Here is a 41,030-nt window from a genome sequence, read left to right as displayed (position 1 = left end):
GCAAGCGGCGCATGATGCTGGGTACGGTACTCGTAGCGCTCGATCTGCTGCTGCAAGGCAAGAAGCGCGCGCAGGCGGGCCGCCGGGTTGGGGGCCGACTGAAAGTCGTTCACGGATTGCCGGGCGGCGTGGATGTCCCGCCCGTTCAGCACGCCGGACACCAGCATGCCCGCGCCCCACAAGCCGATGGCCGTCAGGCCCACGATGGCAGACACCGTGACCGGGTGCCAGCCAACGCGCTGTCCCGGCTGGCGGCGGGCGGCTTCGCCCAGGTAGTGCCAGAGTGGCAGGTCGACGCTGCTCTGCACGCTCGCATCGCCGGCGATGGGCCGTGGATACGGCGCAAAGACAATACCCTCCACGGCGATGCGCCGGCGCTGCCGGCCCCCCAATCCGGCGATCCAGTCGGCGAGCGCTTTGCCGCGGGTGTCGAGCCGCTGCGAAAGCTCTCCCATATAGCGGTCGCGGTTGCCCGCCATCAGTTGCGCGACCACGCGCTGCGCCAGCTGGTCGCGCAGCGTGCGCAACGCGTCATCGATGGCGTCCGCGTCCGCCTGGCGCGGCAGTTCGCAACTGATGACCGGCATGAGGCCGTGGCCCACCGTTCTCGCCTCCGCCACATCGAGCAGGTAGACCGGGGCGGACCAGCGCAGCAATTCGGCGATGCGCGCCAGGCGCATTCCATCGGGATGGGTGCCACGGCGCTGCACCTGCAGATCCGTTGCGCTGTCCATTGTGAGAATCACCGCGTCCACCGGACGGCGGCGGCGTAGTCGGTAGAGTTGCTTGAGCCAGTCGGCGTCCGGCCAGCCTTCCTTGTTGGCCTTGCTCCATAGCAACACCGCGTCGGGGGTGATCAGCCAGCCTTGTTCTGCCAGTTCGGGCAGGAGGCGGGCGATGGCGGCGTCGTCGCCGGTGAGCAGCAGCCAGGGCTGGCGGTAGCGCCAGCGCCAACCGTGATGCACGTGAAGCGCGTCGCGTATAGTGGCCAGTCGCCCGGGACGCGCTGCCGGCGCGCCGCCTCCCGCCGTCGCAGCCTCGCTCCGCTTGCTGGCATCGTAGTTGGCGACCCACAGCCTGGCGCGCAGCAACTGGATCTTTAGCGCCAACCATTCGTAGTACCTGGCCAGCAGCAGCGACACAATGCACCCGATCGCCAAGGAAATCTCGAACAGCTTGACTTGCTGCCGCGACAGCCCCTGCCCCGGCCCCTCGAACCAAACCGCGAGGCCGACTGCGACAAAGAGGCTCAATATCGCGATACAGAGGTAGCGTGCTACTGGCTGTGGCTTGTATTCATTCATGATGGCTTGCAGCACACGAGGGCGATGCACCGATCGCCCTCCTGGGTGAGGACGAGTTGCGATTGGGCGGACAGGGCGGCATTCTCGGCAGCGAGGACAGTCGCGAGCCATGCGCCTGCACTGCCAGAGTTGCCGATGGTCTTCGCAAGATCCACCCATGTGACGGCATCGCCCAGGGGCGACGATGACTTGAGATGCGTGACCACCTCGTCGGAAAGCGCTTGGTCCCAAACCGCACCGATGCCTTCGGTGCTGGTTCGCCCCCAACGCATTGCGAGCGCCACGCAATCCGAGGCGGACTGCGCGCTGTCCTGGGCTGGACGGTGCAAGTGCAGCGCGGAACCATGCCGCGAGGCCCCGGGGCGGCCCACCAGCAAAGCGACGCCAGCCTCGGCCACGCCGCCATCCAAGCGTTCACTGATGGCACGCCTCAACTGAAGTGCGACGAGTAGCTGCACCTCGTCTGCGGGCATGCGGTCCGCCCAGGCGTCGACATCAAACAGCGACAGATCATCCGTATCGTCTGTCGCGACGACGGGCAACTGCGGGAGGCATGCCAATATCTTGGCTTCAAGTCGCGCGCCGACCTCATCCGCCTCCACGGATGACGCAGAGACGAGCCGTACATGTAGCCGGGTCTGCGCTGGCAAGGACTCCAGACTCGCAATAACCGGGCGGAGCAAGCGGTCAAGCAGCCAGTCAGTGACGACTTTATGCCTGGCGTGCTCCGAGAGTTCATTGCCCGGGTAGAACGGCTTCTCGGGTATCGCGATCCAGCGGGCGATCACATCCGTTTCAGGGTATGCCGCACTTGGCCGGGCAGCCATTTGCATGCGCCCGCTCGCAATGCCCTCAACGCCGTTCTCTGCGTCGTCAGCAGAAAAGCACCAGGCGTGGGCCAGAATCGCAAGTGGCTTGCTAGCGCTCGCATGGCAGTCCTGTTCCTCGGCATCGCTCGCCCGGTTGACCGCCATGGCGTCACTGCGCCGCGCATACGCGCCGGCCATGGCCACGCTCCACAGAAAGGCCCAAGCAGCCAAGGGATAGCCTATGACGCAGAGCCAGAACCAGAAGGTGTTTGTCGGCTTTGTCGCGGGCCAGAGGGAGATGACAAACGCAGCGCCCCCACCCACAATGGCGACAAACAGGAACGTCCACCAGGCGACCGACAGGCGCGGCAGGTCTGGCACCGTGGCTCTGGGCGGTACCCGCTGAAAATCGATGGGCATTTACCGAACCGTCGCGCCGCGCCAGTGAGCAATGAGGATACTGCCGCACTGGGTCCGGTCGCCGTCGCGCGCAAGCGGCACGCCCGCATCGGTCATGCTGGCTCCGCCCTCCACGATCTTGTTGTTGCCGTGAATCGGACACGACACGATATCGCCGATCCGCGCGGCTCGTCTCCCCCGGACCTGAATGCGGTCCGATCCCGACAGGATCTTGCCGCCATGACTTGTATCGTCGTCTTCGTAAGCTAGTTCTTTCATAATCAAAATTCCTGCTTGCCTCTACATTAGTTATTCTTCATCGCGGCATATTTTGCAAAAAATACCCCCCATAAAACTAATACAAAAATAAGATATTTATTTAATACGATTAAATTTCGATTTGATGTATTTTGCATAATAAATATCACCCCTCAGATTTTAATTTCGATGAGATGAGGTCGTAAACCTCTTTATTTCCATGACTAGGCGGATCGCAGGCCAAAATATTTGGCACCCCCAAACTACCCATAATCATCTCGGATAACTTAAATCCCTTGTTCCTTTTACTTATTTTTAAGTAACTACCCCAAATTTCTCTTGCACTTTCGGGATTGCCACCAGCCATTACCTTCGCAATACCAAGGAAATCACCTCTCTCACCCAATAGCCAGAGGTCTACTTTCGCGTCCCATCGCCCGCTGCAAATTCCGCCGGTCATATTGCTCACTATGCACCCAGATTGAGTGTCTATTACGGGGCAGTATTGTCGACTCGCTATTTCTTCGCCTCCGTCTCCTCCAATTTTGAAAAATCTACCGGCTCTCACAATAGAGAAAACAGCAAACCTTCCGGACGGTGAAATCAATGCGTCCGCAGGATCCGAAAATACTACACCTCCATCGATCGACAATCTCTCCATCGGAAATAGATCAAATTTTGATCCGCCCGCACTGACGAACACGGCTCTTTTCCACCCAGTGCCGAACTCACTCTCCAGGATAGGCTCAAGATAATCGACTCTCGATCCGCCATCAAATATTAAACTTTCGCCATAAGCATAGGTCCATGTGATGAATATAAGGAAAAATGAAGCCGCTCCACGCTTTATAATTTTCATTTCTTTAAAACCATTATTTAAAAATTTCCTTCATGCCTTGGTATCGAGCGCGCACGACCGAAACTCCTCCTATAACGATCATCTCTCAATCACTTCCATAATCCCAGAAAATATTTCTCTATTAATCACCGTATTGCGCACAGACTACCTCATCCATCGAAGGAAATCCTTGACATCGCTGGCTTTCTTCAGTCGAAAAGTGGAAACCTGGTTCTCAACATAGCCATCGACCCCTGCCATCTCGCTATTTTTAGTGATATTTTTATTCTCAATCAAAGAACCGTCTTTGCCACTCTCATACGCATACACTTGATAAAGATCTCCGTATGTCCCCAGACCACTATGCCTCAGTTCCCATCGGACAATAACAAATAGATTAACCATTCCTTTTATTCTCCCCAAAAAAAAGGGAATCAACCCGAGGCGCCGCCCCCTCGATTGAGTATTTTGCAACCAACTCTTCCCGGCATAGACCGTTTTCATATTTATATAACATCAAATTTATCGGGTACTCATCACCCCCTTTCTCAACTGCAACTAGAGCACCCTTTTTAATCTTCGAAGCAGAAAACACGCCCTGAGCAGGGGACACCACCGGACACGGAACAAGCCTATCTTCCGCATTCACAAGAGATACAAAAAAGGAAATTTTAAAAATCAATAGATACTTAAAAATCATTTTCGATCATATAATTTTCGTCCGAACCTATTTTAGATTCCGCGCGGCCGCCATCACGCTCAACTCAGTTATCTATGCCATCTATCGGCGCAACTGTCTTAATACCCCTCAGTGCTCGAGGGCTAATCGGCTGATAGTCTCCGGGATCGCAGGTACGGTTTGAAATCAACTTCCCATTCCGCTTTATATATATTCCACTTGGAGAACCTTGATACAATACATAGTTATACTTTCCAAAATTAAATTTTAGATGCGTAAACGTTATATTTCCCTCCGATATATCGCTTATTGAAAACCATCTTCTCGGTGGATACGGCTTTTTTGGAAATTCGAGTTCGATTTCATCAACCCTTCCAAATCGATACTGAACGTATCCATTATCTGGAGATATGTTTCCCGAAGCGCAGACCGAAATCAATTTTCCTTCACTTGCACAGCTAAAATACACCTCCTCATGAGGCTGACAAAGCGTTATTTCTTCGGCCTCCGCGCTCACCCCGAACAATATCAATCCCGCAAAATAAATCGCCCTTGCGAGCACAATAAGATCGCATTCCGTATTCAATTTAAATACCCTCCACTGTAGATCGAATTAAAATTTTCGACGCGCGCCGCGTAACTATCCGTGTGCAAATTAACAACCTCGGTAATCGCATTTACCTGCGTAGCTGTTTCTCCTTGATCCGCCTTTTCTGGTAGATTACGGTCAACCCAGAAGTACGCGGCAGACCTTGCCGCATACTTTGGCTGAACGAGTAGATCTGGATTTGTTTGCTAGTGTCCTGCGTCAGATATTCGCAGACAAAATCGCCTGATGCTGGCGAGGATGTCATCGGCGGACTTCGTCCACACGAAAGGCGTGGGGTTGGCGTTGTTCAGGTCGAGATATTTTTGGATGGCTTGCTCAAGTTGTCGAGTTGATCGATGCGTGCCGCGGCGGATGTATTGTTCCGTGATGGCTGCAAACCAGCGTTCCACCTGATTGATCCATGAGGCGGAGGTCGGTGTGAAATGAACATGGAAGCGCGGATGGCGAGCGAACCAAGCCTTGATCGACGGCGTCTTGTGCGTGCCGTAGTTGTCCATGACGAGATGCACGTCGAGGTTCGGTGGCACGTTGGCTTCGATCGTGCGTAGAAACTGCAGGAACTCACTGCTGCGATGTCTGCGATGCAGTTCACCGATAACCTTTCCTGTGGCGATGTCCAGCGCGGCGAACAACGTTGTCGTGCCATGGCGCATGTAGTCGTGTGTGCGTCGCTCGGGGATSCCTGGCGCCAGCGGCAGGATGGGCTGCGTGCGGTCCAGTGCTTGAATCTGGCTCTTCTCGTCAACGCACAACACCATGGCTTTGAGCGGTGGGTCGAGGTACAACCCCACGATATCGCGCACCTTCTCCACGAATAATGGGTCGGTGGAGAGCTTGAAGGTCTCCTGTCGATGTGGCTGCAGTCCAAAGGCACGCCAGATGCGCGTCACGGTCGACGGAGATAGATTCGCCGCGCGAGCCATACTGCGCGTGCTCCAGTGGGTGCCGTTGGCTGGCACGGATTCGAGCGTCTTGGCAATAACCGCGTCCACCTGTGCATCATCGATGGACCTCGGTGTCCCTGGGCGCGGCGCATCGAGCAGTCCATCGAGCCGATGCGCCACGAATCGCGCACGCCATTTCGATACGGTTTGCTGAGTGACACGCTGCTTTGCCGCGACGGCCTTGTTGTCCAAGCCTTCAGCGCTAGCCAGCGCTTTGAGTTGCTCACGTTCGACCTCATTCAACACGAGTTCCGCCTTTGGTCTTCCTCTCATCACCGCCTCGCCGTTTGCGTGCCTTCAACGCAGACTACAACGTGGCGTCAATAATGCAAGGAACTTCTGACGCGGGACACTAGCGTAGTTTCCGTTACCCAGTTCAGCACGTCCGCCATATGCACCGTTGGCGATTGCTTCAAAGTCAACTTGATTCATACTCGTGCCATCCGCTTTGATTGGCCTTACGTGATGGTAGCCGTGCGCGTTCGCCTGATCGGGATGATTATGAAAATAGGAAAATTTTGCGATTAACGAGCTTGCTTTCCAGATAAATCCCTCTTCGCGAGTAAGCGAGGAGCCAGTTTCCTGCATCACTTGAGCAAAGAAATGTGCTCGTCTAAGCGGTGTATCGAGTTTGTAGGCCTGAAGATGAGCATTGAGTTCGTCGGCCACTTCTTGGAGTGCGTCGCGGTTTGCGTGAGGGAACAGTCTATGCATCATGGTCAGGGTGAACTGAAATTTTCCTTTATCGAAATTCCCAATAATCCCAATCGGATGAATATGAAACACCTGCGGAGCCGGAAGGGCGGGGAAATCTTCCTTCACGGCATCCCACCAGGCCAGCGCCTGGATGCGCTTGCGTTCGGCCTCATGAGCCTCATCCGGCCCGACCTTTTTCTCGATCTCGGTAATGAGCTGATTCCACTTGTCCGGATTCGCCCATTCGCTCTCATGCTTGACAATGAGCCGCGATGCCCGCATTGCCGCCCATGCGTCCTGGGAGGCAACGCAAAGGTCGTTCGCCGCCTGGCTGCCATCGCCTGTCGCATATAGCTGCCGACAAACGGCTTGCATCAGCGGGTTGAGTTTGTCGATGGCGCCGGCGTTCGGGACGTCTGCGCCGGTCGCGTAGTCGACGTACGCCTGCGTCGAGGCAAAGATGGTGTGGGTGGAGTCGTGCGGGTCATGCAGGATCTCGAAGTCCACCCATTTCTGCGCGAACTCGCGCGAGATCCGCCCTCCCGCGAAGTTTTGCTCGCGCACCCAGCCGGTGATGTCCTGGCGACGTACGTCCGCGCTGTCAACCTTCCACCAGCGCATCTTCTCGCCGTCACTGCCCGCGCTGGTCTCGGTGTGTGGCTTTTCGTTACGCTGGCCGAGTTCCGCCAGCGTATATGCCTGCACAACATCGGACAGAGGCGCGTCCTGGCCTTGCTGGTTCGGGTTCTTGTAGAGCGTCGTCCGCCGGTCGATCCGTAGAATCGTGGGGTCGGCCGGCAGCGCCAATTGCTCCCACGCTTTCGGCTTTGCGCCGTTTTCGGTCACCCATGCGCGGCTCGTCTCGATGAACGACTGGATGCTGTCGCCGCAGAACATCTCCAGATGGACCATGCGGGCTGGGACCCGTTCGCTGAGCGAATCAAACCGTCCGATGTGGCCGATGATATCGCCTGCGTTGACTGGAACCGGCTTGGGTGGTGCGACCACACGATCCAGCGAGGTATCAGGCATAACGGTCTCGACAACGTAAGCGCCGCTCTCCTTGCCGAGATAGATCCATCCCTTCTCCGCAGCGTCCGGCGCGACATACCCGCCGACTTTGGGCGGAACCATGGCCGACACATGCACGGACTCGATCTGGCCCCAGTTCCCGTCCCGCTTCAGAAGACTGAACTGCGCCCCACGAGGCAGAATGCCAAGGATCGTTCCTCCTGGCTTGGAGGTGCGGACGCGCAATCCGGTTTGCTCGGCGGGAGCGCCCACCCCACTCGCACTGGCATCGGGCTTGTCGCTGGCGACATCCGTGACCCGGAGCCACGTTATCCAGTACGAAGGCCGTGGCAATGCCTTGTCCGCTTCATAACTGGCGAAATCCTGCAGATGCATGTACAGGCTGAAGAAAGTCAGCGTGTTGTCTTTCGGAAACTCCATCACGTGACGCACCAGCGCAAAGCCCGTGCTGAATTTGGCGCTGAATGCGGCCTTGTCACCCTGCTCCGGGATTTCGCTGGGCAGGTAGGTCCGGTTGACGCGCCAGGCAACCACCTCTCCGTCGGCCATGCAGCGCACGCCATGCGTGAGGTCGAGTGACTGACCGGCGCCTGCCTCAGTGATGTGGATGCCGCCGTGCCACAGTCCTTTCCGGCTGACGGCGTATGCGCCACCAGGCTCTTTGCGTAGCAGCCGGTGAAATTCGTGCTGGTCGGCAAAGTCGGCCGATGGCTTGCCGGGGGCTTCGGGAGCCTTGCGGAACGGGTATGCAAAGTTCAGTTTCTTCACCGGAGTCTTGGCCGGCTGCTGTGGTGTCGTCGTTGCCATGGCCTGCTTATTCAGAGAACCCGAACTTCATGTTGCGCTTCACGTCTTGCAGCGGGGCGGCCTCCCAGGCGGGGAAGGCAAAGTTGCCGCCGGCGGGATCGTCGGTACGCAAGTTGCCCTTGACGTTGACCTCCCCGCTGGGGCTGGCGAGTTCGATCTTCCCGTTTGCAATCCGGATGTATGCGCCCGCGCCATCGCCGAGGGTGATGCCCTTCGAGGCGGTGATCATGACTTCGCCAGTCGAGGAACTGACAGCAACATTCTTGAGTGCCATCAACTCCAGCGCATCGCCTTGGGCTTGTATTTGCACCTTGCCCTTTGCAGCGAAGATCCGGATACCCAGCTTTGCCGCGAACAGGGAGATGGCCTCGCCGGCTGCGGCAGTGATGCGCTTCATTACCCCGATGTCCAGGCCACCGCCAGCCGTCATGAAGATTTGCTTGCTCGCAGCGAGTTGCATGTCCCGCCCACTGGCAATGCCAATGCCTTTCGGCGCGCTGGCGAGGATCGCAGGCGCCTTGAGTTGCGTAAGCGTCTGCTCGATCAAGGCGCGCTGCTGGTCGATCTGCGCAAGCCACGCTTTGGCGGCATTTGCGGAATCGTTGAGGCTGCGCATCATGTCCATGGCTTGCCGCAGCGTATCTTCGGCATCTGACATGGCAAGTTGCTCGCCGCCAGCATTCGGCTGCGCGTCCGCCGAAAGGAACAGCCCCTTGCCACCCCGGATCGCTCCCCAGGCGTCTGTACGCAGCTCAAAGCCCTCCCCCCGCTTTTTTTTGTTGCGATCAACGAGGTAGCCAAGGTTGAGCTGGGTCTTGCCACCATATTCGGTGGAGAGCTTGATGCTCTCCTCTCCCTTCCAGTCCTCCATGCGCAGCTTGTTGTTGCTCTGCGTCCTGATCAGGTTGCGCGACAGCCACCGGTCCCGAGTGGTGATCAGGTCCTCTTGCCGGCTGTTATGCAGCGCATGCGCGATATAGGGCTTGTTCGGGTTGCCGTCGCGAAAGGCAATCGCGACTTCGGTGCCGTCGATGAGCGGGAAGTGGAACCCGGTTTGCAGGCCGCCGGCATACGGTTTTGCCAGGGGTATGGCCTCACTTTCCATGCCCTTCGGCCATKGCTCAAAATCGAAATCGAAGCGGACGACGTAGTGGCCCGCTTTTGTCAGGTACGCGTATTTGTATTGGCCGGGCGAGGTGATGCGCGCGCTCAGCGTGCCCTGGATTTTCGGCCAGTTTTCCTCGTCCAGCGGCAGGCGAAAGCGCCGGTCCGACGGGATGGCCTTGTAGGTRTTGCGGTAAGCGGCATCACGCCCCCCGGTATGGATGACTTCGGTGATGACCTGGCCGTTGGGGGCYTCRGCCAATGGCTCATCCATGCGCAGGATGCWGCCGGKRTGCAGCCTGAGCACGTTGCTCTCGCCCGCATAGACAAGCTGGCCGGCCAGCAGGGCCTCGTGGCGCAGCTGCGCCTCCCACTTCGCCTCGGCCTTGTCCAGATGATGCGTGCCGTAGATATACTGCTGGCCGTACGTTGTCTTGTCTTTACGCGCGACRTTGGCCTCGCCCTTGATGGGTTCCCACGCCTGATCCGGGTTGTAGTCGGCGACCAGGACCGATTCGGGCACGGTCTTGGCGTGCACCTGGATGTCGGATACCGCCTCGATGCCGGCTTCCAGGCCGGCGGTCTCSCGATAGGGCACGCGCAGTTCGGGCTGGTAGACGTAGTGGTCGATGTCGTCGCCGAAGACGATCATCTCGCCGAACTTTCCCGGGATGAAGTAGCAATACAGCCCTTCCTGGCGCATCAGCAACTGGACATATTCCCAGTCGGATAGCTGGTACTGGAAGCGGAATTTGTGCTGGGYATACTCGCGGCGCRSCTTGATGGMAAACTGGTGGCCCCGGAGTTCGTGCCGGCGCAGGATAGCCTCGATGATCTGGGGGGCCGTCTTGTTCTGGTAGATGCGCGTGGTCCGGACGAGTTCGAGCCGCGCGGCCAGTGGCCGGAGCACGATTTCGTAGGCGAAGAAATCGCGCGTGCGTTTCGTGCGTGAGAACGTCGATATCCACCCCGCGAACCGGCGCGGTTCGCTGCCGTCGCCGGGGTCGATCACGAAGGTCGCGTCACAATTGAGGTATTCCGCCCGGTCGAGTTCCAGCGGGTGGGTTAGCCGGATCGTGACGGTGTAGATCTCTCCCAATCGCTCCACTGCCTCGAACGACACTACCGACAGTTCCGCCGCGCTGGCCGCGCGAGGAATGTCCAGATGGTAAGCCTGGCGCCCGGGCATCCTTGTGCCGTATGCCTCGAATTTGTCGATAACGCCCATGTCTTCTCCGTTGTCACGCCTGCCGCTTCGCGGCAAGCTTCGTGGCGGATTGGTTGCGCACGCCAGGAACGACAAGTGACTAGGTGCTTGGCATCGCGGCGCGCCATGCAACCACGTTTATTCGAAGTCCGGGCTGCGAAACGCTGCGAGCTTGGTGCTCGGGCCCGATTCTGAAAACATGCTACTGGGTGAGTGCGGAGAGGATCAATCGGACGTGTCCTATTCTTTGAAGAAATTTAAAGAAATTTGATGTTGCGGATCGCCGTTTAGTTGCAATGCCAACGATGGAAGGTGGGGCTACAGGACGGAATTTTCGGCAGGACATGGCCTTCGCGAGCCGTTTTTCTGGTGACGTAGGCATACTTGTATTGGCCCGGCGAGGTGATGCGCGCGCTCAGCGTGCCGTGGATCCGCGGCCATTTTTCTTCATGCAGCGGCAGCCGGAAACGCCGGTCGGACGGGATCGCCTTGTAGGTGTTGCGGTAGGCCTGGTGCCGTCTCCGGGATCGATCAGGAACGTCGCGTCCTTGCCGAGATAGTCGGCCCGGTCAAGCGGCAAGGGGTGCGTCAGCAGGATGGTGACGGTATAGGGCTCACCCATGCGCTCCACCGCTTCGAATGACACCACCGACAGGTCGGCGGCGCTGGCCGTGCCGGGCACCTCAAGGAAGTAAGCCTGGCGCCCGGTCAATCCCTTGAACGGCGCACTGCCGTATGTCCTCCGTTGTTCATCCGGATCCGTCATGGTTTCCGCTCCGTTGTCGGCGTGATCGATGCTGACGCAGGACTTTAAACGTCTTTTTATATGCCATAAATACCTTATATGCCGTTTTTTAAATTTAACATTTATTTAACATAAATTCGTACTGGTCCTATATCCATCGAATGGGTATCCATGCTACTAATTGCGCCGGATTGCCTTACTGATCGTTATCGAAAGAATTAGAAAACGTTTAAATCAGATATAAGAAAGGAGCAAGCGATGGCTGAGAGTTTCCAGAACGAAGTGCCCAAGGCACGGGTCAATATCAAGCTCGACCTGCATACGGGGGGCGCGCAGAAGAAGGTTGAACTGCCGCTCAAGCTGCTGGTGATGGGCGACTACAGCAACGGTCAGGACACGCGGGCGCTTGCCGAGCGTGAGAAGGTGTCCATCAACAAGAACAACTTCAATTCGGTCCTCGCCGATTTCAACCCGAAGGCACGGATCGCCGTCGAGAACACGCTGGTCGGCGACGGCACGGAACTGCCGGTTGATCTGGACTTCCGCGCGATGGACGACTTCAAGCCGGAAGTCGTCGCCGGGAAGGTGCCCGAGTTGCGCGCGCTGATGGCCGCCCGCAATCTGCTGCGCGACCTGAAGTCGAACCTGCTCGACAACGCGATGTTCCGCCGCGAACTGGAAAAGATCCTCAAGGACCCGGCCTTGTCCGAGCGCCTGCGCGCCGATCTGCAGAAGATCGGCGAGGCCGCGCCGGCTTCCCCGTCCGTCCAATAAGCGCCGTTCCCTGAGGAGTGAACCCCATGACCAAGCATGAGATCGCCGCACGCGGCAATAGCGAAGCAGATACCGTTGTCCTGGACTCGCCGGGCAAGAGCGTCTACGAATCCCTGTGCGAGAAGATCAACCTGACGCCGGTCAAGTCCACGCGTCCGGTGGAGTCCTTCCAGAGCGCCGATGCGCTCTCCGAATCGTCGCTGGATGAACGCGTCGCCCAGGCGATAAGCGTGTTCCTGAAGATGATCCAGGACTCGTCGCAGCAGGTGGACCGTCTTGACAAGAGCTTGCTCGATTTCCATATCGAGCACCTCGACCAGCAGATCAGCCGCCAGCTGGACGCGATCATGCACAACGAGACGTTCCAGCAGATCGAATCGGCCTGGCGCGGCCTCAAGTTCCTCGTTGATCGCACCGACTTCCGCAAGAATGTCAAGATCGAAGTGCTGGATGTCTCGAAAGACGCGTTGCGACAGGATTTCGAGGACACGCCCGAGGTCATCCAGAGCGGCCTGTACCTGCACACCTACATCCAGGAGTACGACACGCCGGGTGGCGAGCCGATTGGCTCGATCATCTCGAACTACGCGTTCGACCGCGGCCCGCAGGATATCGCGCTGCTGCGCAACATCTCCAAGGTCTCCGCAGCGGCGCATATGCCGTTCATCGGCTCGGTCTCGCCGGCCTTCTTCGGCAAGGAATCGATGGAAGAGGTGGCCAGCATCCGCGACATCGGCAACTACTTCGATCGCGCCGAGTACTTGAAGTGGAAGAGCTTCCGCGAGTCGGACGATGCCCGCTATATCGGCCTGACGCTGCCGAATTTCCTGGCGCGGCTGCCCTATGGCCCGGAAACCGTGCCGGTACGCGCCTTCAACTACACCGAGGCGGTCAAGGGCCCGGATCACACCCGCTACCTGTGGGCCAACGCCTCGTTCGCGTTCGCCGCGAACATGGTGCAGAGCTTCATCAAGAACGGCTGGTGCGTACAGATTCGTGGTCCGCAGGCCGGCGGCCTGGTCGAGGACCTGCCGATCCACCTGTATGACCTGGGCACAGGCAACCAGGCCAAGATCCCGACCGAGGTGCTGATCCCGGAAACGCGCGAGTTCGAGTTCGCCAATCTGGGTTTCATCCCGCTGTCCTATTACAAGAATCATGACTTCGCGTGCTTTTTCTCCGCCCACTCTGCCCAGAAGCCGACGCTCTACGACACCAAGGAAGCCACCGCCAACAGCCGCATCAATGCGCGCCTGCCGTATATCTTCCTGCTCTCGCGTATTGCCCACTACCTGAAGCTGATTCAGCGCGAGAACATCGGTACCACCAAGGACCGCCGCCTGCTGGAGCTGGAGCTGAACACCTGGGTCAAGACGCTCGTGACCGAGATGACCGATCCGGGCGATGAACTGCAGGCTTCCCATCCGCTGCGGGAGGCCAAGGTGGTCGTCGAGGATATCGAGGACAACCCGGGTTTCTTCCGCATCAAGCTTTTCATCGTGCCGCACTTCCAGATTGAAGGCATGGACATCAATTTGTCGCTCGTTTCGCAGATGCCGAAAGCGAAGAACTGACCGGCAACTGTGAGTGTCGACGTAGCGCTGACATGACGTAGCGCCGCCGCACGCTGGCTCGACAGCCAGCGTGCGGCGCTCCCATGCGGAAAGGGCCTTTCCACGTACCAGCCGATCACGATGAAGATAACAAGACCGCTGTGGGCACAGGGAATTTTCATGACCCCGCAGCATTTCCAGCAACAGGCGCAATGGGACCGGTATGCCGACGAGCACGTCGCGCGCCTTGCCAGCCCCGATCCGTGGGGCACTGTGCGCGTTGCCCTTGACCAGCAGGCCCTGTCCGTTCACCGTCTGGTGGTCAGTTCGCTGGCCCTCCGGCTGCCGGACGGAACGGTGATCGATACCGAGACGGCAGACCGCACGCCCGCGGCACGGGATCTGGCCGACGTGCCGGCGCACATCGACGCGGTGGTCGTGGGGATCGGCCTGCCGCTGATCGATGCGCAAGGCGGCAACTGCATTGAAGCCGGGGAACGGCCCGCCCGGCCGCGCCGCTTCGTGCGCGAATATCTGGAAGTCGCCGACCTGCATGGGGAAGGCAAGGAGGAGATCAGCGTTGAGCGGCATGCGCTGGCGCTGATGTTCGATTTCGAATCGCACGATGACTATGTGACCTGCCCGGTCGCTCGGCTGGTGCGGACGTCCCAGGGGCGCTTCGAGGCCGATCCGGCCTTTGTGCCGCCCTGCCTTTTCCTGTCGGCAAGCGAGCGGCTCACCGGCCGCATGAAGCGGCTCTCCGAAATACTCAGCGCCAAGAGCGCGAGCCTGTCGGTGCGCCGCCGCGAACGATCCGACCAGATCGCCGATTACGCCGTTGCCGATGTGGCGTTGTTCTGGCTGCTGCACAGCGTCAACAGTACGTGGCCGGAACTGGCTCGCCTGTGCGCCGTGCCGCAGCAGCATCCCGAGCGGCTCTACGGCATCCTTGCCCGTCTGGCCGGATCGCTGCTGACGTTTTCCACCACGGAGACCCTGCAGGCCATCCCGCCTTACGACCACCTCGCGCCGGAGCCCGTGTTCGAGGAACTGGAGTCGCTGATTCGTACCCTGCTCGACACGGTGATCCCGTCACGGGTGGTACCCGTTGCGCTGGAACGCCTACGGCCCACCGTCTGGGTCGGCAAGATCCTCGACGAGCGCCTGGTCGAAGGCGCCGAATACTACCTGTCCGTCCAGGCGGGACTTCCCGCTCACGCGCTGCTCGAACAGTTGCCGCGCCTGTGCAAGGCGGGCGCGCCTGACGAGGTGGAGCAGATCGTCAACTCCGCGCTGCCCGGCATCCCGCTGCGCGCGATGTCGCGCGTGCCTGCAGCCATCCCCGTGCGCATCGAGAACCAGTATTTTGCGCTTGATAGCGCGCACCCGGCGTTCAGGCGCATGCTGGCCGCGCGCGCCTGTCAGTTCTACGTTCCTGCGTCGCTGCCGGACGTATCACTTGAACTCTACGCGGTTTTGCCTGCATGACGAACTCCATCTCGATTTTGCCGCTCGCCTTGCGCGACACGGCCCTGACCGTCACCGCGCTCGCTGATGACGATCAGCCTACTGGCTTCGAAGCATTCCGCGCGAAATGCGACGAACAGGTTTCCCGTCTGCGCGAAGAATTCCTGGCGGCCGGCCAGCCCGCCGATGTCGTCGAGGATGCCATCTATGCGCAATGTGCTTTGCTTGACGAAGTCGCGCTGGGCAGGCTGCCCGAAAAAGATCGCGACGCGTGGGAACGCGAGCCCCTGCAGGTGCAGGAGTTCCAGAGTCACGATGCCGGGGAAGCGCTCATCGCTCGCATCGAGCGGCGCCTGGGTGAGGCGCGGCCAGTGCTGCCGCTGCTCGCCGTTTTCCACGCGGTATTGGGGCTGGGTTTCCAGGGCAGGTTCGCGCTGGAGGGCGCCGGCGCACGTGTCGCGCTGATGCACGCTATCGATGAACGCCTGGATCGTGCCGGATGGCTTAAGTCGGATGGCCCGGTGCTGGTGACAGACGGCAACGCGCGCCGATGGCGGGGTCATCTGACGCCGCTCGCCTGGGTGGTGAGCGCCTGCGCCGGCACCGGCCTCGTCTACCTTGCGCTGGACCGGTGGCTGGCCACCGCGATCGCCCGGCTCGTCGGCTGAAAGGGTATTCGTGACCGGCTACCCCTACCGCACGCTCTTCGGCTGGATCGCAGTGCTCGCGCTGGCCTGGCTGGCGTTCAGCTCGCCATGGCCGGCGACATGGAACCTCCTGTTCGCTGCCTTCACGATCGGGCTGGCGCTTCTGGCGATCATTGTTGCCACGCGCCGGGTGCGCGCACGGCAGCGCGCCGCGCAGCCGGTGCTGCAAGCCATCGATGCGTCGCTGGATGGGCTGCCCCATGGCATCCGGCGCAATACACCGCTGGTATTGGCGATTGGGGACGCATCGGGCGCTCCGCCGCTGGCATTCGGCGAGGATCTGGTCCGAATCACGGACGCGGCGATCTGGGTGCGCGTCGATGACCCGACCCGGCTTGCACATGTGGCTGACGCCCTCAAGCGCTGGCGCGAAGGGCAGGGTCCGGATGCCATCGCCTACCTGATCGGCGCCGACCAGGCCCGCGACGCGGCCGTGCTGAACGCCGGGCTTCGGCGTTGGCGCTCGGCCATCGGCGAGGCCAGCGGTGGGGTTGGCTACGACCTGCCGGTCTGCGTTGCCGTGTACGCGGAAGAAGTCACCCGAAGCAACGGTGCCCCGGACGATTGCCCCTGGTTCGGCATCTCCGGCGCCGAAGTGATGCAAGGCGATACGCTGCCCGCCCAGATTGCCGCACGCGTCCTGCTTCACGCGCGGGCCGCGCTGCCGACGGATCGCGAGGCCCGCATGCACCGCGCCGCACGGCTCGATGCCCTGGCGCGCTGGGCGTGTGGCGCCTTGCTCCCTGCGCTGCTCGATAGCCAGCGCGGCAGCCATCGGGTGCACGTTGCAGCGTTCGGCGTGACCGCCACCGAGGGCAGCCCTGCCGCGGATTCGTTGTATGCCCGCTTCATCGAGCAAGCGACCGCGCTTGCCCGCATCGCCAGGGATGGCCGCCGTGCACGCTACCCGCTGCCGGAACCCCTGATCCGGGGAATCGCCCGGCAGCCCGTGCGTCGGGCGCTACCGAGCGCCATTGCCCACGCCTTTGCCTGGCTCGCGCTGGCCTTCTGCGCGGCCGCCGCGGCCTCCGCCTGGCAGAACCGTGCCCTGGTGGCGCGCGTCGTGGGCGATATGGCGCGCTATCGCGCCATCGGACCGGAGCATGACGCCGCCCGGGTCGATGCACTGCAGGCCATCAAGCGCGATCGCGACGAACTCGATCAATACGAACGCGTTGGCATACCGCCGCGCCTTGGCCTGGGCTTCTATCGTGGCGCCGGGCTGCTGGCGCCGCTCAATGCCCTGATCGCCGCGTATCGACCGCCGGCACCGCCGCCATCGACCATCGAACTGGACAGCCTGTCGCTCTTCAGGAGCGGCAGCGCGGCTCTCAACCCCGGCTCGAATCGCGTGCTGATCGGCGCGCTGGAGATGATCAAGGCTCACCCGGACAAGCGCGTGCTGGTGGCCGGGCACACCGATACCGTAGGCAATCCTGGCAGCAACCTCAAGCTCTCCGAGGCCCGTGCGGCGTCAGTGCGCGACTGGCTGGCCGACGCGGCCGGCTTGCCGCCGACCCAGTTCGCGATTCAAGGCTATGGCGATACCCGTCCCAAAGCCGCCAACGACACCGAAGCGGGGCGTGCCGCCAACCGACGTGTCGAGATCACGCTCATCCCTGATTGCCGCGACGGCGATCGTGCCAATCGGGCAACTTTGGGCCATCCGGCCTGTTCATTCCAGTAGAAGGAGAAAGAAGAAATGGCAATTCCCGCATACATGTGGATCAAGGACGATGGCGGCGCCGATATCAAAGGCTCGGTCACGGTCAATAGCCGCGAGGGCAGCGTCGAGGTGGTCGCCTTCGATCACGCCGTCAGTATTCCCACGGATTCCAACACCGGCAAGCTGACTGGCACGCGCGTGCACAAGCCGGTCGTCTTTACCAAGGAAACCGATGCCTCGACGCCGTATCTGTACAAGGCGGTCACCAGCGGCCAGACCCTGAAGTCGGTCGAGATCAAGTGGTACAAGATCGATGACGCCGGCAAGGAAAAAGAGTACTTCAACACCAAGCTCGAAAACGTGAAGGTGGTCGGCGTCACGCCGAAGATGCTGGATATCAAGAATCCGGCCTTTGAGAAGCACAACCACCTCGAAGACATCGAGCTGCGTTACGAAAAAATCACCTGGTCGTACAAGGACGGCAACATCATCCACGCCGACAGCTGGAACGAGCGCTCCTAATACGCGCCTGGCCGGCGTCCACCGCCGGCCTGCCATCTCGCGCGGACCCGGTGCAGGGGGCCGCGCACTTCCTTCTTCACCCCGCGTCCCGCTTCTTTTCCATGACCACCCGCGACCTCTCCCCGTTTCTGCGTCGTCTCAACGACCATTGCGCCCGTGCCCTGACCGACGCCGCCCGCCTGTGCGAAACACGCGCCCACCGGGACATCGAGGTCGAACACTGGCTGATCAAGCTGCTGGAGTTGGGCGACGGCGATCTGCTGGCGATCTTGCGGCGCTATGAACTCGATGTGGACGGCATCTGGAACGGGCTGCTCGCCGCCATCGACCGGCTGCCGCATGACCTGCGCGGCAAGCCTGGCCTGTCACAACGCCTCGGCCAGTGGCTGGAGGCCGCATGGATGCGCGCATCGCTCGAAGCCCCGGCGCCCGGAGAGTCCACGTCGATCCGCTCCGCGCACCTGCTGGCCGCGCTGGCCGAAACGCCACACCTGCTGCGGGCGCCCGGCGCCTGGGCGCTGTTGAGCGTATCCGCCATCCAGATCGAGCGGCTGATGCATGAACTCGACAACATCTCGACCGAGGCAGCCGCTCCCGACGCTGGCGAGCCGGCCAGGCCGGCTCCCGGCCCGCTGTCGCCGGCGCCGGTCACTCCCACCCCGACCAGGCCGATGCCCGGTCAGGCCGATACATCGGCGCTGGCCCGCTTCACGACCGACATCACCCGGAAGGCCCGGGACGGCAAGATCGATCCGGTATTTGGCCGCGACGTCGAGATTCGCCAGATGGTCGACATCCTGGCGCGGCGCCGCAAGAACAACCCGATCCTGGTTGGCGAACCTGGTGTGGGCAAGACTGCGCTGGTCGAAGGCCTTGCGCTCAAAATCGCGGAAGGGGATGTCCCGGCTGTCATACAGAACGTCAGCGTGCTGACGCTGGACCTGGGCCTTCTGCAGGCCGGGGCCGGCGTCAAGGGGGAGTTCGAGCAACGCCTCAAGAACGTGATCGAGGCCGTGCAGCAATCGCCGACACCCGTGCTGCTATTCATCGACGAAGCCCACACGCTGATCGGTGCGGGCAACACCGCAGGCGGTGCCGATGCCGCCAACCTGCTAAAGCCCGCCCTGGCGCGCGGCGAGCTGCGCACGATCGCGGCGACGACGTGGTCCGAATACAAGCAGTACTTCGAGCGCGACGCCGCGCTGGAGCGGCGCTTCCAGATGGTCAAGGTCGATGAGCCCGACGACGATGGCGCTTGCCTGATGCTGCGCGGCCTGAAGGAACGGTATGCGCAGCACCATGGCGTGCACATCACCGATGCCGCCATCGGCGCCGCCGTGCGGCTGTCGCGCCGCTATCTGACCGGACGCCAACTGCCGGACAAGGCCGTCGATCTGCTCGATACCGCCGCCGCCCGCGTGCGCATGAGCCTGGAGGCCACACCGGTGGCCATCTCCTCCCGCGAGGCGGAACGCGCGGCGCTGGAGGTCGAGCGGACTGCCTTGCTGCAGGACCAAGGGGCCATCGGCGCGGATGTCGGCAAACGACTGGCGGCCATCGATGCCCGGCTCGCTGCGCTCGCCATTGAGCTCGAACAGTTTGAGCGCGCCTTTGCCGAACAGAAGGGGGCCGCCGAGACACTGATCGAATTGCGTGCGCAATGGCAAACCACTGCCGACGAGTCTGCACGGCGGGATCTGACGCCATCGATCCAGGCTGCCTACGAGATGCTGACCAAGCACGGTCAGGCCGCGCTGATCCATGCGGAAGTGGACGAGACCGCCATTGCACAGGTGATTGCCGATTGGACAGGGGTTCCCGTCGACAGCCTGCTGTCCAGCGAGCTGGCCACTTTGCTGGCGCTGGAAAGGCGCTTGGGGCACATCGTGGTTGGCCAGGATGAGGCGCTAGCCGCCCTCAGCAAGAGCTTGCGGGCCGCCAAGGCGGGACTCAAATCCGAGGAGGCGCCGCTGGGCGTGTTCCTGCTGGCGGGGCCTTCGGGGGTGGGCAAGACCGAAACGGCGCGCGCGTTGGCCGACCTGATGTTCGGTGGCGAGCGTTCGCTTGTCACCATCAACCTGTCCGAATACCAGGAAGCCCACACCGTCTCGCAGCTGAAGGGTTCGCCGCCGGGCTATGTCGGCTACGGGGAAGGCGGTGTCCTGACCGAGGCGGTCCGCCAGCGGCCCTACAGCGTCATCCTGCTCGACGAGGTCGAGAAAGCGCACCGTGACGTACTGAATTTGTTCTACCAGGTATTCGATCGCGGCTTCATGCGCGACGGCGAAGGCCGGGTGATCGACTTCCGCAATACCGTCATCCTGATGACCTCGAATCTCGGAAGCGAGCAGATTCTGGCGGCAGCCGACGCCGCCGCCGCGGCCGGCGTCGAGCTCGCCACCGGGACGCTGATGGAGGCGATTCGCCCGATGCTGATCGACCACTTCCAGCCGGCACTGCTGGCACGCTTCCAGACCATTGCCTACCGCCCGCTGTCGGCCGACGCCATGGCATTGATCGTGCGGATGAAGCTCGGCAAGGTGGCTGACCGCATCGCGCGCCGCTTTGGCGTGCCACTGCGGTGCGACGACACGCTGGTGGCCGAGCTGGTGCGGGCCTGCCTGTTGCCCGATTCCGGCGCCCGCAATATCGACAGTCTGCTCGATCAGCAGATCCTGCCGGTACTGTCGCGTGAGCTGCTGGTGCGCATGTCGGACCAGCAGGCACCGGCATCGATTCGCCTGTCGTTCTCCGGGGACGACGGTATTGGCCTGGACTTCGAGGAGCCGGCAACGACAACCGGGGTGGACGCGTGACACGGAGCGGGCCGGGCCTCTTTGAAGCGGTGACGGGATACTTTGCGAATGGCGTGGCCGTCGACGATTTCGATGTGGCGACGCAGACGTTCCTGTCCGTGCAGGACAACATCCAGCGCATCCTCAATAGCCGTCGCGGCAGCCTGGCGCATTTGCCGGATTATGGGCTTGGCGATCTGTCCAGGATCTACCGGCATCTACCCGCGTCAGCGCACACGCTAAAGCGCGAAATCGAAACGACGCTGCTGCGCTACGAGCCGAGGCTGAAATCCATCGGCATCGCGATCGAAGAGACCGAACCGGGCATGCTTCTCAGCTTTACCATGAGTTGTCAACTGCATCAGGCCGGGCTGGTGCGATTCGGCACCCACTTCACGCCCGATGGACAGACGCGCCTCAAGCTGCTGAAGGCCGAACGTGACCGTGAGTGACCTAGCCACACCGGCCTGTCATGGAGGAATCATGAAAAACACGCCTGGACATCGCTACGGCTCTCGATCCGGGCGTTGATGCGTCCAGGAGGGCTTGACCAAGGAGCAAATGGCCTGGGTGTTTGACACGGCACTGCGAAGCTTGAAGCGATTTTGGTAGGATGCAGGCCTTTCCATCGACGGTGTGCCAGTGTGTTGCGCCGGAATGTGACTCCGATGTTGCTTGCTTCATGAACCTGGCCCAGATCAAGACCCACGCCGCCGAGCGGCTTGCCCGCCTGCGGCGCCCTACGCGGCGCGGTGTCCTCAAGACGCTGGCTGCCGTGCCGGCGCTGTTCCTGCTGTATGTGCTGGTGTTGATCCCGTTCACGCCGGGCATCAGCGATATCCGCAAGGCCAAGTCGGACCAGCCCGCGCAAGTGCTCTCGGCGGACGGCAAGGAACTGGCGGTGTTCAAATGGGCCAACCGCGACTGGGTCCGGCTGGCCGACATCTCGCCCAATGTGACGACAGCGCTGATCGCCACCGAGGATCACCGCTTCTACCAGCACTTCGGCCTGGACTGGCGGCGCATGGGGTCGGCAGCGCTACATACCTTTTCCGGCAACCGGCAGGGTGGTTCCACCATTACCCAGCAGCTTGCCCGCAATCTCTACCCCGATGAGATCGGCCGCGCGCCCACGCTCACGCGCAAGCTCAAGGAAGCCATTACCGCGCTGAAGATCGAGGCACTCTATACCAAGGACGAGATCCTCGAGACCTATCTCAACACGGTGCCGTTCCTGTACAACGCGTACGGCATCGAGATGGCGGCGCGTACTTACTTCGACAAATCCGCCGGCAAGCTGGACGTACTGGAGAGCGCCACGCTGATCGGCATGCTCAAGGGCAACAGCTACTACAACCCGGTCATCAATCCCGAGCGTGCCGTGCAGCGGCGCAATACCGTGTTGGCGCAGATGGTCAAGTACGAGAAGCTGGATCCTGCCAAGTACGAGGCGCTGAAGAAGCGGCCGCTGCGTATCGATTTCGAGCGCCAGACCGAGCCGCCGGGCCCCGCGCCGCACTTCGCGCAGCAACTGCGCAAATGGCTGATCACCTGGGCGGACCGCAACGACTACAACATCTACACCGACGGGCTGGTGGTACGCACCACCATCGATTCGCGCCTGCAGGCGATGGCCAACCAGGCCGTGGCGCGCCAGGGCAACCAGTTGCAGGGCATAGCGAATGCAGCGTGGGCGCCGCGCTCGGGCTGGGCTGCCAACAAGGAGCTGGTGCAGGCCTTCGTGCGCGAGACGCCGGAGTACCGGGCGGCGCGGGAATCCGGGCTGACCCCCGAGGCAGTCATGAAGCAGTTGCTGGCCGACGGTGTCTTCATGCAGGCGCTGCGGCAGTCGAAGACCCGCATCCAGGCCGGTTTCCTCGCGCTGGACCCGCGCAGCGGCGAGATCAAGGCCTGGGTCGGCAGCCGCGATTTCAGCCAGGATGCCTTCGACCACGTGCAGCAGGCACAGCGCCAGCCGGGCTCCACGTTCAAGCCGTTTGTCTATGGCGCGGCGTTTGAGCAAGGCGCCAGTCCCGACGATACCTTCGTCGACCAGGCGGTGGAGATCCCCCTGGCCGGCGGCGAGGTCTGGCGGCCTTCCGACGATGGCCCCCCGAGCGGGCGCGCCATGAGCCTGCGCGACGGCCTGGTGTATTCCAAGAACACGATCACCGCGCAGTTGATGCAGAGTGTGGGCCCGGCCAAGGTGGCCAGGCTGGCCCGCGCCATGGGCGTGCGGCAGAGCCGTCTCGACACCGTACCCTCGCTGGCGCTGGGCACCAGCCCGGTGACACTGAAGGAGATGGTCTCCGCCTACGGCACCATAGCCAACCAAGGTGCTTACCTGGAGCCGGTGATGGTCACCCGCATCGAGGACCGCAAGGGCGARGTGCTGGAGACGTTCCGCCCGGCGTCGCCCGAGCAGGCGCTGCCCGTCGCCACGGTGCAGACGCTGCTGGATGTCATGCGCGGCGTGATCGACCGGGGCACGGGCACAAGCATCCGCACGCGCTTCGGCATCCGCGCGGATGTGGCCGGCAAGACCGGCACCACGCAGGACAACGCCGACGGCTGGTTCATCCTGATGCATCCGCAACTGGTGGCCGGCGCCTGGGTCGGGTTCAACGACAGCCGGGTGACGCTGCGCAGCGACTACTGGGGGCAGGGCGCGCACAGTGCGCTGCCCATGGTGGGCGACTTCTTCCAGCGTTCGCTCCGGGCCCGCGTGATCGACCCGAACGTCCGCTTTGTGAAGCACGAAGAGACCGGCTTGTTCGAGGCGCTGGGCTGGACCATACGCGGCTGGTACCAGCGCTTCTTCGGGACGGCCTCGAAGCCTGAAGCCCCGCCCGCGCCCAGGCGCCCGGCACACTCGGCGCAGGCGCCGGAGCCGGCGCCTGCGATGGAGGCCAGCGCGGCGGCACCGCCAGCGGCCTTGCCGCCCGGTGGCGCCAGCGCGCCCTTGGGGCGGGAATTTGCGGATGCCGTGCCGGGGCCGGTATCCGCAAGTTCACCGGTGAGTGCGCCTGTCGATGCCTTGACAGGCGCGCCGCGTGTGCGGGACATGCCGGCAGCCGGCGCTTCCACGTCCGCGCAGGATGCAGCCCTGGCGCCAGCAAGTGAAGGCAATGTGCCGTGACGCCAGGCATAGCGATCCGCGCCGGTTTATCTTGTTGCCGGCGCCTGGTCCGTGCCGCCAGTCGGCTGCTTGCAGGCAAGCCGATGAAGGTGCGGCGCAGTGCCGGCAAGCGCGCCCGGACTTGTCAATCCGGCACCGCGCGCGTACCGTTGCGGGTCACATCGCTTACCATAGCGGTTTGACTGGCGGTATCCCTGTAAAGCGATCCGGCCGGCCTGGCCGCTGAGTTCCCGCAATGCAAGGCGCGGGAACTGGCGCTAGTATGCCAGCCGTGTGACAGCTTTCCTGCCGGTGGACCTTTTTCCAGATGAACAACAATCCAAAGAATTCTCGCGGCGAGCCTCCCGCTCCACGTACCTGGGACGCCCGTCTGGCGCGCGCGCTTGTGCGCCCGCTCAAGGACTCCTGGATCACCCCTAACCACCTGACCACGTTGCGGCTGCTGATTGGCCTGGCCGGTGTTGCCTGCCTGATGCAGGGCGGATATGCGTGGACGAATTACGGGGCCCTGCTGATCGTGATCTCCAACTTCGTTGACCATACGGACGGCGAGTTGGCGAGAATTAGCGGAAAATCAAGCAAGATAGGCCATTTTTATGACCTGGCGAGCGATGCCCTGATTACGGTGCTGCTGTTCGTCGGCATGGGCGTGGCGATTTCGGACGAGGCCGCCAACGGGGTGCTGTCGCCGGTGCTGCTAGGCACGCTGGCTGGCGTAGCGGTGGCGCTGATCTTCTTTCTTCGCATGCGTATCGAAGAGCGCGTGGGGAAAAGCGGGACGAAGCAGGCCTCCGCGGGGGGATTCGAGACCGAAGACGTGCTTTACCTGCTCCCGCTGGTGACGCTGACCAGCGGCATCGCGCCGTTCCTGACGGCGGCGTCGATCGGCGCGCCGCTGTTCGCGGCATGGGTCGTCTTCGACTACTGGCGCGTCATGCGGCGCCCCCGGCCGGTCACGGCTCCGACTTCGACGAAGATCTGAGGAACCCCGATGAGCGAGCAAGCCACCAACGACATCGCGCTGGACGCACCTTCCGTCCAGGCCGCCGCGACGGTTTCGCCACGCCCGAAGCCGGCCACGCCAACCGGCACGCCCGATCCCGAGTCCGCAGTGGCCAGCCGCACCGCCATGCTGGACAACGTGAAGCTGCGCGCCGATTTCGAGCGCCAGGACGCCTTCCTGCACCTGGAGGAATTCCTGGCGCCGGAAGTCACCGCGCAACTGGTCGCCAGCGCCCGCGCGCTGGTGCCCAAGATCAACCGCAACTACCTGCCCGGCCACAAGCAGGGCGGCAGCGTCAGCCGCCACACGATCGACGAACTTGCCCCGTTTATCGCGGAACTGTATCGGTCGAAGGCGCTGATCGGCTGGCTGGAGCAGATGTGCGGCGAAAAGCTGCTGCTGTCCCCGGACACCGACCCGCATGCCTACGCGCTCTATTACTACACGCGTCCCGGCGATCACATCGGCTGGCATTACGACACCTCTTATTACGATGGCCGCCGCTACACGCTGCTGCTGGGCGTGATCGAAGAATCCTCCTGCCGCCTCGATTACGAACTGCACACCCGCAATGCGGATGTGCCCGACGAGCCCGGTTCGGTGCAGACCACCCCCGGCGGCCTGGTGTTCTTCGACGGCGACAAGCTGCGCCACCGCATTACGCCGGCCGGCGCCAACGAGATGCGGGTGTCGCTGACGTTTGAGTACGTCACCGATCCGGGCATGCGCCCGTGGCTGCGCTTCATCTCCAATATGAAGGACGCGATCGCCTATTTTGGCTTCAAGCAGGTATTCAAGAGACTGGCGCCAGGCCAGAAACCCCGCGCATGACCCGTGCCGCCATCTTCCTGCTGTCGATCGGCGCGGCGCTGTTTGTCGCGCTGCTCGCCTGGCAAGGATTCGGCTCCGTCGCGTCGACGCTGATGTCCGCAGGCTGGGGCCTGGCGCTGGTCGCTGCATTCCACCTGCTGCCGCTGGCGCTGGACGCCGGCGCCATCTTCGTCTTGTTCGACCGCCGGGCCGGGCGCGGCACCATGTGCAACGCACTGCTGGCGCGTTGGGCGGGCGAGTCCGTGAACAGCCTGCTGCCCGCCGGGCAGATCGGCGGGCCGGTGCTGATGGTGCGCTACCTGGCGCAGCGCGGCACGCGCATGCGCGACGCCGCCGCCGCCATTACGGTCAGTACCACCATGCAGGCTCTCGCGCAGATGGTGTTCGCGTTTATCGGCCTGGCGCTGTTCACCTTGTACGGTGGACACGGCGGGCGCGGCGGGCAGGATGCGCTCTCGGACCTGCGCACGCCGACCCTGATTGTCACGGCTGTGCTGGCGCTGTGCATCGTGGCGTTCTACGTCATCCAGAAGCGGGGTTTGTTCGGCCGGGTCCTGCGCGTGCTGTCGAAGCTGTTTGGCAAGCGCGACTGGTCCGGGTTGACGATGCGTGCCGATGCCGTGGACGCGGCCGTGCATGGCATGTACCGCGACCGCCGCAAGGTGGCGGGCACCTTCGCGCTGAGCCTGGCCGGCTGGCTGGTCGGCACCGGCGAAGTCTGGCTGGCGCTGCATTTCCTGGGGCATCCGGTCAGCTGGCTCGACGCCCTGCTGCTGGAGAGCGTCGGGCAGGCCATTCGCGGCGCGGCGTTTGCCATTCCCGGCTCGCTGGGGGCGCAGGAAGGCGGCTACCTGCTGCTGGCCCCCATCGTCGGCCTGCCGCCCGAGGCGGCGCTGGCGCTGTCGCTGGCCAAGCGCGCCCGCGAGATCGGGCTCGGCGCGCCGGGCCTGCTGTATTTACATTTGAGCGAACGGAAATTCCAGCGGCGGCGTGCGGCCATGCCTGCCGAGTCCCTGAAATAGACGGTGAAGGACCTGGCGGCGCCGCGGCGCGTGCGCAAGCCAGGCCAGGCACCAGGCGGTTTCAGTGATTCAGCGGGCCGGCCACGCGCTGCCGATTGATTGATGCAATTTGCATGGGTGCGGAGAACGAATGCGAGCAATCATCCTTGCCGCGGGCCTTGGCCTGCGACTACAGCAACAGCCCGGGGAGCAGTTCCCGAAGTGCCTGCTGCGCTTTGACGGTGTCACCCTGCTGGAGCGGCATCTGCGCATGCTGGATGCGGCGGGTGTGGACGAGATCGTGCTGGCGCTGGGTTTCCAGCCGGGACACGTGGAAGCCGAGCTCGACCGGCTCGGGCGCGACCCCTACCCGGAAATCGTGCTGAACTCCCGCTACGACCTGGGCAGCGTGCTGACCGTGCATACGGTGGCCGATGCGCTTACGCGTGGCGGCGACGTCCTGCTGATGGATGCCGACGTGCTGTACGACGAGCGCATCCTCAGCGCCCTGGTGGCCGGCGACACCACCAACCGCCTGCTGATCGACCGCGATTTCGAAGCCGGCGACGAGCCGGTCAAGCTGTGCGTGAAGAACGGCATTCCGGTGGAGCTGCGCAAGCAGCTCGCGGTTGGCCTGGAGTACGACACCATTGGCGAATCGGTCGGGTTCTTCCGCTTCCAGGAGCAGACCGCGCGCCGCCTGGCGCAGATCGTCCAGGGCTATGTCGACAGCGGCCGCTCGAACATGCCGCACGAAGAAGCGGTGCGCGACCTGCTGCTCGAAGGCGGCCATGTGTTCGATATCGCCGATGTGAGCGGCGCTCCGTGGATCGAGATCGATTTCCCGAACGACGTCGCGCGTGCGCGCGACGAAGTCCTGCCTGAACTTCAGCCGATTGTGGGAGTAGCACAGTGAACGCGATTGACCCGATTTTCTCGACTGCCACGCGCACTGCACGCCTGCGCCAGATGATCGTTGGCAACGAGCTGGAATTCATGATGGAAGCGCACAACGGGCTGTCCGCCCGGATCGTGCGCGAAGCCGGTTTCAAGGCCATCTGGGGTTCCGGCCTGGCCATCTCGGCCCAGTACGGCGTACGCGACAACAACGAGGCCAGCTGGACCCAGGTCGTCGATACGCTGGAATTCATGGCCGATGCCAGCGACCTGCCGATCCTGCTGGACGGCGACACCGGCTACGGCAACTTCAACAACGTGCGCCGCCTGGTGCGCAAACTCGAGCAGCGCGGCATTGCCGGCGTCTGCATCGAGGACAAGCAGTTCCCCAAGACCAACAGCTTTATCGATGGAGAGCGCCAGCCGCTCGCCGAGATCGACGAGTTCTGCGGCAAGATCAAGGCCGGCAAGGATTCGCAGTCGGACGACAACTTCTCCATCGTTGCCCGCGTGGAAGCCCTGATCGCCGGCTGGGGCATGGACGAAGCCCTGCGCCGCGCCGAAGCCTATCGCCAGGCGGGCGCCGACGCCATCCTGATCCACAGCAAGCTGTCGCGCCCCGACGAGATCCTGGCGTTCGCGCGCGAGTGGGCTGGCCGTGGCCCGCTGGTGATCGTGCCGACCAAGTATTACAGCACGCCGACCGACGTCTTCCGCAAGGCCGGCATCAGCGTGGTGATCTGGGCCAACCACCTGATCCGCGTGGCGGCCTCGTCGATGCAGGCCGTGGCCAAGGAAATCCACGACAGCGAAACGCTGGTCAACGTCGAAGACCGCATCGCCTCCGTCAACGAGATCTTCCGCCTGCAGGATGCCGACGAATACTCGGCCGCCGAGAAGATGTACCTGTCCGGCTCGCAAGCGCCTGGCGCGGCGGTGGTGCTGGCGGCCAGCCGCGGCACCGGGCTTGAGCCTCTCACGGAGGACCGGCCGAAGGTGATGCTGCCGGTGGCCGGCAAGCCGCTGCTGCGCTGGCTGGTGGATGCCTTCAAGAAGCAGTCGATCAACGATATCACCGTGGTCGGCGGCTACCAGGCCAAGGCCATCGACACGGCGGGCATCAAGCTGGTGCTCAACGAGCAGTACGCGCAGACCGGCGAACTGGCCTCGCTGGCGTGCGCGGCCGATGGCTTGCATACCGACACCGTGATCGCCTACGGCGACCTGCTGTTCCGCAGCTATATCCTGCGCGACCTGCTGGAGAGCGATGCGCCGTTCAGCGTCGTCGTCGACTCCTCGCTGACCACCGAGTCGAACCAGAGCGTGCGCGACTTCGCGTATTGCTCCGCGGCGGACGACCGCGACCTGTTCGGCCAGAAGGTCCTGCTGCGCCACGTGTCCAGCAAGGGCCAGGAGCCGGCCGCCGGGCAGGCGCAGGCGCCGCACGGCCGCTGGATCGGTCTGCTGAACGTGCGTGGCGAGGGGCGCGAGCGTCTGCAAAAGCTGATCGCCGAGTTGCGCACGCGCGACGATTTCAACACGCTGGACATGCCCGCGCTGCTCAACGCGCTGGTCGCGGCCGGCGAAGAAATCGAAGTGAAGTACGTGCATGGCCACTGGCGCGGCGTAAACGATCTCGACGACTTCCGCCGCGCCGGCGATTTCGCGCACACGCAGACGCCGTTCGCGGTTGGCGGCACGGATGCAGAGGAAGCCCGATGATCGAAGCGGCACAGTTTGTCGAAGCCGCGCGCGCGCGCGGCTTCGACTGGTATGCCGGAGTGCCGTGCTCGTACCTGACGCCGTTTATCAACTACGTGCTGCAGGATCCGTCGCTGCATTACGTATCGGCGGCGAACGAAGGCGATGCGGTGGCACTGATCGCCGGCGTGACGCTGGGCGCGCAGGGTGGGCGGCGCGGCATCACCATGATGCAGAACTCCGGCCTGGGCAACGCGGTGAGCCCGCTGACCTCGCTCACCTGGACCTTTCGCCTGCCGCAGTTGCTGATCGTCACCTGGCGCGGGCAACCCGGCGTTGCCGATGAGCCGCAGCACGCGCTGATGGGGCCGGTCACGCCGGCCATGCTCGACACCATGGAGATCCCATGGGAAACCTTCCCGACCGATGCGGCCGAGGTGGGCCCGGCGCTGGACCGCGCGGTGGCGCATATGGACGCCACGGGCCGTCCGTACGCGCTGGTGATGCAGAAGGGCAGTGTCGCGCCCTATGAGTTGAAGCAGCAGGAGCGGCCCGCGCCGCGCCCCAGATGCACGCCGGTTTCGCCAGCGCCGGGCGCTTCGCAGGACGGCTTGCCCACGCGCCGCGAAGCCCTGCAGCGCGTGATCGCGCATACGCCCCCCGGCAAGAACGTGGTGCTGGCATCGACCGGCTTCTGCGGACGCGAACTCTACGCGCTGGATGACCGCGCCAACCAGTTGTACATGGTGGGCTCGATGGGTTGCCTGACGCCGTTCGCACTGGGCCTTGCCCTCGTGCGTCCGGACCTGAACGTGGTGGCCGTCGACGGCGACGGCGCGGCGCTGATGCGCATGGGTGTGTTCGCCACGCTCGGCGCCTATGGCCCGTCTAACCTCACGCACGTGCTGCTCGACAACGGCGCCCATGACTCCACGGGCGGACAGGCGACCGTGTCGCCCAACGTCTCGTTCGCCGGCGTGGCGGCCGCTTGCGGCTATGCCTCGGCGGTAGAAGGCGATCGGCTCGGCACGCTCGACCAGGCACTCTCTGCCGCGGTGCAAGAGCCCGCTGCCGGGCCGCGTTTCGTGGCGCTTTCGATCCGCGCCGGCACGCCGGACGGCCTGCCGCGCCCGACCATTACCCCTGTCGATGTGAAGACGCGCCTCGCGCGCCATATTGGCGCCGATCAAGGCGCCGACCAAGGAGAGAAGTAATGCTGCTACTCAACCCGGGCCCCGTGACCTTGTCGGCGCGTGTGCGCCAGAGCCTGTTGCAGCCGGACCTGTGCCATCGCGAAAGCGAGTTCTTCGACCTGCAGGACGAGGCGCGCGCGCGGCTGCTCGATATCTATGAACTGGATCCGGCCGAATGGGCCGCGGTGCTGATGACGGGTTCCGGCACGGCGGCGGTGGAAAGCATGATCGCCGCGCTGGTGCCCGAGCAGGGCAAGCTGCTGATCGTGCAGAACGGCGTGTACGGCGAGCGCATTACGCAGATCGCCACGCAATACCGCATCGCCCACGAGGTGGTCGCGCACGACTGGATGCAGGCTCCCGACCTTGGCCGCATTGCCGTCGCGCTCGACGCGGACCGCGCCATCACCCACGTGGCGGTGATCCACCATGAAACCACCACCGGACGCCTGAACGATCTCCAGGCGCTCGACGCACTGTGCAGCGCGCGCGATGTGAGGCTGCTGGTCGATGGCGTGAGCAGCTTCGGCGCCGAAGCGATCGATTTTGGCGGCAGCATTGCGGCGGTGGCGGCCACGGCCAACAAATGCCTGCATGGCGTGCCCGGCGCGTCTTTCGTCATTGTGCGGCGCAACGCGCTGGAGCAAGCCGCCAGCCGGACTTACTACCTGGATCTGGGGCGGCTGGCGCGGCTGCAGGACCAGCGCAATACGCCGTTCACGCCCTCCGTGCATGCCTATTACGCACTGGTGGAAGCCTTGCGCGAACTGGCGGACGAGGGCGGCTGGCGCGCCCGCCACGCGCGCTATGCGGCGCTGGCGGAACGCGCGCGCGCCGGGCTGGAGGCCCTGGGCATGCCGGCCCTGTGGGCGTCGGAGCAGTCCTCCGTGGTGCTGCGTGCCTACCGTTTGCCGGCCGGCCTGACGTACGCGCAGTTGCATGATGGCCTGAAGGAACGCGGTTTTGTCATTTACGCGGGGCAGGGCGGGCTCTCGGCGGAGCTGTTCCGTATTTCCACGATGGGGAATATCCAGCTGGATGACATCKATCGCTTGCTGCAGGGCTTTAAGGACCTGACGCAGTAATCGCGCCCCCGGCGTCATCGTCATTTGTGATCGCCATTTTGTTTTTGCGGGCAAAGCACTAGCATGGGGTAATGGATGCGGCGCAGCCGCATCCAGCCAATCCTTGCGGAGGAGCATTGCGATGCATCGCCATTTCCGCCTTGCCCTTGCCAGTTCCGGTGGCACAGCCGTTGCAGTCCTGGCTGTGCTTGTCCTCGGCGCAGCCGTGCCGGGGAGCGCCTCGGCGGCCGGCCCCGACGCGGCGCCCGCCGCCGCCGGCGTCGACCGCTCCTCGCCGGACCGCATGGTCCGCGCCGCCGTCGAAGGCGTGCTGGGCACCATCCAGGCCAATCCCGACACCCGCAGCGGCGATCTCGACAAGATCACGGCCGTGGTGCGCAAGCAGTTCCTGCCTTATACCGATTTCCGGCGCACCACGCGGCTTGCCGTGGGAAACGCTTGGCGTAACGCCTCGCCTGAGCAGCAAAAGCAACTTTACGAGCAGTTCGAGACGTTGCTCGTACGCAGCTACGCCTTGTCCCTGTCGCAAGTGCGTGATCAGGCGCTGAAGTTCCGCTATAAGCCGCCACGTACCAGCGGCAATGACGTGGTGGTGGAGACCAGCATGATCAACAAAGGGGACGAGGTGCAGATCGATTACCGCCTGCAGCGCGGCCCCGCGGGCTGGGCCATCTACGACATCAATATGAGCGGTGCCTGGCTGATCGAGATCTACCGGCAGCAGTTCGCCGACATCGTGGCGCGCAGCGGCATCGATGGCCTGGTCAAGTACCTGACGAGCCACAACGCGGCCTGAGGCTTGCTGCTGGCCTCTATGTGGTTATGCGCTTTGGCGGCTACGCGGCGTCCGCCAGCTTATCGTCGCCGGCGAGCGATGCGATCAGCGTCTCCGCCGACATCGGCCGTCCCAGCAGGAAGCCCTGTAGCGAATCGCAGCCCAGCCGCGTCAGGAATTCCTGCTGCTTGGCCGTCTCCACCCCTTCCGCGACGATGTCCAGGTTCAGCGTGCGGCCAAGCGCCACGATGGCCGAGACGATCGCCGCATCTTCCGTATCGCGGGCGAGATCCCGGATAAAGCCGCGATCGATCTTCAGCTCGCTGGCCGGGAGCCGCTTGAGGTAAAGCAGGCTGGAATAACCGGTGCCGAAGTCGTCGATCGAGATGCGCACGCCCATGTCGTGAAGCTGCTTTAGGATCTGCAGGCTGGCATCGGCGTCGCGCATCGCTGTCGATTCGGTGACTTCGAGCGTCAGACAGCCTGGCTCCAGCCCGTGCCGCGCCAGGGTATCCCGCACTGTCTTGATCAGGCTGGCATGCCGGAACTGCAGGGCCGACAGGTTGACTGCCACGCTCCAATGCGGATGGCCCGCATCGCGCCACTCCCGCATCTGCCGGCAGGCTTCGTCCAGGACCCAGTTCCCCATCGGCACGATCAGGCCGGTCTTTTCGGCCTGGGGAATGAACTGGTCCGGAGCAATCAGGCCGCGGGTGGGATGCGCCCAGCGCACCAGCGCTTCCACGCCGACCACCGGCCCGCTGGGCGCGGTGAGCTTGGGCTGGTATTGCAGGATCAGCTCCCTACGCTCCAGTGCCAGGCGCAGGTCCTGCACCAGTTGCAGCTGCTCGTGCACGTTGGCGTTCATCGACGCTTCGAAAAAGCAGATGGTATTGCGGCCCAGCGCTTTCGCGTGATACATCGCCGCGTCGGCGTTGGTCAGCAAGTCGTGCTGTAGGGTGCCGTCGCCGGGGTACATGGCAATGCCGATGCTGGTGGAGACGCGCAACTCGCGGCCGGCAACCTGGAAGGGTTCGCGAATGACCGTCAACACCTTTTCGGCGAGGGTTGCCGCGTCCGCCGGCTCGCCGACGCTGGCCAGCAGCACGAACTCGTCGCCGCCCAGCCTGGCAATGGTGTCCTGCGCGCCCACGGCGGCCCCGATGCGCCGCGCAACTTCGACCAGCAACTGGTCGCCAACGGGATGGCCATAGGCGTCGTTCACCGCCTTGAAGCCGTCCAGGTCCATGAACATCAGGGCGAAGCGGGTGGTCTTCTGCTCGGCTTCCTGGATCGCCCGGTCGAGCCGGTCTTCCAGCAGCACCCGGTTGGGCAGTTTTGTCAGGTTGTCGTGCAGCGCCAGGTAGGTCAGTTCCTGGTTGGCCTCAGCCAGCGATAGCGCCAGCATTGCGGTGCGGGCCTCCATGCGCACGTCGAGCACCGAGGTGATCAGGGCGATGGCAAGCACCGCCAGCGTGACGATGATGATCACCACTGCCAGCCATCCCGAATCCATCCCGTCGCGCGCCGCGCCGCAAACGCTGCCGAGCGGGAACTCCGCCGCCGCCATGCCGGTGTAATGCATCCCGACGATGGCAAAGCCCATGATCACCGCCGCACCCGCGCGCAGGGGCCGCACCCAGATCGACTCGCGCCGCAGGTTGAATGCGATCCACAGTGCCGCGCCGGAGGCCAGGATCGCGACCACGATGGACAGGATGAACAAGGACGGGATGTAGCGGATGCCCGGCGACATCTGCAGCGCGGCCATGCCCGTGTAGTGCATGCCGGCGATGCCCGCGCCGATGAGCAAGGCGCCACCGGCCAGGCGCCGCCACGGCAAGGTTTCCCGGCCCACGAGCCAGAGCGCAAGCGCCGACGACGCGATGGCGATCAGCAGCGAGACCCCGGTGATCGGCAGGTCGTATCCGAGCGGGATCGGCAGGTGGAATGCCAGCATGGCGATAAAGTGCATCGACCAGATGCCGATTCCCATCGCGCATGCGCCGCCGGCCAGCCACCAATATGCCGCGCGGCCCTGAGCCGTGGCAATGCGCCCTGCCATGTCAAGRGCGGTGTATGAGGCCAGGATCGCGACAAGCAGCGAGATCAGTACGAGCGAACTGTTGTGGCTGCCGGCAAGCATTGAGGCCCTTTCTCTTTCTAGACGTTGACTTTGATTTGCCTGGATTTCGCCTGATTTGCACCCGCACGGGTGCATGGTAGAGAAAGCGCCAGTTCGCCGCTCATAACGACATGTTAACTGGCAAATTTAGGTAGGGCTTGAAAAATGGGTCGCCGGGCCTGCCCGGCAGGCCCGGCGACCGGCCGGGCGCTACGCCTGCGTTGGTTTTTGTCCCGCGCCGGCCGGCGATCAGTGCCGCGGCTCGCCCCTGGGCACACCGGCCCACATGGCGACGCCGCTGGCCACCAGCAAGCCTGCCAGCAGGTACAACGCATTGTCCATGCTGCCGGTGTGCGTCTTGATCTGCCCGATGACCCAGGGGCTGACGATACCGCTCGTAATGCCGATGCTGCTGATAAAGGCAATTCCGGTGGCCGCCGTATGCGCAGGCAGGTGGCTGGGCGGCAACGACCAGAAGATCGGCAGCGCGGCAAAGATCAGCACGGCCGCGACCGACAGCAAGGCGAGCATTGCCGCGAAGCTGGGCAGATGCAGGGTCAGCAGCGCCAGTGCCAGCGCGCCACCCGACGTGCAGGCCAGGAAATGGCGATGCCGCTCGCCGCGCCGGTCGGAGTTGCGGGCGATCAGGATCAGGCCGACGGCGCCGATCGCGTTCGGGATGACGGAGTACAGGCTGATGGACATCACATCGGTAATGCCGAAATCCCGGATCATCAGGGGCATCCAGAAGCTCAGGGTGAGCGAGCCGCATGTCAGCGAAAAGTAGATGAACGCGAACAGGTAGATGCGCGGATTGCGCAGCGCCTGCATCAGCGCGCTGAAGGAGTGCGCATGCGCGGCGCTCCCGGACGGGCCGTTGTGCGCGGCGAGGAAGGCTTTTTCCTTGTCGGTGAGCCAGCTGGCCTGCTGCGGGCCATCGACCAGGCAGACCGCGGCGATGAGCCCGAGGATGATGGCGGGCGCGCCTTCGATGGCGAACATCCACTTCCAGCCGTAGAGGCCGAGCACGCCTGCCATGTCGCGCATGATCCAGCCCGAGATCAGCCCGCCCAGCACGCCCGCCACGGCAACCCCGGCAAAGAAGATGGCCATCACCGCCGCGCGCCGCCGCGCCGGGAACCAGTAGGTGAGATACAGGACGATGCCAGGGAAGAAACCCGCCTCGAATACGCCGAGCAGGAAGCGCAGCGTATAGAAATGCGTTGGGGTGGACACCATCATCATGCCGACCGAGGCGGCTCCCCACAGCAGCATGATGCGGGTGAAGGTGCGGCGCGCGCCGAAGCGGGCCAGCAGCATATTGCTGGGCACTTCGCACAGGACGTAGCCAACGTAGAAGACGGCGGCGCCCAGCCCGTACATCGCATCGCTGAAGCCCAGGTCCTGCTTCATCTGCAACTGGGCAAAGCCGATATTGATGCGGTCCAGGAAGGAGATGACGTAACAGACAAACAGGAAGGGGATGATGCGCAGCCAGATCTTTCGATAGAGCGCGTCTTCGTCGCGCACGGCAGTAGCCTGGGGCGCGATGGCCCCTGCAGAGGGATAAGTCATGGATTGTCTCCGGGAACGCGGGCGTCGATACGCCCTGGATGCCGGCGTCTTGCGCGCCTGGGCAACGAGTTGGGAGCGGCGGGCGCAGGATGCGCCCGCCGCGGTCAGGCTTGCGCGCTGCGGTCCTGCACAGCGCCTGCCCGCGCCAGTTGCATGGCCGAGAGCAGCGTGCCGTGGTCGCCGATATGATTCGCGAGCAACAGGATCAACTGCGCATTGACCGCCTGGCTCTGGCCGTCGTCGAGATCGCGGTGCATGTCGATCAGGGCTTCGTAGAAGTCGTCGGGGCGCGTCAGGTTGGGGTGTGTATTGAGTGCCATCGCTCTGTCTCCGATTCGGGATGTCGCCGGAATGCCTACGCCGCGACGGAGGCAGGGGCTTGCGCCTTTACCGCCGCCTGCATGCACGGCGCGTTGCCGGTTGCGCGGGCCAACGCCTGCCCGACGCCGGCGATGTCGGCCTGCCGCCAGCGCGCGCAGACATGCTGGTCCGGGCGGATCAGGTACAGCGTGCCGGGCCGCGCGTCGTAGCGCTGTGCGGCCAGGCCCTCGGTGTCGCGCAGTACCGTCACGCCAGGCTGCCCGGTGCAGGCTTCACCCGCGTCGACCACGACCAGCTTGAGCGGCAGCGTGCCCTGGCGCAGGCTTTGCAGGGCCCGCAGGTCGCCGGCATCGGGCGCGCCGAATACCAGCGCGGTGAACTGCCCGCCGAGTTGCGGCAGCAACCAGACCGGGCCTTGTTCCCCGGATACGGGCGCATCCACGCAGGCCGCGCCCGGCACCATGCCGCCGGCAAATTCGCCGGTGTCGGGCGTGTTGAGCGGCGAGTCGTGCAATACCGACGGCAGGGAGAGCCGTCCGCTATTGACCAGCTGCCGCGCAAACGCATGCTGCTTCGACAGGTTCAGCACGGCATCGCGGAACACTTTGCTGACGGCGCTCTTCGGCGTGATGAAATCGGTGGAGCGCGTCGAGTTGCGGATGTTCTCGTCGGCGGCGTACTCGCGCTCGCTCGCATACGTATCGAGCAGGCTGTCCGGCGCCTGGCCCTGGAGCACGAAGGCCAGCTTCCAGGCGAGGTTCTCCGCATCCTGCACGCCGCTGTTGGCGCCGCGCGCGCCGAACGGCGAGACGCCATGCGCGGAGTCGCCGGCAAACAGCACGTTGCCGTGGCGGAAGCTGTCCATGCGCAGGCAGGAGAAGGTGTAGACGCTGACCCATTCCAGCTCGAACTTTGCATCGGGCCCGAGCAGTGCCTGCACGCGCGGAATCACGCGCTCCGGCGTTTTCTCCAGCACCGGATCGGCATCCCAGCCGAGCTGGAAGTCGATGCGCCAGACGTTGTCGGGCTGGCGGTGCAGCAGTACGGACTGGTTCGGATGGAAGGGCGGATCGAACCAGAACCAGCGCTCGGTGGGGAATTCGGCTTCCATTTTCACGTCGGCGATCAGGAAGCGATCCTTGAAGGTGCGGCCCTTGCTGTCCAGGCCGAGCAGGTTGCGCAGCGGGCTGCGCGAGCCATCGGCCGCCACCACGTAGCGGCCGGTGAGCGCATAGGGGCCGTCCGGCGTATCGACGGTCAGCACCACGGCTGCATCCGGCGTGCCGGCATGGCGCTGCTCGATGCCCACCACCTTGTGCTTCCAGCGGATCTCAAGGTTGGGCAACTGGCGCGCGCGGTCGAGCAGGAAGCCCTCGACGTAGTATTGCTGCAGGTTGATGAAGGCCGGCCGTTGGTGGCCGGCTTCCGGCAGCAGGTCGAAGGTGTAGACCTGCTCGTCGCGCACGAAGACCTTGCCGACGTTCCAGCAAACGCCCTTTTCCACCATGCGCTCGCCGCAGCCGAGCCGGTCGAAGACGTCCAGCGTGCGCTTGGCGAAGCAGATTGCGCGCGACCCGTTCGACAGGGTGCAGTCATCGTCCACCAGCACGACCGGCACGCCATGCTGGGCGAGGTCGATCGCGGTGGCCAGCCCGATGGGGCCGGCGCCGACGACGATGACGGGGTGAGGATTGCCTGCCTGCTCCTGCCGTTGCTCGGGGCACGGCTGGTAATCAAATGACAGGTTCTGGTAGTCGTTGCTCATGCCTGTGTCTCCATCCACTCTACTCGGCCGTTCCATCTTTGCGGCGGCTGGTCTTCAATCCTGCAGCGCGGCCCACATTTCCTTGTCGCGCTGCGCGGTCCAGATGCGCGGGTGCTTGATGCCGCTGGCTTCGTCGAAGGCGCGCGACACGTCGAACGGCAGGCAGTGCTCGTAGATGAAGACATGGCCGAACTTCGGGTCCATCGATTTGCGCGTATGGGCCATCGCGCTCTTCAGGTCGAGGCGGTCCACCACGGCCTCCTTGCCAGCCTGGAACAGCGTGGTGACGAAGTCCTTGGTGTACTCGATGCCCTTCCTGACCTCCTCCGTGTTGGTGAGGGCAGGGCCACGGCCGGGAACCAGTTTCTCGGCGCCCAGTGCATGCAAGGCATCCAGCGTGGCCGGCCATTGCTCAAGCTGTGCATCGCCGCAGTAGCACGCGGCGTCGTATTCCACCAGGTCGCCGGAGAACAGCACCTTTTGCGAAGGCAGCCAGACCACCGTGTCGCCCTTGGTATGGCCGGAGCCCAGATGCGCGATGCGGACTTCGAGCTTGCCGAGGTACAGCGTGATTTCCCTCTCGAACACCAGCGTCGGCCAGGTCAGGCCCGGCACGGTCTCGACGCCGGCGAACAGGCGCGGGAAGCGCTCGATCTCGGACTTCATATCCGCTTCGCCGCGCTCGACGATCATTTCGTAAGTGCCGCGGCTGGCGATGACCTGCTGCGCGCCCTCGGCGAAATAGGCCGACGCGCCAAGCACGCGCACCGCGTGGTAGTGCGAGAGCACGACGTACTTGATGGGCTTGTCGGTGACCGAGCGGATCCTGGCGATCAGGTCCTGCGCCATGGCGGGCGTGGCGGTGGTGTCGACGATCAGCACGCCGTCGTCGCCGATGATCACGCCGGAGTTGGGGTCTCCCTCGGCCGTGTACGCGTAGGCGTTCTCGGAGAGTTGGGTGAAGGTGACTTTCTTGGCTTCCAGGTCGGCCTGGGATGCGAATGCCTTGCTCATGCTTGCCTCTTTCTTTTCTGCTGCGTGGGGAAAAGACGAGACAGCAGGCGCCGGGGCGGATCACTGCATAGCGGGGGACTGTCTCGCCCCGTTTTTCACTCTGTAGCTGCACCGGTATCGGGGTAAGGCCATCTTAGGAATCTCAGCGAAATTAGTCAATAACAAATAGAGTTGTTTTTGACTAATAGAATGCGAGAGCCGAATGCCGCACAGAAAACCAAGGGGAAACCCTCGGTGATGCGGGAGGCGGGGCGTCTGGTCGATTACTATCTGGGTTTTCAAGCGAGAGGCGAATGGCAAGATCAGCGGACAACACGTCGGATGCCGGTGGCGCGGAGAAAGCGCAGCGCGGCATACAGAGCGTCGAGGTCGGCGGCCGTTTCCTGCGGGCGCTGGCCGATGTCCGTGCCCCGATGACCCTGGCCGACCTCGCGGCTGCCGTGCAGATCGCGCCCGCGCAAGCACACACTTACCTCGTCAGCCTGGTGCGGCTTGGATTGATCAAGCGCGATCACTTGTCCGGGCGCTACGAGCCCGGCCCGCTGGCGCTGCAGCTCGGGATGCTGTTTCTCGACCATGATCCCGCCTACCGGGCAGCGGTGCCGCGCGTGGCCGCGCTCGCCGCGTCGTGCGGATTCAGCGTGGCGATCTGCGCCAGCGGGCCGCAGGGCCCAACCATCGTCCGCTATGCGCACGCCGGTTCGCCCTTGCACGTGAACCTGCACGTGGGCTCGGTCATGTCGCTGTCGGCAACCGCGACCGGCCGCGTGTTCTGCGCGTTTCTCCCGCCTGGGCAATGGCAGGCAATCTGGCAACAGCAGCAGCCTGGCGGCACGCCCGACGCCGCCTTCGGCGCTACCCTTGCCGCCATCCGCGAGCGTGGCATCGAGCGCAGCATCGATGCGCCGAGCCCGGCGGTCAGCAGTCTCAGCGTGCCGGTGCTCGACACCAGCGGCCGCTTGCGCCTGGCGCTGACCGTGGTCGGCTCGACCGGCGCCATCGATGTGGACTGGCGCGGCCCCGTGGCACTTGCCCTGCTCGGCACTGCGGCAGCCATCCGTGACGCCATCGCCGRTACTCCCGAATGACCCCAGCACCCACGCCAACCGACGACAGCCAGGGCGAAGCCGCCAAACCGCAGCGCGGTATCCAGTCGCTGGACAACACCGGCCAGTTGCTCGCCGCGTTGGTGGCGGCAGGGCGGCCCTTGCCGTTGCGCGATCTCGCGCGCGCGGCCGGCATGCCGCCCGCCAAGGCGTTCCCGCATCTGGTCAGCCTGCAGAAGATCGGCCTGCTGGCGCGCGATGCGGCGGGCAATTTCCTGTCCGGCCCGCTGGGCCTCGAACTCGGGCTGATCGCCTTGCAGCGGCTCTCGCCAACCCGCGAAGCCGAGCCGGAAGTGATCGAACTGGCGGGCGCGACCAGCCTGAGCGTGGCAATGGCAGTGCTCGGCCCGCTGGGGCCGACGGTAGTCCGCCTGGAAGAAGCCGCGCGGCCGCAGCACGTCAGCCTGCGGGTGGGTACTGTGCTCTCGCTGGTCAATACGGCGATCGGCCGGCTGTTCGCGGCGCACTTGCCGGAGCACGCGCTGATTGGCCTGATGGGTCAGGACGAGCTTCGGCTGGCCGGTGTGCGGAAATCGGAAGTCGTCGAAGCGGATGGCGGCGCGGGCGAAGCGCTTGCGCTAGC

At 63.6% G+C, this 41,030-nt stretch carries 32 protein-coding genes and 2 pseudogenes (1 of these 34 only partly in view); 19 read left to right on the top strand and 15 right to left on the bottom strand.

The window, feature by feature from the left end; all coding sequences use genetic code 11:
• From AC1DT6_RS14815 to AC1DT6_RS14770, 10 genes and pseudogenes are all read right to left on the bottom strand, one after another.
• Positions 1-1,334 (bottom strand): annotated as a pseudogene (locus tag AC1DT6_RS14815) (ImcF-related family protein); the annotation flags it as partial.
• Positions 1,301-2,533 carry a hypothetical protein gene (locus tag AC1DT6_RS14810; RefSeq protein WP_441637482.1) on the bottom strand — a complete coding sequence of 411 codons (1,233 nt, stop codon included), beginning with the start codon at positions 2,531-2,533 and terminating at the stop codon, positions 1,301-1,303. The pseudogene AC1DT6_RS14815 and the gene AC1DT6_RS14810, both read right to left, overlap by 34 nt.
• Positions 2,534-2,791, bottom strand: coding sequence for a PAAR domain-containing protein (locus tag AC1DT6_RS14805; protein WP_150984982.1), 258 nt, complete (start codon positions 2,789-2,791; stop codon positions 2,534-2,536).
• A 145-nt stretch (positions 2,792-2,936) separates the two neighbouring features.
• Positions 2,937-3,629, bottom strand: a complete 693-nt coding sequence (locus tag AC1DT6_RS14800) for a hypothetical protein (RefSeq protein WP_441637484.1) — start codon at positions 3,627-3,629, stop codon at positions 2,937-2,939.
• 144 nt (positions 3,630-3,773) lie between these two features.
• Positions 3,774-4,112 carry a hypothetical protein gene (locus AC1DT6_RS14795; RefSeq protein WP_441637486.1) on the bottom strand — a complete coding sequence of 113 codons (339 nt, stop codon included), beginning with the start codon at positions 4,110-4,112 and terminating at the stop codon, positions 3,774-3,776.
• Positions 4,113-4,372: 260 nt separating this feature from the next.
• Complete coding sequence (locus AC1DT6_RS14790) at positions 4,373-4,873, bottom strand: hypothetical protein (RefSeq protein ID WP_441637488.1); 501 nt, start codon at positions 4,871-4,873, stop codon at positions 4,373-4,375.
• A 209-nt stretch (positions 4,874-5,082) separates the two neighbouring features.
• Positions 5,083-6,114: an IS630 family transposase gene (locus AC1DT6_RS14785; RefSeq protein ID WP_477114751.1), complete on the bottom strand. Its 1,032-nt coding sequence runs from the start codon at positions 6,112-6,114 to the stop codon at positions 5,083-5,085.
• Between the two features lie 24 nt (positions 6,115-6,138).
• Positions 6,139-8,376 carry a chitinase gene (locus AC1DT6_RS14780; RefSeq protein WP_441637540.1) on the bottom strand — a complete coding sequence of 746 codons (2,238 nt, stop codon included), beginning with the start codon at positions 8,374-8,376 and terminating at the stop codon, positions 6,139-6,141.
• Between the two features lie 7 nt (positions 8,377-8,383).
• On the bottom strand, positions 8,384-10,708 hold the full coding sequence (locus tag AC1DT6_RS14775; protein ID WP_477114750.1) for a type VI secretion system Vgr family protein: 2,325 nt from the start codon (positions 10,706-10,708) through the stop codon (positions 8,384-8,386).
• 484 nt (positions 10,709-11,192) lie between these two features.
• Positions 11,193-11,453: pseudogene (locus AC1DT6_RS14770) on the bottom strand (type VI secretion system tip protein VgrG); the annotation flags it as partial.
• A 237-nt stretch (positions 11,454-11,690) separates the two neighbouring features.
• Here AC1DT6_RS14770 and tssB point away from each other — a divergent pair.
• From tssB to AC1DT6_RS14685, 17 genes are all read left to right on the top strand, one after another.
• Complete coding sequence (gene tssB, locus AC1DT6_RS14765; RefSeq protein WP_441627713.1) at positions 11,691-12,206, top strand: type VI secretion system contractile sheath small subunit; 516 nt, start codon at positions 11,691-11,693, stop codon at positions 12,204-12,206.
• 26 nt (positions 12,207-12,232) lie between these two features.
• Entirely contained in the window at positions 12,233-13,780 is a 1,548-nt protein-coding gene (tssC, locus tag AC1DT6_RS14760; protein WP_441627711.1) for a type VI secretion system contractile sheath large subunit, read from the top strand.
• 120 nt (positions 13,781-13,900) lie between these two features.
• Positions 13,901-15,247, top strand: a complete 1,347-nt coding sequence (tssK, locus tag AC1DT6_RS14755; RefSeq protein ID WP_477102716.1) for a type VI secretion system baseplate subunit TssK — start codon at positions 13,901-13,903, stop codon at positions 15,245-15,247.
• Positions 15,244-15,894 (top strand): DotU family type IV/VI secretion system protein, encoded by a 651-nt coding sequence (locus AC1DT6_RS14750; RefSeq protein ID WP_441627707.1) that lies wholly within the window; start codon positions 15,244-15,246, stop codon positions 15,892-15,894. Before tssK ends, AC1DT6_RS14750 begins: the two co-directional genes overlap by 4 nt.
• A gap of 10 nt (positions 15,895-15,904) precedes the next feature.
• Positions 15,905-17,620 carry an OmpA family protein gene (locus AC1DT6_RS14745; protein ID WP_441627705.1) on the top strand — a complete coding sequence of 572 codons (1,716 nt, stop codon included), beginning with the start codon at positions 15,905-15,907 and terminating at the stop codon, positions 17,618-17,620.
• A 15-nt stretch (positions 17,621-17,635) separates the two neighbouring features.
• A complete protein-coding gene (locus tag AC1DT6_RS14740; RefSeq protein WP_150984401.1) occupies positions 17,636-18,121 on the top strand; it encodes an Hcp family type VI secretion system effector in 486 nt (161 codons plus the stop codon).
• Between the two features lie 101 nt (positions 18,122-18,222).
• Positions 18,223-20,937 (top strand): type VI secretion system ATPase TssH, encoded by a 2,715-nt coding sequence (tssH, locus tag AC1DT6_RS14735; RefSeq protein ID WP_477102713.1) that lies wholly within the window; start codon positions 18,223-18,225, stop codon positions 20,935-20,937.
• The gene (gene tssE, locus AC1DT6_RS14730) at positions 20,934-21,368 is read left to right on the top strand and encodes a type VI secretion system baseplate subunit TssE (protein ID WP_441627701.1); all 435 of its coding nucleotides are present in this window, start codon (positions 20,934-20,936) and stop codon (positions 21,366-21,368) included. Before tssH ends, tssE begins: the two co-directional genes overlap by 4 nt.
• A gap of 230 nt (positions 21,369-21,598) precedes the next feature.
• Entirely contained in the window at positions 21,599-24,055 is a 2,457-nt protein-coding gene (locus tag AC1DT6_RS14725) for a penicillin-binding protein 1A (protein ID WP_441627699.1), read from the top strand.
• A gap of 307 nt (positions 24,056-24,362) precedes the next feature.
• Positions 24,363-25,037: a CDP-alcohol phosphatidyltransferase family protein gene (locus tag AC1DT6_RS14720; RefSeq protein ID WP_441627697.1), complete on the top strand. Its 675-nt coding sequence runs from the start codon at positions 24,363-24,365 to the stop codon at positions 25,035-25,037.
• 9 nt (positions 25,038-25,046) lie between these two features.
• Positions 25,047-25,889, top strand: coding sequence for a HalD/BesD family halogenase (locus AC1DT6_RS14715; RefSeq protein WP_441627695.1), 843 nt, complete (start codon positions 25,047-25,049; stop codon positions 25,887-25,889).
• A complete protein-coding gene (locus AC1DT6_RS14710; protein ID WP_441627693.1) occupies positions 25,886-26,911 on the top strand; it encodes a flippase-like domain-containing protein in 1,026 nt (341 codons plus the stop codon). Before AC1DT6_RS14715 ends, AC1DT6_RS14710 begins: the two co-directional genes overlap by 4 nt.
• Positions 26,912-27,041: 130 nt before the next feature.
• The gene (locus tag AC1DT6_RS14705; RefSeq protein WP_441627691.1) at positions 27,042-27,806 is read left to right on the top strand and encodes a phosphocholine cytidylyltransferase family protein; all 765 of its coding nucleotides are present in this window, start codon (positions 27,042-27,044) and stop codon (positions 27,804-27,806) included.
• The gene (aepX, locus tag AC1DT6_RS14700) at positions 27,803-29,509 is read left to right on the top strand and encodes a phosphoenolpyruvate mutase (RefSeq protein WP_441627689.1); all 1,707 of its coding nucleotides are present in this window, start codon (positions 27,803-27,805) and stop codon (positions 29,507-29,509) included. Before AC1DT6_RS14705 ends, aepX begins: the two co-directional genes overlap by 4 nt.
• Entirely contained in the window at positions 29,506-30,702 is a 1,197-nt protein-coding gene (aepY, locus tag AC1DT6_RS14695; RefSeq protein WP_477102711.1) for a phosphonopyruvate decarboxylase, read from the top strand. The genes aepX and aepY overlap by 4 nt, the downstream gene beginning before the upstream one ends.
• On the top strand, positions 30,702-31,766 hold the full coding sequence (locus tag AC1DT6_RS14690; protein ID WP_477114749.1) for a 2-aminoethylphosphonate aminotransferase: 1,065 nt from the start codon (positions 30,702-30,704) through the stop codon (positions 31,764-31,766). The genes aepY and AC1DT6_RS14690 overlap by 1 nt, the downstream gene beginning before the upstream one ends.
• Before the next feature lie 121 nt (positions 31,767-31,887).
• A complete protein-coding gene (locus tag AC1DT6_RS14685) occupies positions 31,888-32,562 on the top strand; it encodes an MlaC/ttg2D family ABC transporter substrate-binding protein (RefSeq protein WP_441627683.1) in 675 nt (224 codons plus the stop codon).
• 40 nt (positions 32,563-32,602) lie between these two features.
• Here the strand turns inward: AC1DT6_RS14685 and AC1DT6_RS14680 are convergent, their stop codons facing one another.
• The 5 genes from AC1DT6_RS14680 to AC1DT6_RS14660 form a co-directional block, all read right to left on the bottom strand.
• A complete protein-coding gene (locus tag AC1DT6_RS14680; RefSeq protein WP_441627681.1) occupies positions 32,603-34,687 on the bottom strand; it encodes a putative bifunctional diguanylate cyclase/phosphodiesterase in 2,085 nt (694 codons plus the stop codon).
• Positions 34,688-34,915: 228 nt separating this feature from the next.
• Positions 34,916-36,241, bottom strand: a complete 1,326-nt coding sequence (locus AC1DT6_RS14675; RefSeq protein ID WP_441627679.1) for an MFS transporter — start codon at positions 36,239-36,241, stop codon at positions 34,916-34,918.
• Positions 36,242-36,345: 104 nt separating this feature from the next.
• Positions 36,346-36,561 (bottom strand): DUF2783 domain-containing protein, encoded by a 216-nt coding sequence (locus AC1DT6_RS14670; RefSeq protein WP_441627677.1) that lies wholly within the window; start codon positions 36,559-36,561, stop codon positions 36,346-36,348.
• Between the two features lie 35 nt (positions 36,562-36,596).
• Positions 36,597-38,327 (bottom strand): FAD-dependent oxidoreductase, encoded by a 1,731-nt coding sequence (locus tag AC1DT6_RS14665; RefSeq protein ID WP_441627675.1) that lies wholly within the window; start codon positions 38,325-38,327, stop codon positions 36,597-36,599.
• A gap of 54 nt (positions 38,328-38,381) precedes the next feature.
• Positions 38,382-39,341 carry an MBL fold metallo-hydrolase gene (locus tag AC1DT6_RS14660; RefSeq protein WP_441627673.1) on the bottom strand — a complete coding sequence of 320 codons (960 nt, stop codon included), beginning with the start codon at positions 39,339-39,341 and terminating at the stop codon, positions 38,382-38,384.
• 293 nt (positions 39,342-39,634) lie between these two features.
• Here AC1DT6_RS14660 and AC1DT6_RS14655 point away from each other — a divergent pair, with 293 nt between their 5' ends.
• Together AC1DT6_RS14655 and AC1DT6_RS14650 are read left to right on the top strand one after the other, a co-directional pair.
• On the top strand, positions 39,635-40,429 hold the full coding sequence (locus AC1DT6_RS14655; protein ID WP_477114748.1) for an IclR family transcriptional regulator: 795 nt from the start codon (positions 39,635-39,637) through the stop codon (positions 40,427-40,429).
• Positions 40,426-41,030: the 5' portion of an IclR family transcriptional regulator gene (locus tag AC1DT6_RS14650; protein WP_441627669.1), read on the top strand. 256 nt of this gene lie beyond the right edge of the window; only the first 605 of its 861 coding nucleotides appear in the window; it begins with the start codon at positions 40,426-40,428; the stop codon falls past the right edge of the window. Before AC1DT6_RS14655 ends, AC1DT6_RS14650 begins: the two co-directional genes overlap by 4 nt.

The sequence above is a fragment of the Cupriavidus sp. 01L45 genome (assembly GCF_056399885.1).
This window is presented reverse-complemented; position numbering and strand designations above follow the sequence as displayed.

Excerpts from the sequence above, each read along its gene's own strand:
- AC1DT6_RS14715 (WP_441627695.1), top strand. The coding sequence starts at position 25,047 with ATGAGCGAGCAAGCCACCAACGACATCGCGCTGGACGCACCTTCCGTC.
- AC1DT6_RS14800 (WP_441637484.1), bottom strand. The coding sequence starts at position 3,629 with ATGAAAATTATAAAGCGTGGAGCGGCTTCATTTTTCCTTATATTCATC.
- AC1DT6_RS14720 (WP_441627697.1), top strand. The coding sequence starts at position 24,363 with ATGAACAACAATCCAAAGAATTCTCGCGGCGAGCCTCCCGCTCCACGT.
- tssC (WP_441627711.1), top strand. The coding sequence starts at position 12,233 with ATGACCAAGCATGAGATCGCCGCACGCGGCAATAGCGAAGCAGATACC.
- AC1DT6_RS14750 (WP_441627707.1), top strand. The coding sequence starts at position 15,244 with ATGACGAACTCCATCTCGATTTTGCCGCTCGCCTTGCGCGACACGGCC.
- AC1DT6_RS14665 (WP_441627675.1), bottom strand. The coding sequence starts at position 38,327 with ATGAGCAACGACTACCAGAACCTGTCATTTGATTACCAGCCGTGCCCC.
- AC1DT6_RS14805 (WP_150984982.1), bottom strand. The coding sequence starts at position 2,791 with ATGAAAGAACTAGCTTACGAAGACGACGATACAAGTCATGGCGGCAAG.
- AC1DT6_RS14780 (WP_441637540.1), bottom strand. The coding sequence starts at position 8,376 with ATGGCAACGACGACACCACAGCAGCCGGCCAAGACTCCGGTGAAGAAA.
- AC1DT6_RS14685 (WP_441627683.1), top strand. The coding sequence starts at position 31,888 with ATGCATCGCCATTTCCGCCTTGCCCTTGCCAGTTCCGGTGGCACAGCC.
- AC1DT6_RS14705 (WP_441627691.1), top strand. The coding sequence starts at position 27,042 with ATGCGAGCAATCATCCTTGCCGCGGGCCTTGGCCTGCGACTACAGCAA.
- AC1DT6_RS14660 (WP_441627673.1), bottom strand. The coding sequence starts at position 39,341 with ATGAGCAAGGCATTCGCATCCCAGGCCGACCTGGAAGCCAAGAAAGTC.
- AC1DT6_RS14675 (WP_441627679.1), bottom strand. The coding sequence starts at position 36,241 with ATGACTTATCCCTCTGCAGGGGCCATCGCGCCCCAGGCTACTGCCGTG.
- tssK (WP_477102716.1), top strand. The coding sequence starts at position 13,901 with ATGAAGATAACAAGACCGCTGTGGGCACAGGGAATTTTCATGACCCCG.
- AC1DT6_RS14740 (WP_150984401.1), top strand. The coding sequence starts at position 17,636 with ATGGCAATTCCCGCATACATGTGGATCAAGGACGATGGCGGCGCCGAT.
- AC1DT6_RS14710 (WP_441627693.1), top strand. The coding sequence starts at position 25,886 with ATGACCCGTGCCGCCATCTTCCTGCTGTCGATCGGCGCGGCGCTGTTT.
- tssB (WP_441627713.1), top strand. The coding sequence starts at position 11,691 with ATGGCTGAGAGTTTCCAGAACGAAGTGCCCAAGGCACGGGTCAATATC.
- AC1DT6_RS14810 (WP_441637482.1), bottom strand. The coding sequence starts at position 2,533 with ATGCCCATCGATTTTCAGCGGGTACCGCCCAGAGCCACGGTGCCAGAC.
- AC1DT6_RS14670 (WP_441627677.1), bottom strand. The coding sequence starts at position 36,561 with ATGGCACTCAATACACACCCCAACCTGACGCGCCCCGACGACTTCTAC.
- aepY (WP_477102711.1), top strand. The coding sequence starts at position 29,506 with ATGATCGAAGCGGCACAGTTTGTCGAAGCCGCGCGCGCGCGCGGCTTC.
- AC1DT6_RS14795 (WP_441637486.1), bottom strand. The coding sequence starts at position 4,112 with ATGAAAACGGTCTATGCCGGGAAGAGTTGGTTGCAAAATACTCAATCG.
- tssH (WP_477102713.1), top strand. The coding sequence starts at position 18,223 with ATGACCACCCGCGACCTCTCCCCGTTTCTGCGTCGTCTCAACGACCAT.